Below are 47,541 nucleotides of genomic sequence, written 5' to 3' on the forward strand. Positions count from 1 at the left end.
CGGGCCGGCTGGACGCGCTGGGGTGGCGGATGGCGGGCCTGGAGGCCCGGGTCGACGGCGCGCGGGGCGCCCGCCGCCGCCGCGGCCGCGCGCCCGCCGGGGCGGCGCTGACCCCCGCGGGGGCGGCCCGGCGCGGCGGCCCCACCGCGAGCCTCGACGGTCACCGCACCCGTTCAGCCGCCCGTGGAGAAGGCGGCGTCGAAGGAGGCCGACGGCGCTTCGAACGCGTTGCGCCGCACGAACTCCAGGGCTTCGGGCGCGCCGACGAGCCGGTCCATGCCGGCGTCCTCCCACTCGACGCTGACCGGGCCGTCGTAGCCGATGGTGTTGAGCATCCGGAACGACCGCTCCCACGGCACGTCGCCGCGGCCGGTGGAGACGAAGTCCCAGCCGCGTCGGGGGTCGGCCCAGGGCAGGTGGGAGCCGAGGCGCCCGTTGCGCCCGTCGCCGACCTGGCGGCGGGCGTCCTTGCAGTCGACGTGGTAGATGCGGTCGCGGAAGTCCCACAGGAAGCTCACCGGGTCGAGGTCCTGCCAGACGAAGTGCGACGGGTCCCAGTTGAGGCCGAACGCGGGCCGGTGCCCGATCGCCTCCAGGGTGCGCACGGTGGTCCAGTAGTCGTAGGCGATCTCGGAGGGGTGCACCTCGTGCGCGAAGCGGACGCCGACCTCGTCGAACACGTCGAGGATCGGGTTCCAGCGGTCGGCGAAGTCCTGGTAGCCGGCGTCGATCATCGACGGCGGCACGGGCGGGAACATCGCGACGGTCTTCCAGATCGAGGAGCCGGTGAACCCGACGACGGTGCCCGCACCGAGCTTCGCGGCGGCCCGCGCGGTCGCCTTCATCTCCTCGGCCGCGCGCTGCCGCACGCCCTCGGGGTCGCCGTCGCCCCAGATGCGGGGTGACAGGATGCCCCGGTGGCGCTCGTCGATCGGGTCGTCGCACACGGCCTGGCCGGTGAGGTGGTTGGAGATCGTCCACACCTTCAGGTCGTGCTTGGCCAGCACGTCGAGCCGATCGCGCACGTAGTCGTCGTCCTCGGCCGCGCGCCAGGGGTCGAGGTGGTCGCCCCAGCAGGCGATCTCCAGGCCGTCGTAGCCCCACTCGGCGGCCAGCCGGGCGACCTCCTCGAACGGCAGGTCGGCCCACTGGCCGGTGAACAACGTGATCGGACGCGCCATCTCTCGTTCTCCTCTCAGACGTCTCGCCAGGTGCGGGACGCCGCGCTCGCCTCGACGGCGGCCAGGACGCGCTGCAACCGCAGCCCGTCGGCGAACGACGGGGCGGGGTCGGTCCCGGCGGCCACGGCGCGGACGAAGTCGACGGCCTGGTGGGTGAACGCGTGCTCGTAGCCCAGGCCGTGGCCCGCCGGCCACCAGGCGTCGACGTAGGGGTGTTGGGGTTCGGTGACGACGATGCGCCGGAAGCCCGCGGTGGCGGCGTCGTCGGTCCCGTCGTAGTAGTGCAGGACGTTCATGTCCTCGAAGTCGAACGCCAGGCTGCCGGCGGAGCCGTTGACCTCGATGCGGATGGCGTTCTTGCGGCCGTTGGCGAACCGGGTGGCCTCGAACGAGCCGAGCGCGCCACCGGTGAACCGGGCCAGGAACAGCGCCGCGTCGTCCACGGTGACCGGCCCCGTCCCGGCCGACGAAGCGGTGCCCGACAGCCCGGAGTGCTCGGCGGCCAGGGGCCGCTCGGACACGAACGTCTCCAACGTCCCGGACACCTCGCGGATCGTGTCGCCGAGGATGAACTGGGTGGCGTCGACGATGTGCGCGCCGATGTCGCCCAACGCGCCCGATCCCGCCTTCTCCTTCTGCAACCGCCACGACAGCGGCGCGGCCGGGTCCACGATCCAGTCCTGGAGGTACTGGGCCCGCACGTGGTGCACGCGTCCCAGCCGCCCCTGTGCCACGAGGTCGCGGGCGAGGGACAGCGCGGGCACGCGCCGGTAGGTGAACCCGACCATGGCGCGCACGCCCGCCTCGGCGGCGACGGCCGCCGCGGCCGCCATCGCCTCGGCTTCGGCGACGGTGTTGGCGAGCGGTTTCTCGCACAGCACGTGCTTGCCCGCCTCCAGCGCCGCGATGGCGATCTCCGCGTGCGTGTCACCGGGCGTGCAGATGTCCACCACCCGCACGTCGTCCCGGTCCAGCACGGCCCGCCAGTCGGTCACGGCCTCCGCCCAGCCCAGTCGCCGGGCGGCGGCCTCGGTGCGGTCCCGGTCCCGGCCGCAGACCACGGCCATGGCCGGGTGCAGCGGCAGGTCGAAGAAGCGCGGCGCGACGCGCCACGCCTGCGAGTGCGCGGCACCCATGAAGGCGTGGCCGATCATCGCGATACCCAACGTCGCTGTCGTCACAGCGGTGATCTCCTAGGACTCGAAGGCGGTGGGCAGGTAGCGGTCGACGTTGTCCTTGGTGACGACCGGGGCGAACAGCTCGACCTGGCGCGGCACCTCGACCTCGACCAAGTCTCCGAGGCTCTTGCCCTGCACCGCCAGCCGGGCCAGCCGGATGCCGTCCGCGCCCTGCGTGGAGGGGTAGACCACGGTGGCCTTGTGCAGGCCGTTGCCCGCCTTGATCTCCCGCATGACGTTGGCCGAGCCCGCGCCGCCGACCAGGAAGAACTCGTCGCGGCCGGAGTTCTTGATCGCCGCGGTGACGCCGACGCCCTGGTCGTCGTCGTGGTTCCAGATCGCGTCGATGCGCGGCGCGGCCTGGAGCAGGTTCGCCGCGGCCCGTTCCCCGCTCTCCACGGTGAACTCGGCCGCGACCCGGTTGGCCACCTTCAACCCGCAGTCGCCCAGGGCGTCGGCGAAGCCCTTGCTGCGGTCCTGGGTCAGCGGGAGGGAGTCGATGCCGGCGATCTCGGCGACGACCGCGCCGGACTTGCCCTTGAGCTCCTCGCAGATGTAGGTGCCCGCCGACACGCCCATGCCGTAGTTGTCGCCCAGCACGGTCGAGCGCGCCGCGAACGGGCTGCCGAACTCGCGGTCGACGTTGATCACCGTGATGCCGGCCTTCATCGCCTTGAGCGCCACCGGCGTCAGCGCCGCGCCGTCGAACGGCAGCAGCACGATCGCGTCCACCTTGTCGTTGATGAACGTCTCGACCTGGCTGATCTGGAGGTTGACGTCGTTGGTGCCCTCCACCACCTTCAGCTCCACGTCGGAGTACTTCTCCGCCTCCGCCTTGGCGGCGTTGGTGATCGCGGCCATCCAGCCGTGGTCGGCGGCGGGCGCGGAGAAGCCGATGACGACCTTCTCGCCGGGCTCGTCGTTGGCGACCTTGGCGCCGCCCTGGTTGCCGCTGCCGGCCTGGGGTTCGGGGGTGTTGCCCGTGCAGGCGGTGAGCGCGAGACCGACCGAGAGCGCGGCGATGAGACGGGTTGTTGCCTTGCGTGACATGGGAATGCTCCTCGAAATGGCGGCGGGGTCGGGGTCAAGCACCGCTGCGACGGGCCAACCGCTGCTGGAGCAGGACGGCGACCACGATGATCGCGCCCTTCGCGACGGCCTGCGCGGAGATGGAGAGGTTGTTGAGGGTGAACACGTTCGACAGCGTGGTGAAGATCAGCACGCCGAACACGGTGCCCGCGATCGTGCCGCGACCACCGGACAACAGCGTGCCGCCGATGACGACCGCGGCGATGGCGTCCAGCTCGTAGAGGCCGCCGTGGGTGGAGCTGCCGGTCGTGGTGCGGGCGACGAGCATGACCGCGGCGATCCCGCAGCACACGCCCAGCAACGTGTAGAGCAGCACGGTGTGCCGCCGCACGTCGATCCCGGCCAACCGGGCGGCCTCCGGGTTGCCGCCGACGGCGAACGTCCGCCGCCCGAACGTGGTGCGGTTGAGCACCACCCACCCCACGACGGCCACCAGCGCGAAGATCACCACCAGCACGGGCACGCCGAGCACCGAGGCGTCGAAGAACGCGGAGAAGCCCGGCACGTCCACGATCTGGGTCTTGCGGTTGGAGATGATCTCGGCCAAGCCGCGGGCGGCGGCGAGCATGGCCAGCGTCGCGATGAACGCCACGATCCGGCCGTAGGCGATCAGCAGGCCGTTGACCACGCCGCAGCCGGCGCCCACGGCGAGCGCGGCGAACACGACGACCAGCCAGTGGGTGTCGTTGGCCATGGCCTGGGTGGCGAGCGTCGTGGCCCAGACCGAGGACAGCGCCACGATCGCGCCGACGGACAGGTCGATCCCGCCACCGGTGATCACGAACGTCATGCCGACGCTGACCACGCCGATGACCGAGGCCAGGCGCAGGATGGTGAGCACGTTGTCGACGTCGGCGAACCGGTCGCCCGCAGTGGCCACACCGACCAGGCACAGCAGGACCAGGGCGACGACGAGACCGGTGTTGCGGCCGGCGGCGGACCCGAGCAGCGCGGTGACGCCGCGCTTCGCGTGCTCCGTCGTCGGCGGGTCGGCCGCGGTGGTGGCGGCGGCGTTCTTGCTCATGCGGCGGTTCCTTCCATGACCAGGTCGAGGACCCGGGATTCGTCGATCTCGGCGGCCGGCCCTTCGTGGACCACCCGGCCTTCGCGCACGACCAGCACCCGGTCGGCGAGGCCGAGGACCTCCTCCACCTCGCTGGACACGACGACCACGGCGACGCCGCGGCCGGCCAGGTCGCGGATCAGCTCGTAGATCTCGCTGCGCGCCCCGACGTCCACGCCCCGGGTCGGCTCGTCGAGCAGCAGCACGCGGCACTCGCGGAGCAGCCACCGCGCCAGCACGACCTTCTGCTGGTTGCCTCCCGACAGCGTGCGCACCGCCCGTTCCACGCCCGGCGGGCGGACGTCCAGCGCCGTGGTCAACTCCTGCGTGCGCGCGCGCTCGGCGCCGTTGTCGAGGAAGCCGAACCGGGCGAACGCCGACAAGGTGGACACCGTGACGTTGCGGTACACGGCCTGGTCCAGCAGCAGCCCCTGGCTCTTGCGCTCCTCCGGGCACAGCCCGACCCCGGCGCGCACGGCCGCGCCTACGCTCCCCCGCCGCAGCCGCCGGCCGTCCACCTCGACGGTGCCCGCCGTCGGTTTGCGCGCGCCGTAGACGGCTTCCAGGATCTCCGACCGACCCGACCCGACGAGACCGGCGAGCCCGACCACCTCGCCCGCGCGGACGGTGAGGTCCACCCCGGCGAACCGCTGCCCGGCGGCCAGTCCGCGCACCACCAGCACCTCGGGCGCGGCCGGGTCGACCGGTTCGCGCGGCGGGAAGGCGTACTCCACGTCACGCCCGGTCATGAGCCGGATCAGGTCGGCGGTGCGGGTCTGCGCGGCGGGCAGGCCGGTGGCGACCGTGCGGCCGTCCTTCAGCACGGTGACCCGGTCGCCGATCTCGCGGATCTCCTCCATCCGGTGCGAGATGTAGACGATCGCCACGCCTTGGGCGGTCAACTCCCGGATGACCCGGAACAGGGTGCGCACCTCGTCCTGGTCCAGCACCGCCGACGGCTCGTCCATGATCAGCAGCTGCCCGTCGCGGGACAGGGCGCGCGCCATGCTCACGATCTGCTGGTTCGCCGCCGACAGCCGGCCGACGTCGCGGTCCGGCGGGATGTCCGGGTGGCCGAGCCGCTCGAGCAGGGCCCGGGTGCGGCGGTGTGCCTCGGCGCGGCGGGTGAAGCCGGCCGTGGACAGCTCGTGGCCGAGGAAGACGTTGTCGGCGACGGACAGCCCGGCCACCAGGTCCAGCTCCTGGTAGATGGCCGCCACGCCGCTGCGCATCGCGGCGGTCGGGTTGTCGAACGACACGACCTCGTCCCGCCACCGGATCTCGCCCTCGTCCGGGCGGTGCGCGCCGGCCAGCACCTTGATCAGCGTCGACTTGCCGGCGCCGTTCTGGCCGAGCAGGCAGTGCACCTCGCCGGCGCGCACGTCGAAGTCGACGCCGCCCAGGGCCGTCACACCGGGGAAGCGCTTCACCACGCCCCGGACGGACAGCAGCGGGGCCGTCGTGGTCGTCATACGGTTTCCTCCTGTGCCAGGGGCTTGTCGACCGGCTCGACGAGCACGGGGTCGCGGAAGACGCGGTCGAGGATCTGCGACGCACCGCCGCGCACGGAGCCGGTGAAGCCCAGCGGCGAGAACGCCACCCGCGTGCCGCCGACGTCCCGGGCGAAGACGTGGCCGCGCAGCTCCTCGCGCAGCGAACCGGCGATCCACGGCCGCAGCGCGGCGAAGTAGCCGCCGAGGACGAGCAGGTGCGGGTTGAAGACGTTGACCAGGATGCTCGCGCCGATGGTGAGCCACCGGTCGATGTCGGCGATGGCGGCCAGCACCCGCGCGTCGCCCGCCGCGGCCCGGTCGCCGATCTCGGCGAGCCTGCGTTCCAGGTCCGGCAGCGGGTCGTGCTCGGGTTCGTGGACCGGTTCGCGCTCGGCGACGGCGGCGAGCAGGGCGTTGAGGCCGACGGCGGCTTCCCAGCAGCCCCGGTGGCCGCACGCGCACGGCGGTCCGTCCGCGCGGACCCTCATGTGCCCGACCTCGCCCGCGAAGCCGTGCGCGCCGCGCAGCAGTCGCCCGCCCACCACGACGCCGCCGCCGACGCCGGTCGCGCCGGTGACCAGGATGAGGTCGCCGTCGCGGTCCAGGCCCTGCGCCTCCACCTCGGCCAGCGCCGCGAGGTTCGCCTCGTTGTCCAGCAGCACGGGGTACGGCGGCTCGCCGAGCAACCTGCTGATCTCGGCGACCACCGGCACGTCGGTCCACCCCAGGTTGGGCGCGGCGCGCACCACGCCGGTGTCGGCCTCGACCAGGCCGGGCACGGCGATGGCGACGCCCACCGGGCGGGCCGCGACGCCGACCAGCGCGGCGTCCAGCAGCCGCCCCAGCCGGGCCAGCACGAACGCCGGTTCCAGCGCGGCGGTGTCCAGCGCGATCCGCCGGCGTGCCACGACCTGACCGCGCAGGTTGAGCACGAGCACCGACAGGTAGCCGACGTTGACCTCGGCCCCCACCGCGACGACGTGCTCGCCGTCGAGCCGGATGATCTGGCCGGGCCGCCCGACGGTGGCCCGCTCGGTCTCCCCCTCCCCCACCAGTCCGCGTTCCACGAGCTCGGCCACCAGGCTGGACACGGTGGCCTTGTTCAGCCCCGTCTCCCCCGCGAGCCGGGCCCGCGACCGGGGCCCGTGGTCGCGCAGGTGCGACAGGACGACGGAGAGGTTGTGCCGGCGGACCGTGACCTGGTCCGCGGCCGAGCTGCCCGCACGCAGGCGAGTCGGCCTGTCCTTCATGGCGCTCCTCGAGGTCGGCCGGGTGGACGTGGGCGTCGGCCGGGGTGGACGTGGGTGGTGGCCCGGCGGTGCCGGTGAGGTGGTGATCACCGCCGGGGTCGGCCGGGTTGTGCCTCGGTGGGTGGCGGCCCGCTGGGGGTAGGCGGGGTGGTGGCACGCCGGTGGGTTGACCAGCGGGTCGGCCGGGTGGCGGGTTGGTGGGTCGGTGGGTTGGTGACCGCCGGCGGCGTCGGTGGAGTGGTGGTCCGCCGGCGGGGTCGGTGGAGCTGACCCCGCCGGCGGGATCGGTCGGGCGGGCCCATGCCGGTGGGCCCCGCCCGGCCCGCTAGAGGTGCGGCAGGGAGTCGTCGTCGCGACCCGGCCGGGGTGTGTACCGGCCGGTGGCCTCGACGTTGCCCGCCACGTCGATCGACCGGTACTCCAGGTACTCCCGGCCGTTCGGCCTGATCTTGATCTCACCGCCCCGGTGGACCTGCCACGCGCCGCCGGAGATCCGGTACTCGGTGCGGGCCACGCCGGAGGTGGCGTCGGAGGCGGTGAGCCGGACCCGGGAGGCGGACGAGCCGCGCTTGGCCGACGTGACCGGCGGCGCGGTGTCCACCTTCACGTCGATCGCCTGCTCGGCGGAGGTGTTGCCCGCCGCGTCGGTCGCCCGCACCGCGACCCGGTGCCTGCCGTCGCCCACGGACACGGCGCCGGTGTAGGGCCGCCACGGGCCGCCGTCGAGCCGGTGCTCCAGCATCGCGACGCCGGACGTCTCGTCGGTGGCGGTCGCCGACACCAGGGCCCGCTGCGTCCACCAACCCTCGGGGCCGGGCGCGTTGTCCGCCTTCACGGTGAGCCGCGGTGCGGTGCGGTCGATCCTGACGGTCGCGGACTTCTCCGCCGAGACGTTGCCCGCGGCGTCGGAGGCGCGGAACGCCACCACCCGCTCACCGTCGTCGGCGAACGACAGGGGCGCCGCGTACTGCGCCCAGTCGCCCTCGCCCACCCGGTACTCGACGCGCACCGGCCCGTTGCCGTCGTCGGTCGCGGAGGCGGTGACGGCCACCGGACCCGTCCACCACCCGCCCGTGCCCGGCGACGCCGGGTCGGTGACGACCGACAGCACCGGGGCCGTGCGGTCGGTGCTCACCCGGAAGTGGTCGAACTTGGCGGGCTTGGACGCGGTCTGACCGCCGCCGAGGGCGAACAGGCCGATCCGCGCCCCGGCCAGGTTCTCGTTGACCACCGGTTCGAGCGACGTCCACTCCTGCCCGTCCGCGCTGTAGGACCCGGTGTAGGTGGCGCCGGACTTGGCCAGCCGCAGGTGCCACACGCCCCCGGTGAGGCCGCCGACGCCGGGCTGCGGCTGCCCCACCACGTCGCCGCTCTCCGTCCGCAGCTCCACGCCGCGCTGGACGGGCGTGCCCGCCTCGTTGGTGGCGATGTGGTCGAGCTTCACGTAGTTCGCGTCGTCCGCGTAGGCGATCAGCCCGGCCTGCTGGTAGCGCTCGTCGAACGCCGACGCGTCGACCTCCGTCTCGATCACCCAGTCGCCCTCGGGCGCGTGCTGGAGGATGAAGTTGGCCGGGTCGTCGGCCGAGCCGCCGTAGATGTCGCCGTCGCTGGTGTCGATGCGCAGGCTGCCGTCGGACACGCCGTAGCGGTTCGGGTCGGGTCGGACCACGGCGTTCCAGCGGCACCCGTCCAGCGCGGAGCCCGCGAAGTCGTCGTCCGGCGCCACCGACGCGGTCTCGTCGGGGGTGAGGGTGAACCAGTCGAACTCGGCGTCCACCACCGGGCGGTCACCGCCGCCGCCCACGAGCGAGAGCAGGCCGACCTTGGGGTTCACCATGCCCGCCAGCGCCTTGGTCTGCGGCATGTCGGTGAACGCCTGACCGTCCGCGCTGTAGGACGCGGTCAGGTTCTGCCCGTCGCTGGTGAACCGGACCCAGACCTCGTCGGGGAACGCCGCGCCCAGCGCCGCGGTGTTCGACTCGCCGACCTCGTTGGGCTGCCCGGCCTCCTCGCGGATGAACTGGAAGATCCGGCTCGCCGCGTCGTCGGTGTCCGACCGGGCCTGCAGCACCATCTTGGCGTAGTTGTCGTCGTCGCCGTAGATCACCAGGCCGGCTTGCTGGTAGGCCCGCCGCACGGGCACGCGCACCTTGGTCGTGGCCTGGAACGGCCCGGACGGCAGGTCCTGGAGCACGACGTTGGGCGTGGTGTTGGTGGTGCCGTAGATGTCGGAGTTGGCGGTCGGGATCACCAGCCGGCCGTCGCGCACCGCGAGGTCCTGGTTCTCCCGCACCACGGTGGTCCACCGGTCCCGGTCGAGCGTCGTGCCGAGGAAGTCGTCGGAACGGCCGGAGAAGCAGGTGACGTCGGGCGCGCGGACGGTGATCGGGATGGTCCTCGTCCCGCTCGCGCCCCGCGCGTCGGTCGCGGTGACCTTGGCGGTGAACCTGCCCGCGGCGGTGTAGGTGTGGCTGACCGACGAGCCCGTGGCGGTGCCGCCGTCGCCGAACACCCACGTGTAGCTGATCGGGGTGTCGCCGTCCGGGTCGGTGGCCGACGCCGTGAAGTCGACCTTCAGGGGCGCGGTGCCCGACGTCGTGGTGGCCGTGGCCTCGACCGCGGGCCGCTGGTTGTGCGTCACGCCGCGACCGGCGAACTCCAGCCAGTTCACATTGACCAGGTAGCTGGTCGTGGTGCTGCCCTGCGGCCTGCGGGTGACGAAGTACAGCTCGGACCCGGCCGGCACGTCGTCGGCGAGGTCGGCGGTGACGGTGGTCCAGTTCTGCCAGCCGCCCGTGGCGGCGAAGGTCGCCGTGCCCGCGAGCGGGCCGTCCGGCGCGCCGACGCGGACCTCCATCCGGCCGCCCTCGGAACCCGACGCCACGCGGAACCGCACCTGGTCGATGCCTTCCAGGGTGGCCGGGCGCAGCGAGAACCAGTCGCCGTCGGTGATGAACCCGATGTTCTGGCCGCCGCCGGTGTCGGTGGTGCTCTCCTTCTCCACGCCCGCCGCGTCGTCGCCGACGCCGTCCGCGGTGCGGCCGGTCGCGGTGTGGAACTCGGCCTCCTTGTGCTTGGGCTGCAGCACCAGGATCGACTCGCCGGTCAGCGGGGACGCGCCGTCGCCGCCCTGGTCGGTGTACTTCGCCGTGAGGACGCCGAAGATGTCCGCGCCCACGTGGCCCTCGTCGCCGGACATCAGCGCCAGGCCCTCGCAGCCGCGGTACTGCTCGTAGCCGTGGGAGTGCTCGTCGTGGCCCAGGGCGGGCTGCACGACGACGTCCTGGCAGTCGACGGAGCCGTCCTCGGCGTCGGTGACCGTGACGCGGTAGGACACCTGGTCGCCGAAGTCGATGAAGCCGCCGTCGACCGGCGCGGTCAACGTGACCACGGGAGGCGTGTTGCCCACGACGATGCGCACGTTGGCGACCGCGGACCTGCCCCCCTGGTCGGTGACGGTGAGCCGGGCGGTGTAGTCGCCGTTCGCGGTGTAGGTGTGGCCGGGCGCGGCCTCGGTGCTGTCGGTGTCGCCGTCGCCGTCGAAGTCCCACGCGAACGTGAGCGCGTCACCGTCGGGGTCGCGCGACCCGGCCGAGTCGAACCGCACGGTCAGCGGTGCGTGCCCGGAGGTCTTGTCCGCCTTCGCGACCGCGACCGGAGCCCGGTCGCCGCGCACGTAGTCGATGCGGTAGACGCCGCTGTCGGCGTTGTTGCCGCCGAAACCGGAGCCCCACTCGATCACGTACAGCGCGCCGTCCGGGCCGAACTGCATGGCGTGCACGCGGTTGAACGCCATGCCGGGCAGCATCCTGCTGATGTCGAACACACCGGTGCCGTCCTCGGTCAGCTGGAGCGAGAACAGCCTGCCGTCGTTCCAGTCGCCCCACATCGCCTTGCCGTCCCAGTAGGCGGGCCACTTGCGCTCGGAGGCGAGGTCGGCGTCGTACCGGTAGGTGCCGCCCGCCATGGGCGCGCCGCTGCCACCGATCTCCGGGTTGCCCGTGCTGGTCTTGCCCTGCCAGATCTTCGTGCCGATCGCGGCGGGCAACTGCGTGATCCCGGTGTTGTTCGGCGAGTCGTTCACCGGGGCGGCGCAGTCGAACTGCTCGCCGGACGCGCCGGTGGCGAAGTCGTAGTCGACGTACGGGGTGTTGTCACCGACGCAGTACGGCCAGCCGTAGAAGCCCGGCCGGTCCACGACGTTCCACTCGACGCGGCCGTCCGGACCACGCCGGGGGTCGCTCTGACCGCCGTCGGGGCCGTAGTCGGCGACCTGGAGCTTGTTGGTCAGCGGGTCCAGGCCGATGCGGAACGGGTTGCGGAAGCCCATGGCGTAGATCTCGGGCCGGGTCTTGGCGGTGCCGGCGGGGAACATGTTGCCCGCCGGCACGGTGTAGGTGCCGTCGGCCTGCGGGGTGATGCGCAGGATCTTGCCGTTGAGGTTGTCGCTGTTGGCCGAGGAGCGCTGGGAGTCCCAGGCCGAGCGGCCGGCGCGCTCGTCGAGCGGCGCGTACCCGTCGGAGGCGAACGGGTTGGTGTTGTCGCCCGTGGTGATGTAGAGGTTGCCGTCGTTGTCGAACTCCAGCGCCCCGCCCGCGTGGCAGCACTGCTCGCGCTGGGTCGTGACGGTCAGCAGGACCTTCTCGCTGCCAGGCACGATCGCGTCGCCTTGCAGCGTGAACCGGGAGACCCGGTCGACGGCCTCAGTGCCCGCGGGCGAGTAGTACAGGTAGAGGTGGCCGTTGGTGGCGAAGTCGGGGTCCAGGGCGATGCCGAGGAGGCCGAACTCCTGTCCGGTGTAGACGTTCAGGGTGCCCGCGGTGACGACCGCGCCGTCACGCCGGACGACCCGCACCGCGCCGTTGCGGTCGATGTAGAACACGCGGCCGTCGTCGGCGATCGCGAGTTCCATCGGGTTGGCGGTGGTGTCGTCGAGGGTGACCTTCTCGAAGGCGTCGGTCCGGGTGGCCGAGCAGTCGGCCTCCACGACGCCCGCCGCGGTCTGGATGCCCTTGAGCAGGTGGTCCAGGAACGCCGGTTCGGCGTAGGACTCGTCGCCGTGGCCCAGGCCCGTGTACCAGGAGCGCCCGCCGTCGTAGTCCTGGCACCAGGCGATCGGGTGGCTCGACCCCATCGTGCCGCCGCTGTAGCTGGTCTCGTCCAGCTCGGCCAGCACGTGCACCTTCGCCGAGGGGTCGGCGCGGAAGTTGTACCACTCGTCGAAGCGGCGCCACGACTGCGGCAGGCCGGCCGTCGACGGGTGCGCCGGGTCGGTGACCTTGACGGTCGCGTCCTGCGGCGCGGGGTGGCCGGAGAAGTAGGCGCCCACCAGGTCGCCGTACCAGGCCCAGTCGTACTCGGTGTCGGAAGCGGCGTGCACGCCCGCGTACCCGCCGCCCGCCTTGATGTAGCGCTCGAAGGCGGCCTGCTGGGTGGCGTCGAGGACGTCGCCGGTGGTGGAGAGGAAGACCACGACCTCGTACTCGGCGAGGTTGGCGTCGGTGAACGCGGCGGCGTCGACGGTGGCGTCCACGGTGAAGCCGTGCTCGACGCCGAGCCGGCGGACCGCGGCGACGCCCGCGTCGATCGACGGGTGGTGGAAGCCGGCGGTCTTGGCGAAGACGAGGGCCTTGAACGTCTCGTCGCCGTGGCCGGGGTGCGCCTGGGCCGGTGCGGCCAAGGAGAGCAGCGACCCGAGCAACGCCGCCACGACCCCGATGGTCGACCACCGTCTCCTGCCGCGTCTGGACGAGCTCACCATTGAGGCCTCCAACCCGATGCACACGCCGAACGGCTGATCACAGATTCGTCTGTCGGCTAAACAAACTAATGACGCGTTTTCCGGAGGGTCAAGGTCGACGACGTGTCCACAACTCGCCAATCCCCCTACCTGCCCGGAATCCGCGACTAGCGCATTCGGCGGCTTTACTCCGCCGCCTCGCCGCTGGACACTGCGCGCGCCCGCACGTCCGTCGCCCCGCGCGAAATCCCTTGCAGGGACGGGATTGAGCCGAACGCAGGAGCGCTGCCGCATGACAGGGGGCAAGACTAGAAGAATCCTGAGTGGACGGTCGAGCACGCGCGCCCGCGACGATCACGGGGCGATCGGCGGGCACCACCCGGCCGACCCGGACCAGAACGACCGGCGCCTCCGGCTCCGGCATCAACCCCGAAGCCCTGACCTGCACTGGCCGATGAGTATGACTCATCGGGCGGGCCGGGGCAACCTCGATTGGTGGTCCATGGCCCCGGCACCGCCGTCGACCAAACCGGCCGAGTCCGGACGAATTTCACGTCGCGCGGCTCTTCGCCTTGACTCGGCGGCAGGTGACCGCTGTCATGTGTGCTGGAGGCCGTCGCGGGGGCGGCCGACCCCAGGCGCAGGACGGACGCGGGCCGTCCGCTCGCCGAAGCCAAGAGTAGGACGCATCCCGACCACCGTGTGAGGTGTATCCGCCATGTGCCGATCGACGACCTCGTCCGCGCGGGAACCCGACGCCCGCGGGTCGGCTCGCCATGACCGCGGTTGAGCCGGTGGAACTGACCCCGTCGGCCGTCGTGGAGGACGTGGACGAGGTGGACCTCGAACCCACGCCCGGCACGCGACGGCTGCTGCTGCTCATGCGCACGGGTGCGATCGACGAGGCCATCGCGCGGGAGCTGGGGGTCAGCCCCCGCACCGTGCACCGCCGGATCACGCGCCTGCAGAACCTGCTGGGCGTGCGCTCGCGCTTCCAGCTGGGCGTGATCGCGTGCGAGCGGGGCTGGGTGTGACGTCGGCACGACCGTCCACTCCGGACTGCTCCGGGGCACGACCTCGCGGAACCGGCCGGACACCTGTCCGGGCGATTGTGCCGGTCACCGCCGGCGCGTACGGTCCGGTTCGATGATCGAACCGGTTCGAAATCTAGTCCGCCCGAGCGTCCCGATGCCGTCCGCAAGCCTCGGAGGACACGGCGGCGCTCCGGGCGGGGACGAGGAGCGAGCATGGCTCGGGTGCTGGTCCTGACGGCGGACGCCGCCGAGGAACTCGACTCGATGTACCCGGTCTTCCGGCTGCGCGAGGGTGGGCACGAGGCGGTCGTGGCCGCCCCCACCACGCGCGCGGTCAAACTGGTGGTCCACGACTTCGAGCCCGGTTGGGACGCCTACACCGAGAAGCCCGGCCACCTGCTGCCGGTGGACCTGGCGTTCGGCGACGTCGATCCCGAGGAGTTCGACGGCCTGGTGATCCCGGGCGGGCGCGCGCCGGAGTACATCCGGACGAGCCCCGACGTGGCCCGCGTCGTCCGCCACTTCTTCGACCGCGGCCTGCCCGTCGGCACGATCTGCCACGGCCCGCAGGTGCCTGCCGCCCTGGGCCTCCTGCGCGGCCGCACGACCGCGGCCTTCCCGCCGCTGAGGGCGGACATGGAGCAGGCCGGCGCGACGTTCGTGGACGAGCCCGACGTCGTCGACGGAGCGATGGTGTCCTGCCGCGGCTGGCCGGACCTCCCCCTCTGGTCACGTGCGTTCATGGCCGTGCTGGAGAAGTCGCAGGTTCCCGCCTGACCGCACGGCCCTTGGCCGGTCATCGATCTGGACAGCAGATCGGTGACCGGCCAAGGCGTTTCGTGGTCGGCCGACGTGTCCGGTCGGGCGACCGGACACGGGTCAGGCGCGCAGGCTCCACTGCTGGTTGGCGCCGGTCCCGCAGGACCAGAGGATGAGCTTGGTGCCGTTCGCGGTGCCCGCTCCACTGGCGTCCAGGCACAACCCGGACTGCACGCCGGTGATGGTGCCGTTGGCGTTGACGTTCCACTGCTGGTTGGTCTGCCCGTTGCAGTCCCAGATCACCACGGTGGTGCCGTTGGCGGTGCCCTGGTTGTTGGCGTCCAGGCACTTCGTCCCGGCCACCTGCAACTGCTTGCCCGAGGTGTGGGTGAAGCGCTGGTTGGCGCCGCCGTGGCAGTCCCACAGCTGGGCCTGGGCGCCGTTGGTCGTGGCCGACCCGGGGATGTCGACGCACCGGCCGGACTGGCCGCCGACGATCGTGACGCCCTGCTGACCGCCGCCCTGCCGCCGGGCGAGCGACTTCGACTCGGACGACCGGTTGCCCTGCGCGTCCACGACGTAGAGCCGGTAGTCACCGGACGTGGCCGGCACGTCGATGGTCGTCGCGGTGCCGCCCGCCCTGGTCATCGTCGGGCCGACGGCGAAGCTGGTCGTGCCCTGCGGCGCGAGCCAGACGGTCTTCGCCTGGTCGCCTGCGCTGCGGATCGGGATCGAGGCCGTGCCGGCGCCCACGTACGTGCTGTCCGGCAGGACGTAGTCCGGCAGGGAGAGGAGGCTCGGCGGGATGATGTCCCGGTACGCGTCCTCCAGGCCGGAGCTCACCGCGATGCTGTGCGCCGGCGCGGGCCACACGTAGTCCGACGACACGATGATGTCGTGGATGGTGCTGTTCGGCAGGTTCTTGTTGGAGACCTTGTTGATCGGCCCGTAGGTCTGGGTGATGCTCAGGTCGTGCTTGCGGCCGAAGTCGTCGGAGTTGACCATCCACGTGACGTTCTTGTCCACGCTCAGGACGTTGTCGCGGAAGGTGATGTACGCCGAACCCTCGTCCGGGTGGAGTCCGTACTTGTGCCCGGACGGGACGCCTTGGAGGTAGTTGTTGGTGATCGTGGTGTTCGGCTGGCTGCCCAGCGTGTAGATGGGTGCCGTGTCGTTGAGGCGCTGGACCGTGTCGATGATGTGGTTGTGGCTGATGGTGTTGTTCCGCGCGGTGGTCGTGGGGCGGTTGGGTGCGATGGAGCCCGATGAGCCGTCGAAGTTCCACCAGCCCCAGCCCATCGTGATGCCGTTCCACGGCGCCTTTTCGATCCGGTTGCGCTGCACGGTCAGGGTGTCGACGAAGAACGCCGAGATCGGGCTGTGCCCGTTGAACAGCACCGCGCTGTCGTACAGGTAGTTGTTCTTGATCTCGATGTTCTTCGGGAGTCCTTCGACCTGCGCGGAGTACTTCTCGCGGTTGGACGACGTGTGGTCGCCGATGTAGACGTGCTGCGGGTGGCCCACGTTGATGGCGGACCCACCGACGTCGTTGGTGAAGTTCCCGATCAACTGCGTGTTCTGCACGTCGTTGACCAGGGTGATGGCATCGACACCGGTGTGCTGCACCCGGTTGCGGAGCAACTGGATGCCGTCGGCGTTCTCCAGCTGGATGGCGCCCGGCGCGGTGTCGACGTTGCGGTAGTAGTAGGCGTGGAAGTTGCCCTTGACGTACGCGGTGTTGCCCAGGTTGCCCTGCTGGGCCTGCTTGAACGCCGAACCGGCCACGGTGAACAGGTTCCAGTCGGAGTGCTGCACCGTGATGCCGGAGAAGGTGATGTTGCGGGCGTGGTTTGTCGTCGACGTGCCGGCGACCCGGAGCAGGGTGGCCACGTTGTTCGGCGCGTACACCGTCGCCGTCGCCATGTTGTCGGCGGCGGCCTTGTAGTAGTAGACCGTCTGGGCGGCCCGGTCGAAGTAGAACTCGCCCGGCGAGTCCAGGAACTCGTAGGCGTTCATGAGCTTGTGGCTGCCGCCGACCTGGAAGTTGCCGTTGAACGCCCCCTGGGCGATGGCCCCGCCCGGTTGCTGGAACAGCGCGACCCGGCCGGAGCCGTCACTGCTCGTGGTGACCTGGCGGACGCCCACGATGGCGGTCTGCCAGGTGGTCGCCGTCTCGATCTCGAGGTCGTCGGGGTTGCGGGAGATGGCGGGCAGGTCGGCCATGCCGTACTTGGCGCCGTCGCACTGCGAGCCCGATTCCCACGCCCACGGGGCCTGGCCGGCGTTGACGTTGTAAGTGCCGTAGCAGCCCTGGGACGCGATCGTCTTGGTGGCCATGACGGCGCGCTTGTCGTTGACGTAGAGCGCCCGCAGCTTGTTGCCGCGGTTGAGCGGGGCCTTCCAGATGTTGCCGCCGTGCTGCGTCCACCCGGTCACCTGCACGCCGCCGCTCAGCACCGGCGTCTCGTTCTGGTACGCGGAGTACACGACCCGGAACCCGTTCGTGCCCGAGTCGGCGGGGGTGAAGTCGATGGTGCTGCTCACCTGGTAGTTGCCGCCGCGGAGGTACACGAGGATGTCGCCGGTCATGTTCGCGTTGACCGTGCGGACGACGTCCCGCGCGCGCTGCACGGTCTTGAACGGCGCCGTGATCGTCCCAGGATTGGCGTCATTGCCGTCAGGGGCGACGTAGTACGTCGCCTGGGTGGCGGCCGAGGCCTGGAACTGGTCCGCGAAGGTCGGCAGCAGCGCGGCGGACACGAACACCGCGATCGCTACCAACGTTCTCGCGGCGGTCTTGGCTGGTTTCACCTTCTTTGCCCTTTCGCTCGGTCCGATCGGAGTGTTCGCCGCGCACGCCGGCCTCCACCGCGCTGGGGGCAGCTGGGTGGGTTCCCGTCAGGCGATCCGGACGGGGCGGGTGCCGTGCACGATGGGTACTACTGATCCCGGCCTCATCGGCCCGTGCCCGGGACGAGCGACATGACCTGAGCGCAGCGTCGATTGCGGTGGCACAGGCAGGATCCGGACGCGTGGCCTGGTAGTCCATGAGAGCAGCAGCGCCACCCCACGTCAAGCAATAAGTATGCTTATCTGCCGCCCGATCGATGGCTGCCCACGGCAACGACAGGCCGGCAAGACATCCCATCGATTCGCAGGGACCTCGCCACCCCGAGCTTCGCGACCGGTGCCGACTCAAGGCCTTGACCAGCCCGACAACCCCGCCACTTGGCCCATTCGGCCGCACGGGTCTGGACAGGCGCCCACCACGCGATCTATAAATCCATCCCATGTCGGTCCGCCGCTCGCACGAGGGCGGGCATGCCGCCGACACGCCACGAGGGGTGGTTGCCCGACCGTCCGCCCGACGGCCGGGCACCACCCGTGCCCCTCACCGGACGAAGGAGCGTGCGTGATGGACGGCCCAGTGGACCGGAGGGGCTTCCTCGCCCTCGCCGCGTTGGCGACCGGAGCCGCGGCCGTCCCCGGCGGACTGTCTGGCGGACGGGCGAACGCCGCCGTGCCGCCGCACGTCACCCTGCCGGAGCGCGGCATCCACGACACCGGTCACGCGACGTCCTGGACCGACGGCTTCGTGACCGGGAACGGCGAGTACGGCGCACTGCTGCACGGCGCGCCGGCCCTGGAGAAGGTGATCTTCAACTACCACCGGCTGGTCCTGCCGAACGGCACCCGCTCCCTCACCCCGCCGGTGACCGCCGGACGGCTGGAAGCCGCGCGGGACAAGGCCCTCGCGGGCGACTACGCCGGCGCGAACCGGGACTTCGCGGCCGGGTGGTCGTTGCGGTGGACGCAGACCTACCACCCCGCCTACGAGCTCCGGATCTCCACTCCCGGCACGACGACGGTCAACGACTACGCCCGCGTGACCGACTTCCGCACCGGTGAGGTCACCTCCACGTGGACCGACGGCTACGGCGCCTGGACCCGCCGCGCGTTCGCCTCCCGGGCCGACCGGGTGATCGTCCACGAGCTGCGGCCGGCGACCGGGCGGACCGTGGACGCCACGCTCACCGTCCACACCGCACTCGAAGGGCTGCCCGCCGGCCTGCGCTACACCACCCTGGCCACCGTCAGCGGCGGCTCGGGCTACCTGAACCTGCGCGGCGCCTACGCGACCGGGCAGGGCGCGTTCGGCTACGAGGGCGTCACCCGGGTCGTCCCGACCGGCGGCACGGTCAGCGCGAACGGGTCGGCCATCGTGGTGACCGGCGCGACCCGACTGCTGCTGCTCACCGCACTGGACCGGTACGAGACCTCGACCGCCTGGGACTCCCGGCCGCTGCACGCCCGGCTGGCGGCGCTCGGGGCCGACTACTCCGCGCTGAGCTCCCGGCACACCGCGATCCACACCGCGGTGTACGACCGCTCGCGGCTGGACCTGAACGTGTCCGACGCCGACCGGCGGCTGTCCGCCAGCGAGCTGATCGCCCGCCAGAACGGCGACCGGGACGTCATCGACCTCGCGTTGCTCGAACGCCTCTACGACTCGGGCCGGTACTTCTTCCTCAGCTCCAGCGGCATCCTGCCACCGCGGCTGACCGGCATCTGGACCGGCACGTGGTCCGGCGCGTGGGCCGACGACTTCACCACCGACGCGAACGTCAACCTCCAGGTCGCCGGCGGCAACATCCTCGACACGACCGAGGCCATGCGGGGGTACTTCTCCCTCGTCCTCGGCCAGCTCGCGCACTGGCGCACCAACGCGCGCAACCTCTACGGCGCCCGCGGCTTCCTCGCACCGTCCCGCACCGACGGCGAGTACGGGCACATGCTGCACTTCGACCCGGGCTTCCCCGGCCAGACCTGGACCGGCGGCGCCGACTGGCTGCTGTACCCGTTGATCGAGTACTACGAGGTCACCGGCGACCACGCGTTCCTGCGCGACGAGCTCGGCCCCGCGCTGATGGAGCTCGCGCTGTTCTACGAGGACTTCCTGACCCGCACGGACGCCAACGGCAAGGTCGTGTTCGTGCCGTCGTTCTCGATGGAGAACAGCCCCGGCAACACCGGCGTCCTGCTGGCGGTCAACGCGACCGGTGACGTCATGGCCGGCAGGCACGCCCTCCAGGCCGCCATCTCGGCCGCCGACGCGCTCGGTGTCGAACAAGGCGCGGGCCAGGGCGTCGCACGCTGGAAGGCGCTGTTGGCCAGGATCCCCGCCTACCGGATCAACGGCGACGGCGCGCTCGCCGAGTGGTCGTGGCCGACCCTGACCGACCGCTACGACCACCGGCACGTCCACCACCTCTACGGCGCGTGGCCGCTGCACGAGATCAACCCCGAGGAGAAGCCCGAGCTGGTCCGCCCGGCGGTGCGCGCGTTGGAACTGCGCGGCGACCAGAACATCTCCGCGCACGGCAGCCTGCACCGGGCCCTGGCCGGCGCGCGGCTCAAGGACGGCGGCAAGGTCTACGACAACCTGCGCAAGATCATCGGCAACAACATGGTCTTCAAGTCCCTGATGACCTCGCACAACCCCGACCTGGACATCTACAACGCCGACGCCGCCAACGCGATCCCCGCCGTGCTGGCCGAAGCGCTGATCTACTCCCGTCCCGGCGTGCTCGAAATCCTCCCGGCGCTGCCCGCGCAACTGGCCAAGGGCTCGATCACCGGCGTGCGGGCCCGCGGCCGGATCCACGTCCACACCTTCGGCTGGGACCTCGCCGCCCGTACGGCCACGCTCTCGCTCACCTCCGCCGTCGACCAGCAGGTGACCCTGATCAGCCGGCCCGGGATGGCGTCGGTGACGACGTCGGCGCCCGTGACCGCCTCGCCACTGGGCAACCACGCCCGCCAGGTCACGCTGACCGCCGGGCAACGCACGGACGTCACCGTGTCCCTGCCCGCCACCTCCCTGCCGACCGGCTGGCACCGGCTGGTCAACCGGGCGAGCGGCAAGGCCCTGGACGTCACCGGCGCGAGCACCGCCGACGGCGCCAAGGTCATCCAGTGGACCCAGACCGGCAGCACCAACCAGCAGTGGCAGTTCCTCCCGAACCCGGACGGCTCGTTCCGGCTCGTCGCCCGGCACAGCGGCCGCCTGCTCACCGGGTCGGGACAAGGGGCTCAGCTCGACCAGTGGCCGGACACGGGCGGCGACAACCAGTGGTGGCGGCTCGTCGACGCGGGAGGCGGCCACCACCGCATCGTCAACGTCCGCACCGGGCTGTGCGTGGACGTCGAGGGCGGCTCGACGGCGGACGGAGCCCGAGTCGTCCAGTGGCCCGCCAACGGCGGCGCCAACCAGGAGTGGAGGATCGTCACCTGACGACCGGGGCTCACCCGTCGGTGACCGGCGTGCTCGTGCCGTGCCCGTCCGCTCCGGCGCGCACGGCTCGCGGCGAGGCCCCGAGCTCGCGGCGGCACGCCTTGTTGAACGCCTGGAGGTCGTCGAACCCCACCGCCGCCGCGACTGCCGGGATGGGCAACGTCGACTCGCGCAGGAGGTGGCGGGCCCGCGCCAGCCTGCGCCGTCGGATGTAGGCCACCACGGTGTGCCCCATCTCGGCGTGGAACAGCCTGGTCAGGTGGTTGTGCGAGACGCCCGCGGCGGCGGCGACGGCGGGCACGGTGAGCGGTCCCGCCAGGTTCGCCTCGACGTGCGAGACCGCCGCGGCCACCGCGCCGTGCGGTTTCCCGGACACCGCCAGGTCGGCCACCCGCCACAACACCGTCCAGACTTCCGCCTGCGCCATGGCCGCGGACCTCGGCGCGACCGCGATGGCGTGCCGCAGCAGCCCGGCGAGCAGCGGTGTGTCCACCCCGGCGTGCTGCATGACCGGCACGGTCAGCGCCGGGCCCTTCCCGGGCAGGCGCAGGTGCGCGTAGAGGTGCTCGGACCGACCTCGGTAGCGGTACGACACCCGCACGCCGGGCGGGACCAGGCTCACGTGCCCCGGTCGGATGGGGTGCGTCGTGCCGCCGACGGTCAGCTCGGCGGTGTAGCCGTAGAGGTGCAGCTGCCACAGCTCGGGCAGCAGGAACTCGTCGCGACGGCTCGCCACACCGTGCACGGCCACGCCCAGGTTGGCCACGACCGGCGGCGCGTCCAGCCGGACCGTCACGTGATCCATGGTGAAAAATTACCACTAATGGTGAGCACGACCCATTACCCGGCACTGTCGGGCACCTACTGTCTGATGCATGGAAACCACCAGCCACCTGCTGTCCTCGGTGCTGATGGCGCGCTTCGCGGCACAGGGGTTCCTCCGACTCGACGCGGTCGTGCCCGACGACCTCAACGCCGCGGCGGTCGAGGCCCTGGAGCGCGGCATCCCGGGCGTGCCCTACGGGATCCCGCTAAACGTGGCGTTCCCGGACGGCTCGTTCACCCGTCGGCTCGTCGACCTGCCGCCCGTCGCCGGGGCGTTGCGCAGCCTGGTCGGCCCCGATCCCGCGGTCGACCACCTCGCCGTGCACGTGCGCGAGCCGAACGAGGGCAGCGCCCAGCCCCTGCACGGCGACGCGATCATCGACACCCGGCGCGACGCGTTCGACGTGCAGCTCATGTACTACCCGCACGACGTCACACCGGAGATGGGCGGCACGCTCCTGGTGCCGGGCAGCCACCTGCGCCTCACCAACGAGTCCGACACCGGGCGCTACCAGAACCTGCTCGGCCAGGTCCGCCTGACCTGCCCGGCGGGCACGGTGCTGCTGCTGCACCACGGCATCTGGCACGGCGGCCGGCGCAACGACTCCGCGCGGCGCCGGTACATGTTCAAGATCAGGTTCAACCCGACCGCGCCCCAGGTCCGGCTCTGGGACACCCGCGACCTCGACGACCCCGCCGTCGTGGCCGAGCTGTCGACCACCTTCCCCTGGTACGAGCACGCGACCGGGCGGCTGGAGATCTACAACCGGATCGCGCTGTGGCGGACCCTGACCGGCGACGACACCTTCGACATCGAGCACTGGGCCACCAGGGTGCACAACCGTCCGGGGAGGACCGCGTGAAGCAACGGGTGCTGGTGCTGTACCTGGCCACGTCGTCGCTCGACGACCGGGTCGTCGGCTGGGCGTCCTACGACGGCACCGGCCGCACCAACCCCACCACCGGGGACGGCGAGCAACCGCCGTACGCGACCGGGACCGACGCCCTGCGCGACGGCTGGCGGCTCTTCCAGGCCTCCCAACTCATCCCGCCGTACCCCGGCCACGAGTACGACACGTCGTTCCTCAAGCACGAGTTCTTCTTCGAGAAGGTGGAGTGACCCCTGGTCAGCGCGCGGCGAACTGCACGTTCGTGGCCTGGACGACGTCCGGCTCGATCGGCAGGGGATCCACCACCAGGCGCTCGCCGTGGAGGTCGGTGACCGCGACGGCCCCGCCGCAGCCCGCGCCGTTCTCGGAGAGGAAGTAGTTGTAGTCGGTGCGGTGCAGCTGCCGCCACTGCCCGCCCGCCTGGACCTCCAACCGCGCCACCGGGTTCCGGTGGTCGATGACCTGGATGCCGCACCAGTACCGGCTCGACCCGGTCTTGTAGCGCAGGGAGATCGTCTTCGGCAGCTCGGGGCTCACCAGGGTCCAGGTGATCGGGATCTCGCCCAGGTCGGGCGCCGCCAGCCGGGCGAACGCCTCCGCGCTCAGGTCCAGTTGCCCCACCCGGCACGGCTGCGGGCACAGGTTGGTGATCCGCACCGTCAGGCTCGCGCCGTTGGCCGCGCGGACCAGGACGTGGGCGCCGCAGGCCTTGGCGTCCTCGTAGTCGGCCCAGTTCATCGCGGCGGTCAGCGGGTCAGGGCCGGGGTCGTAGGAGCAGGCGCCACCGCCGTCGGAGTCGTAGAACGTCGCCACGCCCTGGTTGACGACCCCCGGCTTGATCCTCCCGGCGAGCGGCGCGTCACCCGCGACGGGCGCCGGTGTCGTGGCGGCCGCCGAGGGCGACGGCGCGGTGTCGGCCTCGCCGATCGCCGCGCTCGGCGACGTGGTCACCGGCGTGCTCGCACTCGGCGCGGTCGAGGAGGTGCCTGCAGTCACCGGGTCGCCTGCGACGGCCCGGTCCTGGAGCACGACGACGACCACACCGACAGCCGCCAGCACCACGGCCACCACCGAGGCCACCAACCACCGTCTTGGCACCGCACCTCCACACACGACGAACAAGGGCCGACGTCGAGCACGGCGGCCGTGATGGTGCCAAACGCAGACCCGCCGGGCAAGTGATCGTCGCCCACCCAGCCCGGACCTGGTCGCACCAAAGCGGTTCCCCGTCCGGTGGAGGCGATGTCCGGACGGGGAACCGCTTTTCAGGGCTGGTCACGGTGTCAGGAACAAGCGGTGCCGTTCAGGGCGGGTGAGCTGAACGGCGGTGTCGTTCCGCTGTAGCTCGCGTTGTAACCGATGGTCGTCGTTCCACCGGTCGGGAGCGACCCGTTCCAGGACGCGTTGGCGACCCGGACGACGTCGCCCGTGTCGGTCCACGTCCCGTTCCAGCCCTGCGTGACGGACACACCGGGCGCCGAGAACGTGAGGGTCCAGCCGTTGAGCAACTGGCCCCGGTTCCCGATCACGATCTCACCGGTGTAGCCGCCCGACCACTGGCTGACCACGCGGTGGGTCACCGTGCAGCCGCCGCCGGGGTTGTTGCCCGTGGTGGTGGTGGTGGTCGTGGTGGTGGTGGTCGACGTCGGGCCGGCCGCGATCGCCAGGTCGTACGCCCGCTGGGGCACGAACTGACCGGCCGGCGCGATGCAGCCGTCCGCCTCACCCGGCAGCTTGACCCACAGGAACGCGGCGATCCTGGAATCGCCCGTGTTCGTCGTGCTGGGCGTGCCGATCGCACGTCCGGCGGGGTCGCACCACTCGGTGCCCAGCGGGCCCTTGCCGTTGCGACTGGTGTCGATCACGGCGGTGAGCCTGCCGTCGCCGAGGGCGTTGAGGATGTTCTTGGTGTAGCTGACCTCGTCGGGCGTGCTGCGGTAGTTCGACACGTTCGACGCGATGCCGTCCGCGCTGTTGGAGATGTCCGCGGCGCGCAGCCTGTTCGCCGCCTCCGACGGGCTCAGCCAGGCCGAGTTGCCGATGTCGTAGTACACCTTGGCCTGCCCGGAACCCGACTTGAGCTTCTTGCCCGCGTAGGCCATCGACGCCCTGGTCTGGGCCTGCTGGTCGGCGTTCTGGCAGTTGCTCATGATCGGGAGCACGTCGGGTTCGAGCACGATCGCCGCCGGCCGACCGGCCAGTCCCGCCGCGACCTCGTCCACCCACGCCCGGTAGGCCTGGTGCGAGGGCGCGCCGCCACCGCTCGCCCCGCCGCAGTCGCGGTTGGGGATGTTGTAGACCACCAGGATCGGGATCTTCCCGGCCGAGGCGGCCGCGCCGACGAAGGAGCTGACCTCCGAGCGCACCGTCGAGGTGTTGGTGGTGGTGTACCACCGCGCCTGCGGCACGGAGGCGATCCGGTCGCGGATCACCGCGGCCCGGGAGTCGCCGGGGTTGGCGGCGACCCACTTCGCGCTGGAGCTCGACGGGTCGACGTAGAACGCCGACTCGGCCGCCTGCGCGGTCGCGCCGCCGCCGACCACCAAGGCCACCGCACCGGCCACGAGTGCGCTCGAGAGGAAGCACGCGGCCGCGGTTCGTTTGCTGGACGTCATGGTGTCCCCTGGCTCAGAACGCGGGGTAGGCGTTTTGGACCAGCGAGGTGAACCCCGCCGGGAACCACGCGCCCGCGTGCGGCGCGCCGGCCATGGCGCCGGTCAGGTTGCCGCCGTTGGCCTGGTCGTCACCGCGGAAGGCGGGGTCGCACATCGGGTCGTGCTGCTTGCCCTCTTCGTTCGGGCCGTCGGTCTTGGTCGCGATGCCGTCGGACTCGCCCGGGGGCTTGATCCACACGTAGGCGTCGAAGCCCGCGCGCGGCGCGGCCGTGGGCCGTGCGCCGATGCCCGCGCCGGCCTGGTTGCACCAGTTGCCCCGGTGGAGCTTGCGGTCGATGCGGCCGGAGTTCACGTACGCGTCCACCGTCGACCCGCTCGCGCCGCTGGGCCGGTTCGGGCCGCCCCAGCCGTTGCGGGAGGTGTCGACCAGCATGCCGATGCCGCTGGGGAAGCCGGCGGCGATGAACCGGTTGCGCATCTCGGTGCCGAAGTCGGCCTCGTCGAAGTACGGGTTCCACTGGTAGAACGTCGCGGACCGCAGCTGCTGGCTGCCGACGGTGAGGTTCGGGTCGGGCAGGTTGACCTCGTCGGTCGGCGAGGTGTTGGCCATGTTCGACACGAAGCCGTCGACGCTGTTGACGCCCTTGGTGGTGCCCTTGATGGCGTTGGCGATCAACGTCACGGCGGGGCCCATGTTCGAGTCCCAGCCCAGCCAGCCGGCGTGCGCGATGTCCACGTAGTTGTAGACGTTCGAGATCGCGCTGAGCTTGTTCAGGGCGTACTGGATGCCCTGGACGTAGGCGCCGCTGGAGCTGGCCTCGGCGCACTTGGGCTTGCTCAGGTTCGTCACCAGGTTGGGCAGCGAGTCGGGCTCGACGATCGCGACGATCCGCAGGTCCCGGTACTTCGAGTCGGCCAGGATCGCGGCGATGGGGTCGATGTACTCGGCCTTGTAGCGCGCCAGGCCGTTCTCGCCGACCTTCAGCTCGCCGTTGGACGCCAGTGCGGCGCAGTCGCGGTTGGGCAGGTCGTAGACGACGACCTGGATCACCACCGGCGTGCCGCCGGCGGACTGCCGCAGCGCCTCGTCGAGGTGGCCCCGCAGGCCGCGCCCGGCGGTGATGGCGCCGATGCGGTCCATCCAGACGGCGGTGGAGTTCTCGGCGACCTTGCGCATGGACGTGCCCAGGGCGCCGCCGGTCGCGTCGGCCAGGGTGTTCACGTTCGCCACGTAGTCGGGGTTCAGGTAGCCCTTGGCGCCCGCGTACGGGTTGGCCACGTGCGTGCCGGGGGTGTCCGGCGTCGTCGTCGTGGTGGTCGTGGTCGTCGTCGTGGTCGTCGAGGTCGTGGTCGAGGTCGACGTGGAGGTCGAGGTCGAGGTCGACGTCGAGGTGATCGGGCCCCCGCCGCACGTGGTGCCGTTGAGCGTGAACGACGTGGGCAGGACGTTCGTGCCCGAGTACGAGGCGTTGAACCCGATGGTCGCGCTGCCACCCGTGGGCAGCGACGCCGCCCACGAGGGGTTCTTCGCGCTCACGTGCTGACCGGACTGGGCGTAGGTCGCGCTCCAGCCGTTGGTGATCTGCTGGTTGCCCGGGAAGTCCCATTCCAGGGTCCACCCGCTGGAGATCGGGTCGCCGAGGTTCTTGAGCGTGACGTTGGCCGTGAAGCCGGTGTCCCACTGGTTGACGCGGTAGTCGACCGAACATCCGGGTGCGGCGCTGGCCGACGTGCTCGCCAGCGTCAGCAACCCCGCGCACAGGGTCAGGGCGGCGGCAGCGGCACCGCCGCGTGCCAGTTTCGTTGCACTCATTCAGGATCCTCGCAGCGTCGATGCTGTGGTGTGAGTTGGAGGTGGAGCTTTTCCGGGAGCGCTCCCAGTCATGGGGTGGCGAATCGGTCGTCGAGGGGTGGACACGGCAAGGCGGCGCGGCGGGCCGCACCTCCCGCGCGAAGAAGGATTCACTTCGGGTCGAATGTAACCACGCCGAACACGGCAGTCAATTGCCCGGAATGCTAAAAGTGTTAGCGCTAACTTTAGCTTTTTGGCTTACGAAGGCCTTTCGCGCCACAAGTCGATCAGGCCCGTCAAGTGCCGCTTTGTGGATTTCTTGCGCGAGATTCACCCCACCTGAACCACCGCTACGATTGGCTTAGACCTAACCTTGTTAGCGCGCACAAGATGGCCGCACGGCCCTGCGCGCCGAACCGCCACCGGTTCACGGTGAAAAGCCCCGGTAGTCGAACCAGTCGAACGCCGCGACCCCGCGCGTGACGTACATGCCGACGACCCGCCCGGCGAGGCCGGTGCTGACTTCGGGCGACAGGTACCGGCCGTCCAACTCCGCCAGCGGGCCCGGATCGGCGCCGACGTGGAACGCGATGGTGTCCGGTCCGGCGGGCTCGACGCCGGCGGGTTCGTCGGTCGGCCGGACGAACGACGGCGGCACCAGGTCTGTCGTGCGGGTGACGACGGTGAGCGTGATCGGCCCCGGAGGTCTGGTGCGACTGGCCACGACCTGGCGCACCGGCCCGATCCTCGCGATCACGTCCACCCGGCCGGGCACCACCTCGAAGTCGTAGCGGTGCGCCTCGTCGCGCCGGATGCTCAGGCCCGCGCGGGCCGTGCCGGGATCGAGGTGGACCGACACCCGCGAGTCGAGGTGCCGCAGCCGGGTGCCGACGAACGTGCAGCCCGGTCGGTCGAGGGTCTCGCCGGTCGCGTGCAGCGTCAGCCAGCCGGGGCGTTCGGTCAACGACCAGGAGCCGTCCGGGAGCCCGCGCGGCGAGATCCAGGACGGCGCCAGCGCGAACCCGTCGAAGTCGTCGCGCGCGGGCTGCGCCGGCGCCGGGTCCGACGCCCGCGGCGCGGGCCTGGTCCCGTCCGCCCCGACCACGACCGGCCACTCGTTGCGCCAGCGCACGGGCGTCAGGAACACCTCCTGCCCGAGCACGTGGAAGCCGGACGGGTGCTCGCGGGTCCCGGGCCGCACCAGCCACCAGGTCCCCTCCGGGGTCGTGACGAGGTCCGCGCGGCCACTGCCCCCGGCCGGGCCGAGCGTGTCCACGAAGGTGCTCGGCGCGCGTTCGAACGGCCCTCGGGGCGTGCGCGCGCGGGCGACCACCAGCGACCGGTCGCACTCGAACAGCAGGTACCACCAGTCGCCGACGTGGTACAGGTGGGGCGCCTTCGGGGTGTCGTCGCAGCTCCAGGCCCGCCACGGTCCTTCCAGCACGGTTCCCCGGTGGGGGTCGATGCGGGCCGTGCGCCCGTCGGTCGTGGCGCACCAGCAGTCGCCGTTCTCGTCCCAGGCCAGGTCGGGGACGACACCGGGGAGGTCGATCCACACCGGGTCCGACCACCGCCCGGCGAGGCGGTCGGTCGTGACGACGAACGTGCCGCCCGCCGACAGGTCCGTCGCGGTCACCCAGAACCTCCCGCCGCGGTGGCGGATGGTGGGCTGGTGGATCCCGCGCGACGCGGGCGTGTCGGCGGGCAGCCGCAGCTGGTCCGGGCGGTCGAGGACGTTGCCGACCTGCCGCCAGTGCACCAGGTCGCGGCTGTGGAAGATCGGCACGCCCGGGAAGTACTCGAAGCTGGAGCACACCAGGTAGTAGTCCTCGCCGACCCGGCACACGCTCGGGTCGGGGTGGGATCCACCGATCACGGGGTTGCGGGCGGTGCGCACGGTGCTCCTTCCCTGGGTCGCGGGTGGACGTCGGACCGATCGGCGCGGGTGGGCCCGGTCCTCTCGCCGTGCTGTGCGCGAGAGGACCGGGTCCCGGAAGCAGCGCCCGCGGGCATTCGTGAGGCGACGGCGCCGGAGGGCGGGCGCGCCGCTCAGGCCGCCGTCAGACGCGGCTCCACCTCTGGTTGGCCTGGCCGTTGCAGGTCCACAGGATCAGCCTGGTCCCGTTGGCGGTGGCGGCCTGGTCGGCGTCCAGGCAGAGGCCGGCGTGGGTGTTGCGGATGGACCCGTCCGCGCCGAGGGTCCACTTCTGGTTCGCCTGGCCGTTGCACGACCACGTGATCACGCGGGTGCCGTTGGCGGTGCCCTGGTTGTAGGCGTCGAGGCACTTGTCCCCGAACACCCGGACCTCGCCACCGGTCCAGGTGGTCCACAGCTGGTTCGCGGCGGTGTGGCAGTCCCAGAGCAGCACGGTCGTGCCGGCGGCGGTGGAGGCGTTCTCGGTGTCGACGCACCGGTTGGAGCCGGCGCCGCGCAACCGGGAGGTGGTGGCGGCGATCGGGCTGCCGCCCGAGACGCGGAACGCGGCCACGCCGTGCGCGGGCACGCTCGCCGAGATCGCGCCGGAGGTGGTGGAGGCGCCGCCGGTCCACAGGTCGGTGAGGGAGAACGACCCGCCGGACAGGCCGAGCTGGGCGGCGGTGGTGGACACCGTGGCGGTGCTGCCGCCCCGGTTGAACAGGCCCACGGCGACCGAGCCGTCCGACAACGCCTTGGCGAAGACCTCGGTGTTGCCGTCGTCGCGCACGCGTCGACCGCCCGCACCGAGCCGGTCCTGGTTCACCGCGAGCAGCCGCGGGTTGCGCAGGATCGCGCTGACGTCGGCCGACATGGTGCGGATGTCGTTGCCCGCCATCAGCGGCGCGGCCATCAGCGCCCACAGGGCGAAGTGCGACCGCGACTCGGTCAGGCTCAGGCCGGGCCGCCCGACGACGAGCATGTCCGGGTCGTTCCAGTTGCCCGGACCGGTCTGCGCGGCCAGCGGCGCGGTGACGTCCAGGACGTTGCCCACGCCCATCGGGTAGCTGTTGGTGTTGCCGTTCTGCCAGATGTTGAGCAGGTCCTCGGTGGTGCGCCACAGGTCGGCGACCTCGCCCCAGTCGTACTTGTCGCCGGTCGGCGCGTGGAAGCTGTTGGAGTTGATGCTGTAGACGATCGGGCGGCCGGTGGCCCGCAGGGCGTCGCGCATGATCGTGAACCGCGCGACCTGCTCGTCACGCGTGCCGCTGCCCGAGCACCAGTCGTACTTCAGGTAGTCCACGCCCCAGGACGCGAACGACCGGGCGTCCTGGACCTCGTGCCCCTTGCTGCCGGTGGAACCCGGGTGCGTGCCCACGCCCTGGGCGCAGGTCTTCTCGTTGGGCGCCTGGTAGATGCCGAACTTCAGGCCCTTCGAGTGGATGTAGTCGCCGAGCGCCTTCATGCCGGAAGGGAACTTCGTCGGGTGGGCGCGCAGGTTGCCCTGGGCGTCGCGCTGCGGGTCGAACCAGCAGTCGTCCACCACCACGTACTGGTACCCCGCGTCACGCATCCCCGACGACACCATCGCGTCGGCGGCCTGCCGGACCTGCGCCTCCGTGATGCCGCAACCGAAGCTGTTCCAGCTGTTCCAGCCCATCGGCGGGGTGAGCGCGGGACTGCCCGGCGCGGCCTGGGCGACGGGCGCGCCGGGAGCCGCGGTGACCACGCCCAGCGCGGCGATGGCCGCCAGGGCGAGGTGGAGGAGTCGTCCGCGTGTACGGGTGGGCATCGTCGCCTCTTCGGTGTCGACCGGACGCCGTCGGCGTCGGTCACGGATGTCGGCAGGGGTGGTCGGTCGGGCGCGCGACAGGTCCGCGGGTGCTCACCGGACGGGATCGCGCCCGTCACCTCGCGGCCTGGTGTCGCGCCAATGAAACTATGACCAACCAAGACGGGTCAAAGCTAAATTGTGAGCGCTAACTTTGAGCACCGCGACGAGGAAAGAGGCAGACCAGGCCTTATCGTCCGGTCACACCTCGACGAGGCCCGGGAAGTTGCCCCGTTCGGACCACCGGCCGGCGTTCGCCACCCGACGTGCCCCACGGGAGGCCGCCGCGCGATCGGCGATCGGCGTGGCGGCGAGCTAAAACACCAGCGTCGACTTTAGCCGGGCGAACGAGGTTCACCCGACGCGGACACGGAAGACGAGTGTTCCTCCACTGTGGACGAGCGAGGACGTCGGCGGATCGGACCGCACTTCCCGGCACGCACCACCCGGGCGAAACAGTTGCGTCACGTCTTGACCGAGCGTGAGCCGTCGTTCACAGTCTGAAGAGCACACCGACGCTCGTGGCCGTGGTTGCCGCCCCCGAACGCGCTTGTTCCCACGGGGCGGCCGACCAGGCTGGATGTTAACGCTAACGCCAGTGCGTCCTGGTCGCGGCCCGGCCCCGTGCGGCCCCCGATGGCGTCCCTGCCACCGCCGGCACCCGAGCCCGCGGTGTCCGACCCGAAGGACATGTGATGGAACATTCGACACGAGCGGTCATTCGGCCGGCGCTCGCGCGTCGACCGAGAACAACGGCGTTGCTGCTCGTCGTGGGACTGATCGCCACCGTGCTGGCGGTGGCGTTCCACGGTTCGGCCAAGGCCGCGGGCACGACCCTGGCCACCGCGGCGGCGGAGAAGGGCCGGTACTTCGGCACCGCGGTCGCCGCGGGCAGGCTCGGCGACTCGACCTACGCCGGGCTCCTCCAGCGGGAGTTCGACATGGTCACCGCCGAGAACGAGATGAAGATCGACGCGACCGAGCCGAACCAGAACCAGTTCACCTACGGCAACGCCGACCGGATCGTCAACCTCGCCCGCTCCCAGGGCAAGCGGGTCCGCGGCCACACCCTGGCGTGGCACTCGCAGCAGCCGGGCTGGATGCAGAACATGTCCGGCAGCGCCCTGCGGTCCGCGATGCTCAACCACGTGACCAAGGTCGCCACCTACTACCGCGGCAAGATCTACGCCTGGGACGTGGTGAACGAGGCGTTCCAGGACGGCAGCTCCGGCGCGCGCCGCGACTCCAACCTCCAGCGCACCGGCAACGACTGGATCGAGGCGGCGTTCCGCGCCGCCCGCGCGGCCGACCCCGGCGCCAAGCTCTGCTACAACGACTACAACACCGACGACTGGACCCACGCCAAGACCCAGGCCGTCTACCGGCTCGTCCAGGACTTCAAGCAACGCGGCGTCCCGATCGACTGCGTCGGCCTCCAGTCCCACTTCAACGCCCAGTCCCCCGTGCCGGGCAACTACCAGACCACGCTGCAGAGCTTCGCCAACCTCGGCGTCGACGTCCAGATCACCGAACTCGACATCGAGGGCTCCGGCTCGGCGCAGGCGGCGAACTACGAGCGCGTCGTGAAGGCCTGCCTCGCCGTCGCCCGCTGCACCGGCATCACGGTCTGGGGCATCCGCGACACCGACTCCTGGCGCGCCTACGGCACCCCGCTGCTGTTCGACGGCTCCGGCAACAAGAAGCCCGCCTACACCGCCGTCCTCAACGCCCTCAACGCGGGCTCCAACCCCCAGCCCGGGGTCATCGACCCGAGCGCGTGGTACGTGCTGGTGAACCGCAACAGCGGCAAGGCGTTGGACGTGTACGGCCTGGCGACCAACGACGGTGGTCGCATCGCGCAGTGGTCGCGCAACGACGGCGCGAACCAGCAGTGGCAGTTCCTGGACTCCGGCGGCGGCTACTACCGCATCAAGTCGCGCCACTCCGGCAAGGTCCTCGACGTGCCCAACTCCTCCACCGCCGACGGCGCCGCGATCCAGCAGTGGACCGACCACGGCGGCACCAACCAGCAGTTCCGGCTGGCCGACTCCGACGGCGGCCACGTCCGGTTGATCGCCCGGCACAGCAACAAGGCGGTGGAGGTGCAGGGCTCCTCGACCGCGGACGGCGCGAACGCCGTGCAGTACGCCGACACGGGCGGGAACAACCAGCAGTGGGTGTTGACCAAGGTGTCGGGCGGCGGCGACCCCGGCGGCAGCGGGTGCGGCAAGGCGCCGACGATGCGCAGCGGCGCGCACACGATCACGAGCAGCGGCAAGAGCCGCAGCTTCGTCCTGCGGGTGCCCGACGGCTACGACAACACCCGGCCGTACCGGCTGATCTTCGGGTTCCACTGGAACGGCGGCACGATGAACGACGTGTCGGGCGGTGGGACGAGCGGTGCGGCGTGGTCGTACTACGGGATGCAGGAGCAGTCGAACAACAGCGCGATCCTGGTGGCGCCGCAGGGCCTGGGCAACGGCTGGGCCAACTCCGGCGGCGAGGACGTGGTGTTCGTCGACGACATGATCAGGCGGATCGAGGCCGACCTGTGCGTCGACCCGAAGCTGCGCTTCGCGATGGGGTTCAGCTACGGCGGCGGCATGAGCTACTCGCTGGCGTGCTCGCGGCCGACGGTGTTCCGCGGGGTCGTGGTGTACGCGGGCGGGCAGCTGAGCGGGTGCTCGGGCGGCACGCAGCCGGTCGCGTACTTCGGGATCCACGGCATCTCGGACAACGTGCTGAACATCTCGGCGGGGCGGTCGTTGCGCGACCGGTTCGTCCGGAACAACGGTTGTGCCGCGCTGAGCCCGCGTGAGCCGGCCCCGGGCAGCCGCACGCACATCACGACCGCGTACTCGTGCCAGCCGGGTTACCCGGTGCAGTGGGCCGCGTTCGACGGTGGCCACGGGCCGGGTCCGGTCGACGGCTGCGCGTGCGAGGACGGCGTGCGGACCTGGACCAAGGGCGAGGCGTGGAGGTTCATCGCCCAGTTCTGATCACGCGCGGACCAACCGGCAGGACGGGGCGCCCGTGCTTCCCGCTTCGCGATCGACCAGGCCAGAGCGGTCAGCTCGGCCGCGGGTCGCGGAACGGCGGAGCCCGGGTGCCCCTTGGCCGGTGCGGCCGGGGTGACCCAGGACTTTCATCGAGCAGGACATGCCACCGCCGGGTGCGGCCGCGAGTCGATGCCGCGCAACCCGGTAGCCGTCACCGCGCGGCACCCAGGATCGGAGGAGGACCCATGGCGGACGAGCCCACCGGGCTCTGGCTGATCGGCGCACGCGGCTCCGTCGCGCCGACCGCCGCTCGCGGGCTGCCGGCCCCGCGCGCGGGCCGGACACCCGTGACCGAGCGTCCCGACCCGGCCGGCGTCACGCCGCCGGGCCGGGCGCGGAGCCGGCGGGTGAGCCGCACATGACGTTCGACATCGGCTACGGCACCAACGGGTTCGCCAACCACCGCCTGGACGACGCGCTCGGGATCATCGCCGACCTCGGCTACACGGCGGTCGCGCTCACGCTCGACCACCACCACCTCGACCCGTTCGCCGACGACGTCGGCGCGCGGACCGAACGGCTCGCGGCACGCCTGTCGGCGCTGGGACTGCGCGTCGTCGTGGAGACGGGTGCGCGTTACCTGCTCGACCCGCGGCACAAGCACCACCCGACGCTGGTGAGCGACGGCCAGGAGATCCGGGTCGACTTCCTGGTGCGCGCCAAGCGGATCGCGGCCGACCTCGGCGCGGACTGCGTGTCCTTCTGGTCCGGCGTCGGCTCCTCGGACAGCTGGGAACACCTGAAGTCCGGCGTCGCCGCGGTGCTGGAACGCGGGCCCGCCGTGCCGCTCGCGCTGGAGCCGGAGCCCTGCATGGTGGTGGAGCGACTGGACCAGGCGCTGCGGCTGCGCGACGAGCTCGGCCGACCCGAACTCCTGGGGATCACCGTGGACGTCGGGCACTGCGTGGCGGTGGAGTGGCAGGGCGCGGCGGCGTGCCTGCGGCAGGCCGGTGGGCTGCTGATGAACGTGCAGCTGGACGACATGGTGCAGGGCGTGCACGAACACCTGGAGTTCGGGGACGGGCAGCTGGACCTGCCCGACACCCTCGGGGCGCTGATCGACATCGGCTACACCGGCGTCGCGGCCGTGGAGCTGCCCCGGCACAGCCACGCGGCGCCCGTGGTGGCGGGTCGGGCGTTCGAGGCGCTGCGCACCGCGAACTGGCTGGCCTGGGCCGAGCAGTCGCTGCGGGCCGACCCCTCCTCGATCCGGACCCTCTTCCCCGTCGTGGGACGAGCGGTGCGCTCCGGCCAGCGCGAGGCGCGGACGCGGCTGCTCGTCGCGTACGTCGAGAACTCCGGCGACGCGGCCGAAGGGCTCACCACGCTCTACCGGCAGGGCACGTCGGCCGAACGCCTCGGGGTGCTGCGAGGGCTCGCCGACATCGGGGACCGGGTGCCGGGGACGGGCGTCGACCTGGTCAAGGACGCCCTGAGCAGCAACGAGAGCGGCCTCGTCGCGGCGGCGATGGGCGCTTTCGCCGCGCGTCACCTCGACCAGCGCACCTGGCGGCAGGGCGTGCTGAAGTGCTTGGTGATGAGCATCCCGCTGACCGTGGTGAGCGACCTCGACCGACGTGCCGACGACGAGTTGCTGCGCATGGTGTCCGCGTTCGCCGACGAACGCCGCGCGGCCGGCCGCCCGGTGCCGCCCGACGCCTTGGAGCTGCTCGGGAAGCCCGCCTGATCCACACCTCCGACCCCCGTCACACCGAGGGATCAGCGCTCCACCTGATCTGCGGCGGTCCGGACCGCAGGCGTCCGGCTCATCGTGGTGGCGCCACGGAGTCCCGGTGGCGGACGGGCATCGGTACGCGATACGTGCCGCCCCCGCGCACGCGGCCCGACTCGGATCGGTGGGCTTCGGCGAAGAGGAGGTCGACGGCCTTCGCGCCGAGGTCGTGGTGCGGGAGGGCCACGGTGGTCAGGCCCGGGCGCAGCCAGGACGCGATGGGGTGGTCGTCGAACGAGACGACGGAGACGTCGTCGGGCACGGTGAGGCCGGCGTCCTGCAACGCCTGGTAGGCGCCGAGCGCGAGCCGGTCGTCCAGGCAGATCAACGCACGGGGACGCGTGGCGCCCAACAGGGCCCGGGTCGCCTCGAAGCCGTACTTCGGCAACCACCAGCGGCACGCGTGCCCGCTCTCCACCTCGACGCCCACCTCGCCCAGCTCCCGGCGGATGCCGGTGAGCCGGTCGAACGCCGCGGTCCGGCCCGGTGGCACGTCGTCGCCGGACGGGCCGACGCCGATGAGGTGGATGCCCTCCCGGTGGCCGGCGTCGAGCAGCACGCGTGCCGCGGCACGGCCCGCCTGGACCTCGTCGGGCAGGACCGAGACCAGTGGCGAGGGCTCCCTGGGTAAGACGTTGAGCAGCACCGCCGGGCCGCCGGCGAGCTCGGCCGGGATGCTGATCGTCCTGGCGTGCACCGAGGCGAGGATGATGCCGTCGACCCGGTAGTCGCGCATCGTCTCGATCAACGTGCGCTGGAAGCCGGCGTCGCCCTCGGTCTCACCGAACAGCAGCGTGACGCCGTGCCTGCGGGCCGCGCCGAGCGCACCTTTGATCATGTGGCCCGCGAGCCGCGAACTGGCGACCGAATCGGACACGAAGGCGATCGTCTGCGTCCTCGTCCCGCGCGGCCCCATAGGGACCCGGTCGCGGCGGTACTCCAGCTCCGTCGCCGCTTCGCGGACCCGGCGCTGCATCTCCTCGGAGATCCGCAGGTCGCGACCGCGCCCCGAGAGGACCAGGGACACGGTGGTCTGGGAGACGCCGACCACCTTGGCCACATCGGCCAGGGTGACCCGTCGTGCGCCCAACGTGGACCTCCCGTTCTCCGAGCCCGGCCGCCGGCGCGGCGACCGGTGCGTGCACAACAAGGGACGGGGCCGTTCGAAAGGGGAGCGGACCCACCGGGAGCGCTCCCAACATCGGGGAAAGCGCGGCAGCCGCCCGTCAGCCGGGGCCGCCGGTCCGGTGCGCGCAGGGTGCGCGGCCGTTCGGCCGTTGTGGCATGAGCTGCTCCACTACGTCGTGGTGCTCGCGGGTCGGAGTTCGTACGAGCCGGATCTCCTCCTCCGATGAGTCAGACTCATCGGAGCTGTGGTCCTCGTTACTCATGACAGCCTGTGGGCGGCGGTTCCGTCAAGAGAAACCTGAGACTATTTCGCCGTACGCATCATAGCCTCGATCGTCGGGTCGCTGCTCGTCGGGAAAGTTTCCGTCCCTGCCGAAGTAAGTACTACTCATCGTTCCCTTGAGGGCGGTGGATCGGTATGCTGGCGAAGTCGTCGGCCATGAGCGCGACGACGCTCAGCGGAGTGGCTGCGCGGAGGGGGTGATGTCGTCGGGTGACCACCTAGCGCTCCAGGCGGCTCGGGTCTCCGTTGTCGGCGCGCCGCACCAGCCACGCTTCGGTGATGTGGGTGAACATGGCCTCGGCGGCGCCGGCCGGGTCGCGCGCCGCGATCCGCTCGCAGATCCGGCGGTGCCCCTCGTTCGACGCCACGCACAACGCCCGCTCGCTGCGGCCCAGGTAGCGGGCGGTGTTGATGACCTGACCCTCCAGGGATCGCACCACGCCCCGGGCGATCCGGTTGCCCGACGCGCGCATGATCGTGTCGTGGAAGGCGCGGTCCTGCTCCTGGTAGGCGGCGGGGTCGTCGACGAGTTGGTCCATCCGGTCCACGAGGGCGCGTAGCCGGTCGATCGCGTCCTCGTCGGCCGTGCGTGCGGCCACCTGGGCCATGTCCGATTCGAGGAGCCGTCGGGTGACCACGAGATCGTCGAGCACGGCCAGCGTCTCGTCCTCGGCGATGGTTGCCGCGAGGACGAGTTCGTCCAGCATGTTCCACGTCGCGGGCTCCGTGACCGTGGTGCCCGCGCCTTGGCGCACCTGGACCAGGCCCTTCTCCTGGAGGATCTTCACCGCCTCGCGGATGACGGTCCGGCTCACCGCGAAGGTCTCGCCCAGCGCGGGCTCGGGCGGCAGGGGGGTCCCGGGCGGGTGGACGCCGCGGACGATGCGGCCCACGAGCTCCGCGGTGACCGCCTTGGCCAGGTTGGCCGGTCGACGCGTCCACTCGGGAGGTGCGGGTGGGTCGTCGCCCGGTCGCCGGCCCGCTGCGGTCATCGTTCCTCCGGTCGCGTCACGCGCCCCGAGCTTCAGGGCTGATCAGAGTATACGTAGGACCGTTGACGTCAGACGTCATACGAGTTAGGTTTCGACACCAATCGCGCCGAGGGCGTACCCGGCCGTCGTCTGGGAAGTGAGCAGCGATGAAGCAGCGCGCACTGTGGTCGGCTGCCGTGGTCCTGGGTCTGGCCCTGGCCACGGGATGCGGGAGCGCCACGGCGCCGGGGTCCTCCGGCGGCTCGGGCGACAAGCTGGTGGTCTGGGACTGGAAGTCCGGGGACGCGAACGTGGCCGCGTACCTCGACCAGGCGAAGGCCGATTTCGCGAAGAGTCACCCGGACGTGGACGTCGAGTTCGTGGCGCAGCCGTTCGACCAGTACTACACGCTGCTCGGGGCGGCCATCCAGGCCGGCAAGGGTCCCGACGTCATGCTGTTCAACGGCGGCGGCCAGCTCCGGGACCGGGTCGACGCGCTGGTGCCGCTCGACGAGTACGTGGCCCAGGACAAGCAGCGGCTCGCCGGCTGGGAGGCGTTCACCCGCGACGGGAAGACCTACGCCTCGCCGGTGACGCTGCAAGGGCACCCCCTCTACTACAACAAGGCGCTGTACGAGCAGGCCGGACTGGACCCCGAGGCGCCCGCCGCGAAGTGGGACGAGTTCGTCGCCGACTGCGGCGTCATCACCGGCAAGACCGGCGCCAAGTGCTTCGGCGTCGGCAACAAGGAGGGCATCGGCATCCAGTTCTTCCTCTCCAGCATCGGGTCGGCCGTGCTCACGCCGCAGGAGTACGACGACTGGATCGCCGGGAAGCGGAACTGGGCCTCGCCGGACGTGAAGCGAATCTTCGAGCTCTGGAAGCAGGTCAACGACGACGGCCTGAACAACGACGGGGTCAACTCCACCGCGATGTTCAACGACGCGTTCGCGGTCTTCCAGTCGGCCAAGGCCGCGCACATCATCGGCCTGATGTCCGACATCGGGCACTGGAAGGACTTCGCCGAGTTCCTCGACGCGGACAAGGTCGGCGTGATGGACGCGCCCCTGGTCAACCCGGCCGCGACGCCGAGCCTGCCCTACGACGGCGGCATCGGCTACGCGGTCGCCAAGTGGACCAAGGACCCGAAGCGGGCCGCCGACCTGGTGCGGTCGTTGACCTCGTCCGCGGCGTTGAAGGCGTTCTACGCGGACGCGGGCGCCATCGCGTCCGACACCACGATCGACGTCTCCGCCGGCGGCCCGGCCGTCACCTCGATCACCGCGGGCATCAAGACCGGCAAGCCCGCGCTGCACGTCGCCCTGTCCAGCAAGACGATCGACCTGATGGGCCGCCTCTCGCAGCAGCTGCTCAGCGGCTCCACCACGGTGGACGAGGCCGTCGCGCAGCTGGCCGACTCCGACAAGGCGAGTTGATCCGTGCCGTCCGGGGGTTCTCCGTCCTCGGTGCGCCCGGTGGTGGCCGAGCGGAACGAGGGGAAGGCGGTCGCCGGCGCAGCGGTCCGGCGACCGGACAAGCCGCTCACCCGGCGCGCTCGTCGCGGGTCGCGGGCCGAGCGCCTGGCGCCGCTCGTGCTCCTGGCGCCGGCGGTGCTGATCATCGTGGTGCTGCGCCTGTGGCCGCTGGTGCTCGGGGTGAACTTCTCCTTCACCGGCGACGGCGACCGCAACGGCCTGCCGGTCGGCTTCGACAACTACGTGACCCTGTTCGGCGACCCGCTGTTCCGCACGGCGTTGCGCAACGTCGGCCTGCTGGTGCTGTTGCTGCCCGTGGCCGTGGCGATCCCGGGGCTGCTCGCCACGTTCATCTACCTGAAGGTGCCGGGGCACCGGGTCTTCCGCGGCGTGTACTTCTTCCCGGCCGTGCTCTCCCCGGTGATCGTCGGGGCGATCTTCAACCTGCTCCTCGCCTACGACGGCCCGCTCAACGCGGTCCTCGGCGGGGTGGGGCTCGGGTCGGTGGACTGGCTCGGCGACCCGGACGTGGCGATCTTCGCGGTGGTCGGGGTGCACGTCTGGGCGACGTTCGGCATGGCGCTGGTCGTCTTCCTGGCCGGGTTCTCCGCGCTGGACCCCTCGCTGCTCGACGCCGCCCGGGTGGACGGGGCGACGCTGCCCCAGACGGTCCGGCACGTGATCGTCCCGGGCCTGACCCGCACCATCCAGTTCGTCTTCGTCACCACCATGATCGGCATGCTGACCTCGATGTTCGGCCTGCTGTTCGTGATGACCGGCGGCGGGCCGGAGGGCTCCACCTACCTGCCCGAGTACTACATCTGGGTCCAGCAGGGGCAGTTCAACCAGCCCGCGCTGGCGTCCGCCGCGTCGACCGCGCTGTTCCTGATCATGCTCGTCGTGGGGCTGGCCCAGGTCGCCGTCCTGCGCCGCGCGGGGAGGGAGGGCTGATGGCCGGCCGGCGGTTGACGAGGTGGGTCGTCGCGGTCCCGATGGCCGCGCTCGCGCTGGCCACGATCTACCCGTTGGTGTTCACCACCAACGTGGCCGTGAAGACGCGGCGCGAGTACGTGCTCGACCGGTTCTCGCTGTCGGACGCGCTGCGGTGGGACAACGTCGCCGCGGCGTGGACGAGCGTCGGGATGTCCCGGTACTTCCTCAACTCGGCGGTGGTGGTGACCTGCTCGGTCGCGCTGCTGCTGCTGTTCGGGTCGATGGCGGGTTTCGCGCTCGCCCGGTTGCGGTTCCGCGGCTCCTCGGTGCTCTTCCTGGGCATCCTCGCCGCGTTGTTCGTCCCGTTCCAGGTGATCATGGTCCCGCTGGCCCGGATCATGTCCGACGCCGGCCTCGTCGACACCTACCCGGGGCTCGTCCTCGCGTACGTGGCGCAGTTCCTGCCGTTCACGGTCTTCCTGATGACCAGCTACTACTCGACCGTGCCCGCCGAGATCCTGGACGCCGCGCGGATCGACGGGAACACCGTGTACGGCGCGTACTGGCGGATCATGCTCCCGCTGGGCAGGCCGGCGCTGCTGTCGGTCGGCGTGCTCGACGCTTTGTTCTGCTGGAACGACGTGCTCATCTCGTTGCTCATGATGCCGTCGGCAGACCATCGCACGCTCATGGTCGGTGTCACCTCGTTGCGAGGGCAGTACTCGGATGACATCCCCGTGTTCGCCTCCGGCGTGCTGATCGCCGCGGTGCCCGTCCTCGTCGTCTACCTGTTCCTGCAGCGCCAGATCGCCGACGGCGTGACCGCAGGGGCCACGAAGGGCTGACATGCGCATCACTGGTTACCGGACCCTCACCACCGTCCAGGACTGGGGTCGGCCGGTCGGCGACGCCAACGGCGTCTTCGCCGACGGCGTCGTCCGGGTGCCGATCGTCCTCGTCGAGACGGACGTGGGCATCACCGGCGTCGGGCTCGGCCCGCACGTCGAGATCGACTCGATCTTCGCCGCCTTGGAGGGCGAAGACCCGCGCGGTGTCACCGCCCTCTACGACCGGATGCTGCGCCAGACGTTCAAGGCCGGTCACGCGGGCGCGGTGTTCGGCACCATCGGCGCCCTCGACACCGCGCTGTGGGACATCAAGGCGCAGGCCGCGGGCGAACCGCTGTGGCGGCTGCTCGGCGGACGTGATCGCCGCGTGCCCGCCTACGCCTCCGGTGTGGACATCGGGCTGGGCGACGACGAGCTCGTCGCGCTGTACGAGACCTACGCCGACCGCGGCCTGCGGGTGGCGAAGCTCAAGGGAGGTCTCGACGTCGATCGGGACCGGGACCGCCTCATCCTGGTGCGCGACGTGCTCACCAACGCCGGCCGGGGCACCCGGCCGGGCCTGATGCTCGACGTCAACGAGGCGTTGACCCGCAAGCAGGCGGTGCGCCACGTCAGCGAGCTCGAGCGGACGCTCGACCTGATCTGGATCGAGGAGCCGGTGCGGCGGTGGGACGCGGAGGGGCACGCGGCCGTCGGCCGAGGTGTCCGGGCGTCGGTCGCCAGCGGCGAGAACCTCACCGGCCTGGAGCAGTACCGCCCGCTGATCTCGGCGGGTGCGGTCGACGTCGTCCAGGCGGCGGCGGGCTGGGGCGTCACCCACTTCCTGCGGGTCGCGGCCCTGGCCCACGCGCACGACCTGCCCGTCAGCCCCATCGGCAACACGCCGGTCGGGTTGCTGCACGCCGCGACGTCCGTGCCGAACCACCTGGTCAGCGAACTGCAGGACCTCCAGCCGCCGACCGGGATCTCGATCGACCTCCACGTCGAGGACGGGGCGTTCGTCCTGGGCGACAGCCCGGGGCTGGGCCTGCGCGTCGACGAGGAGGCGATCGTCGCGTCCCGGCTCGGACTCGCCCTCCCGGTGACCGAAGGTCCGCACGTGCGGCCGGAACGCGCCGGGCAGCGCCTGCTGGCCGTGGTGCGGGACGTCGTCGCGCCGCCGGAGCAGCTGCACCCCTTGAGCTCCTGATCGACCGGCCCGACAACGATGTCGGGCCGGCCGCACTTCCCGCTAGGAGTCCGAAGTGGACCACTCGCGACGTTATGGGATGGTCACCCGGTTGCGCCCGGAGCGGCGCGACGACTACCTCCGGCTGCACGCCGAGGTCTGGCCGTCCGTCGAACGCATGCTGCTCGAGGCCAACATCCGCAACTTCACCATCTTCCTGCACGGCGACCTGCTCTTCGGATACTACGAGTACGTCGGCGAGGACCACGACGCCGACCAGGCGCGGATCGCGGCCGACCCCGAGTCGCGGCGCTGGTGGGCGTTGACCGACCCGTGCCAGGAGTCGCCGAGCGACCCCGGCTCCCCGGTGCGCTGGGAGCCGATGCACGAGGTGTGGCACCTGACCCCCGGCGTCGTGCCGCAGCCAGGGGACGGGCCGCCGCCGCACCGCTAGGCGTTCGCCGACGGCCGGATGCGCCCCTGCGCCCGCGCATCCGACCGGCTCGCCCGCGCCACCACGAAGTGCCGTCCGACGGCTCCGCCGGACGTCGCACGCACACACCCCAAGTCAGGAGGTCTCCTTGTCCACGTCCTCTTCCTCCGCGGTGCGAAGGCCGGTGTCCGCGGGCGTTGCCGCGGTGGTGCTGACCGCCACCGCCGCGGCGGTCGGTCTCGCCCCTCCCGCGTCCGCCGCCACCACCACCCTCTACGCCTCGCCGTCCGGCACCGGCACCAGCTGCTCCGCCACCCAGCCGTGCTCGCTGCCCGCCGCCCAAGCCGCGGTGCGGTCGCAGACCGGCGGCATGTCCGGCGACATCGTCGTGCAGCTGGCCGACGGGGTGTACCGGCTCTCCGAGCCGCTGCGGCTGACCGCGGCGGACTCCGGCAACAACGGCTACCGCGTGCGGTGGCAGGCGGCGCCGTCCGCCCGTCCCGTCATCAGCGGCGCCAGGGCCGTCACCGGCTGGTCGGTCGTCGACGCCGGCAAGAACATCTGGCGGGCCACCGTCCCCACCGGGATCGACTCGCGCCAGCTCTACGTCGACGGCGCGGTCGCGACCAGGGCGCGCAGGCAGGTGAACCGGGCCGACTTCACGTTCACGAGCACCGGCATGAGGTTCTCCAGCTCCGCGCTGAGCTACCTGAACAACCTGGCCAACCAGAACCGGGTCGAGGTGGAGAGCGTCAACTCCTTCACCGACCGGTACTCGCCGGTGCAGAGCATCAGCGGGAACTTCCTCACCATGCAGCAGCCCGCGTGGAACAACAACACCTTCGGGTACGACACCCTGACCCAGCCGCACCGGGCCGGGCCCTTCTACCTGGCCAACGCCTACGAGTTCCTGGACGCGCCAGGGGAGTGGCACCTCAACCCCGGCACGGGCGCGTTGTCCTACATCCCGTTGGCCGGGCAGAACATGAGCACCGTCGGCGTGGAGCTGCCGGTGCTGCAGTCGCTGGTGGACGTCGGCGGCACTTATGACGCGCCGGCGCACCACATCTCGTTCAGCGGGATCACGTTCAGCGGCACCACCTGGCTCGGACCCAGCAGCAACCAGGGTTACGCGGACCAGCAGACCGGCGCCTACATCGCCGGCAACTGGAACTGGCCGGGCGACCGGCTGACGTCGTGCCAGAACGGCTGCACCCAGTTCGAGGCGGCGCGACCGCACTGGAACCAGATGCCCGCCGCCGTGCAGGTCTCCGCCGCCAACAACATCACCTTCAGCGAGTCCCAGTTCGTCAACCTCGGCCAGACGGCGATCGGCATCGGCAACGACGCCAACGCGCACGCCAGTGGCGTCGGCCTCGGGGCGAGCAACATCACCGTCACGCGGTCGGAGATCGCCCGCAGCTCGGCCGGCGGCATCGTGGTCGGCGGCGTGCGCGCCGACGCCCACCACCCGAGCGACCAGCGAATGGTCAACCGGGACATCACCGTGAGCTACAACCGCATCCACGACCTCGGCATCGAGTACCGGGGCAACGTCTCCGTGCTCAACACCTACGTCACCAACGCCACGGTGTCCCACAACGAGGTCTACAACATGCCGTACTCCGGCATGTCGATCGGGTACGGCTGGGGCGCCAACGACGCCGGCGGCAACAACAACTACGCCAACCGCGGCCTGTACAACTACCAGCCGCGCTACACGACGCCGACCACGGCCTCCAACAACCGGTTGATCAACAACTACGTCCACGACGTCATGCAGCAGATGAACGACGGCGGCTGCATCTACACGCTGTCGTGGAACCCCGGCGCCTCGATCAGCGGGAACCACTGCCTGCGGACCAACGGCTACTTCGGGGTCTACTTCGACGAGGGCTCGAAGTACTACTCCGTCACGGGCAACGTCTTCGCCAACACCGGCACGTGGGCCACCGCGAACTACTGGGGTGGCGAGAACATGGGCAACTGGACCGTCACCAACAACTGGTCGACCAACGGCAGCACCAACGTGACCAACGGCGATCGCGGCAACGTGGTGTCCGGCAACACGGTCGTCACCAACGGCAACTGGCCGGCCGGCGCGCAGGCCGTGATGGCCAACGCCGGTCCCGGCGGCGGCACCACCACCGGCCCGCAGAACGCGATGCTCGTGGGCGCCCAATCGGGACGCTGCGCCGAAGTCGCCGCCGGCAGCGCCAACGGCGCCCAGGCCCGGCTCTGGGACTGCGCGGGCGGCGCCAACCAGCGGTGGACCTACACCGCGGGCAAGCAGCTGACGGTGAACGGCAAGTGCCTGGACGCCAGCGGCGCCGGAACCGCGAACGGCACGGCCGCGATCATCTGGGACTGCCACGGCGGCACCAACCAGCAGTGGAACGTGAACGCCAACGGCACCATCACCGGGGTGCAGTCCGGGCTGTGCCTGGACGCGAGCGGCAACGGGACCGCCAACGGCACCCTGCTCCACCTCTGGTCGTGCCACGGCGGCACCAACCAGCAGTGGGGCGTGCGCAACTGACGTGCCGCGCGGAGGTCGGCCCGCCGACCTCCGCGCACCGCTCGCGCTGCGCCATGTGAGCGTCAACTACGGTGTCCACCTTGACTCTTCGTGGAGCCGGTCGCATCATCGCGCCATGCAGATCGCCGATCCACGACATCCGTTGTGAGCGTGAACAACCCTCGCCGACGGGACGGTGGCCGAGGCGCGGGTCAAGGCCGACATGAGGGACAACCCCAGGCAGCACCGGCAGGCCGCGTGGCAGAGGTGCGTCGACGTCGATCGGAACGTCGGCCGCCGTTCCCGCGAGAGACCGTCGCGGTAGCGGCACGGCACGGCGGAACCGTTGCTTTAGCGCGGTTTTAGCCTTTACCGTCGCCCGAGTCGAAGCGATTCGAAACCCGCACCGCCGATCGCTCGTCATCTCCGCGCACGCCGCCGCCCTGCCCTCCCACATCGTCGTAGGAGTGAGAATGCAGCCTTCACCCGTTGGTCGAGCGGGTCCTGTGAAGCGATGGTGGCGCTCGCCGGTGGCGGTGCGCGCGCGTGTCCTGCTGGCACTGGCCGTCCTGCCCGCGGCGCTGTCGACGTGGTCCGCACCGGTGACCGCGCTGGCGGCCGCCACGGGGCCGTGCGACATCTACGCGTCGGGCGGCACGCCCTGCGTGGCTGCGCACAGCACGACGCGGGCCCTCTACGGCTCGTACGCGGGCAAGCTCTACCAGGTCAGGCGTTCGTCGGACAACACGACGAGGGACATCGGTCTCCTGGCCGCCGGCGGCACCGCCGACGCGGCGACCCAGGACTCGTTCTGCGCCGGCTCCACCTGCGTGATCACGGTCGTCTACGACCAGTCCGGGCGGGGCAACGACCTGTGGTACCAGGGTTCTTCGGTGGTGCCGGGTTCGCCCCAGAGCAGGCCCGCGATCGCGACCTCCGAATCGGTGGCGGTGGGCGGCAGCAAGGCCTACTCGCTCTACATCAACCCGGGCAACAGCTACTGGCGTGACGGCCACCTGACGGGCGTGCCGACGGGGGCCGCGCCGGAGGGCATGTACATGGTCACCAGCGGCACGCACGTGAACAACGGCTGCTGCTTCGACTACGGCAACAGCGAGACGACCCGGAAGGCCGACGCGGCCGGCGCGATGGACGCGATCAACTTCAGCACGCAGTGCTGGTTCGGCGGGTGCTCGGGCACCGGTCCCTGGGTCCAGGCGGACCTCGAGTGGGGCCTGTTCCCCGGCGGCAGCCAGCAGTGGAACCCGAACCAGCGCGCGTTCCCCAACAGGTTCGTCACGGCGATGCTGAAGAACAACGGGACCACGCGGTTCGCGCTCAAGGGCAGTGACGCCCAGGCGGGCAGCCTGACCACGCTGTGGGACGGCCCGCTGCCCAACGGGTACAGCCCGATGAAGAAGCAGGGCGCCATCATCCTGGGCAGCGGTGGCGACTGCTGCAAGCCCGACGGCGGCGCGAACCTCAGCGCGGGGACCTTCTACGAGGGCGCGATGGTGGCGGGCTACCCGTCCGACGCCACCGAGAACGCGGTGCAGGCCAACGTGGTCGCGGCCGGGTACAGCGCCGGCGGCGGCCCGACCCCGGGCGGTGCGGTGCGCGCGGTCGGCGCGGGCAAGTGCCTCGACGTGCCGAACGGGACGGCCGGCACGCAAGCCCGGATCTGGGACTGCCAGGGTGGCTCCGGGCAGACGTGGACCCGGACGTCGGCGGGCGAGCTGAGCGTCTACGCCGGCGCCGAACGGCGGTGCCTCGACGCCTACGGCCAAGGGACGAGCGCGGGCACCAGGACGGTCCTCTGGTCGTGCAACGGCCAGGCCAACCAGCGCTGGAACGTCAACGCCAACGGCACGATCACCGGCGCGCAGTCCGGCCTGTGCCTGGACGTGTCCGGGGCGTCGACGGCCAACGGCGCGCTGGTGCAGCTGTGGACCTGCAACGGCGGCTCCAACCAGCAGTGGGGCGTCGGCTGAGCCCCACCCCGGAGTTCGTGACTCGACCGCGGTCCGGCACGCCGTGCCGGAC

General features: G+C 71.3%; 31 protein-coding genes. 15 read left to right on the plus strand and 16 right to left on the minus strand.

Going from position 1 to position 47,541, the window contains the following annotated elements; all coding sequences use genetic code 11:
- Positions 1-173: 173 nt before the first annotated feature.
- From ABTZ99_RS33590 to ABTZ99_RS33620, 7 genes are all read right to left on the minus strand, one after another.
- Complete coding sequence (locus tag ABTZ99_RS33590) at positions 174-1,181, minus strand: sugar phosphate isomerase/epimerase family protein (RefSeq protein WP_499617050.1); 1,008 nt, start codon at positions 1,179-1,181, stop codon at positions 174-176.
- Between the two features lie 14 nt (positions 1,182-1,195).
- Positions 1,196-2,335: a Gfo/Idh/MocA family protein gene (locus ABTZ99_RS33595; protein WP_498781992.1), complete on the minus strand. Its 1,140-nt coding sequence runs from the start codon at positions 2,333-2,335 to the stop codon at positions 1,196-1,198.
- A 39-nt stretch (positions 2,336-2,374) separates the two neighbouring features.
- Positions 2,375-3,409 (minus strand): substrate-binding domain-containing protein, encoded by a 1,035-nt coding sequence (locus ABTZ99_RS33600; RefSeq protein WP_498781915.1) that lies wholly within the window; start codon positions 3,407-3,409, stop codon positions 2,375-2,377.
- Between the two features lie 34 nt (positions 3,410-3,443).
- Positions 3,444-4,472, minus strand: coding sequence for an ABC transporter permease (locus ABTZ99_RS33605; RefSeq protein WP_498781916.1), 1,029 nt, complete (start codon positions 4,470-4,472; stop codon positions 3,444-3,446).
- Positions 4,469-5,983: a sugar ABC transporter ATP-binding protein gene (locus tag ABTZ99_RS33610; RefSeq protein WP_498781918.1), complete on the minus strand. Its 1,515-nt coding sequence runs from the start codon at positions 5,981-5,983 to the stop codon at positions 4,469-4,471. Before ABTZ99_RS33610 ends, ABTZ99_RS33605 begins: the two co-directional genes overlap by 4 nt.
- Positions 5,980-7,254, minus strand: a complete 1,275-nt coding sequence (locus ABTZ99_RS33615; protein ID WP_499617055.1) for an ROK family transcriptional regulator — start codon at positions 7,252-7,254, stop codon at positions 5,980-5,982. The genes ABTZ99_RS33610 and ABTZ99_RS33615 overlap by 4 nt, the downstream gene beginning before the upstream one ends.
- A gap of 325 nt (positions 7,255-7,579) precedes the next feature.
- The gene (locus ABTZ99_RS33620) at positions 7,580-12,964 is read right to left on the minus strand and encodes a ThuA domain-containing protein (RefSeq protein WP_499617057.1); all 5,385 of its coding nucleotides are present in this window, start codon (positions 12,962-12,964) and stop codon (positions 7,580-7,582) included.
- Positions 12,965-13,770: 806 nt separating this feature from the next.
- Between ABTZ99_RS33620 and ABTZ99_RS33625 the strand changes: the two genes are divergently transcribed.
- A complete protein-coding gene (locus tag ABTZ99_RS33625) occupies positions 13,771-14,028 on the plus strand; it encodes a LuxR C-terminal-related transcriptional regulator (RefSeq protein ID WP_499617060.1) in 258 nt (85 codons plus the stop codon).
- A gap of 213 nt (positions 14,029-14,241) precedes the next feature.
- The gene (locus ABTZ99_RS33630) at positions 14,242-14,805 is read left to right on the plus strand and encodes a DJ-1/PfpI family protein (RefSeq protein WP_499617062.1); all 564 of its coding nucleotides are present in this window, start codon (positions 14,242-14,244) and stop codon (positions 14,803-14,805) included.
- Between the two features lie 102 nt (positions 14,806-14,907).
- On the opposite strand, the gene ABTZ99_RS33635 is transcribed toward ABTZ99_RS33630, so the two are convergent.
- Complete coding sequence (locus ABTZ99_RS33635) at positions 14,908-17,598, minus strand: RICIN domain-containing protein (RefSeq protein ID WP_499617065.1); 2,691 nt, start codon at positions 17,596-17,598, stop codon at positions 14,908-14,910.
- A gap of 604 nt (positions 17,599-18,202) precedes the next feature.
- Here ABTZ99_RS33635 and ABTZ99_RS33640 point away from each other — a divergent pair.
- Positions 18,203-21,082: a glycosyl hydrolase family 95 catalytic domain-containing protein gene (locus ABTZ99_RS33640; protein ID WP_499617067.1), complete on the plus strand. Its 2,880-nt coding sequence runs from the start codon at positions 18,203-18,205 to the stop codon at positions 21,080-21,082.
- 10 nt (positions 21,083-21,092) lie between these two features.
- On the opposite strand, the gene ABTZ99_RS33645 is transcribed toward ABTZ99_RS33640, so the two are convergent.
- Positions 21,093-21,887: a helix-turn-helix domain-containing protein gene (locus ABTZ99_RS33645; protein ID WP_499617069.1), complete on the minus strand. Its 795-nt coding sequence runs from the start codon at positions 21,885-21,887 to the stop codon at positions 21,093-21,095.
- A gap of 70 nt (positions 21,888-21,957) precedes the next feature.
- Between ABTZ99_RS33645 and ABTZ99_RS33650 the strand changes: the two genes are divergently transcribed.
- Both ABTZ99_RS33650 and ABTZ99_RS33655 read left to right on the plus strand, forming a co-directional pair.
- Positions 21,958-22,770: a phytanoyl-CoA dioxygenase family protein gene (locus ABTZ99_RS33650; protein ID WP_498781934.1), complete on the plus strand. Its 813-nt coding sequence runs from the start codon at positions 21,958-21,960 to the stop codon at positions 22,768-22,770.
- Entirely contained in the window at positions 22,767-23,027 is a 261-nt protein-coding gene (locus ABTZ99_RS33655) for a hypothetical protein (protein ID WP_498781936.1), read from the plus strand. Before ABTZ99_RS33650 ends, ABTZ99_RS33655 begins: the two co-directional genes overlap by 4 nt.
- A gap of 7 nt (positions 23,028-23,034) precedes the next feature.
- Here the strand turns inward: ABTZ99_RS33655 and ABTZ99_RS33660 are convergent, their stop codons facing one another.
- From ABTZ99_RS33660 to ABTZ99_RS33680, 5 genes are all read right to left on the minus strand, one after another.
- Positions 23,035-23,895, minus strand: coding sequence for an expansin EXLX1 family cellulose-binding protein (locus tag ABTZ99_RS33660; protein WP_499617072.1), 861 nt, complete (start codon positions 23,893-23,895; stop codon positions 23,035-23,037).
- Positions 23,896-24,080: 185 nt separating this feature from the next.
- Positions 24,081-25,412 carry a glycoside hydrolase family 6 protein gene (locus ABTZ99_RS33665; RefSeq protein WP_499617074.1) on the minus strand — a complete coding sequence of 444 codons (1,332 nt, stop codon included), beginning with the start codon at positions 25,410-25,412 and terminating at the stop codon, positions 24,081-24,083.
- Positions 25,413-25,425: 13 nt separating this feature from the next.
- Positions 25,426-27,225 carry a glycoside hydrolase family 6 protein gene (locus tag ABTZ99_RS33670; protein ID WP_498781942.1) on the minus strand — a complete coding sequence of 600 codons (1,800 nt, stop codon included), beginning with the start codon at positions 27,223-27,225 and terminating at the stop codon, positions 25,426-25,428.
- Positions 27,226-27,631: 406 nt separating this feature from the next.
- Complete coding sequence (locus ABTZ99_RS33675; RefSeq protein ID WP_499617077.1) at positions 27,632-29,101, minus strand: family 43 glycosylhydrolase; 1,470 nt, start codon at positions 29,099-29,101, stop codon at positions 27,632-27,634.
- Positions 29,102-29,264: 163 nt separating this feature from the next.
- Complete coding sequence (locus ABTZ99_RS33680; protein WP_499617080.1) at positions 29,265-30,911, minus strand: glycoside hydrolase family 27 protein; 1,647 nt, start codon at positions 30,909-30,911, stop codon at positions 29,265-29,267.
- 797 nt (positions 30,912-31,708) lie between these two features.
- On the opposite strand from ABTZ99_RS33680, the gene ABTZ99_RS33685 reads away from it, so the two are divergent.
- The 3 genes from ABTZ99_RS33685 to ABTZ99_RS33695 all read left to right on the plus strand — a co-directional run bounded on the left by ABTZ99_RS33685 (position 31,709) and on the right by ABTZ99_RS33695 (position 35,696).
- The gene (locus tag ABTZ99_RS33685; RefSeq protein WP_499617082.1) at positions 31,709-33,949 is read left to right on the plus strand and encodes an endo-1,4-beta-xylanase; all 2,241 of its coding nucleotides are present in this window, start codon (positions 31,709-31,711) and stop codon (positions 33,947-33,949) included.
- Between the two features lie 245 nt (positions 33,950-34,194).
- Positions 34,195-34,371, plus strand: a complete 177-nt coding sequence (locus ABTZ99_RS33690; RefSeq protein WP_499617096.1) for a hypothetical protein — start codon at positions 34,195-34,197, stop codon at positions 34,369-34,371.
- On the plus strand, positions 34,368-35,696 hold the full coding sequence (locus tag ABTZ99_RS33695; RefSeq protein WP_499617085.1) for an EboA domain-containing protein: 1,329 nt from the start codon (positions 34,368-34,370) through the stop codon (positions 35,694-35,696). Before ABTZ99_RS33690 ends, ABTZ99_RS33695 begins: the two co-directional genes overlap by 4 nt.
- A 79-nt stretch (positions 35,697-35,775) precedes the next feature.
- Here the strand turns inward: ABTZ99_RS33695 and ABTZ99_RS33700 are convergent, their stop codons facing one another.
- Both ABTZ99_RS33700 and ABTZ99_RS33705 read right to left on the minus strand, forming a co-directional pair.
- Positions 35,776-36,831 (minus strand): LacI family DNA-binding transcriptional regulator, encoded by a 1,056-nt coding sequence (locus ABTZ99_RS33700; protein WP_498781970.1) that lies wholly within the window; start codon positions 36,829-36,831, stop codon positions 35,776-35,778.
- Between the two features lie 539 nt (positions 36,832-37,370).
- Positions 37,371-38,144, minus strand: a complete 774-nt coding sequence (locus tag ABTZ99_RS33705; RefSeq protein ID WP_498781968.1) for a FadR/GntR family transcriptional regulator — start codon at positions 38,142-38,144, stop codon at positions 37,371-37,373.
- A 146-nt stretch (positions 38,145-38,290) separates the two neighbouring features.
- Between ABTZ99_RS33705 and ABTZ99_RS33710 the strand changes: the two genes are divergently transcribed.
- The 7 genes from ABTZ99_RS33710 (at position 38,291) to ABTZ99_RS33740 (ending at position 47,489) form a co-directional block, all read left to right on the plus strand.
- Positions 38,291-39,559: an ABC transporter substrate-binding protein gene (locus tag ABTZ99_RS33710; protein WP_498781966.1), complete on the plus strand. Its 1,269-nt coding sequence runs from the start codon at positions 38,291-38,293 to the stop codon at positions 39,557-39,559.
- A gap of 39 nt (positions 39,560-39,598) precedes the next feature.
- On the plus strand, positions 39,599-40,549 hold the full coding sequence (locus tag ABTZ99_RS33715) for a carbohydrate ABC transporter permease (RefSeq protein WP_498781964.1): 951 nt from the start codon (positions 39,599-39,601) through the stop codon (positions 40,547-40,549).
- Positions 40,549-41,376 carry a carbohydrate ABC transporter permease gene (locus tag ABTZ99_RS33720; RefSeq protein WP_498781962.1) on the plus strand — a complete coding sequence of 276 codons (828 nt, stop codon included), beginning with the start codon at positions 40,549-40,551 and terminating at the stop codon, positions 41,374-41,376. Before ABTZ99_RS33715 ends, ABTZ99_RS33720 begins: the two co-directional genes overlap by 1 nt.
- 1 nt (position 41,377) lies before the next feature.
- Positions 41,378-42,568 carry a mandelate racemase/muconate lactonizing enzyme family protein gene (locus tag ABTZ99_RS33725; protein WP_498781960.1) on the plus strand — a complete coding sequence of 397 codons (1,191 nt, stop codon included), beginning with the start codon at positions 41,378-41,380 and terminating at the stop codon, positions 42,566-42,568.
- 55 nt (positions 42,569-42,623) lie between these two features.
- Positions 42,624-43,001 carry an L-rhamnose mutarotase gene (locus tag ABTZ99_RS33730; protein WP_499617088.1) on the plus strand — a complete coding sequence of 126 codons (378 nt, stop codon included), beginning with the start codon at positions 42,624-42,626 and terminating at the stop codon, positions 42,999-43,001.
- Between the two features lie 163 nt (positions 43,002-43,164).
- Positions 43,165-45,519 carry a ricin-type beta-trefoil lectin domain protein gene (locus ABTZ99_RS33735; RefSeq protein ID WP_499617090.1) on the plus strand — a complete coding sequence of 785 codons (2,355 nt, stop codon included), beginning with the start codon at positions 43,165-43,167 and terminating at the stop codon, positions 45,517-45,519.
- Between the two features lie 452 nt (positions 45,520-45,971).
- The gene (locus tag ABTZ99_RS33740; protein WP_499617093.1) at positions 45,972-47,489 is read left to right on the plus strand and encodes an arabinofuranosidase catalytic domain-containing protein; all 1,518 of its coding nucleotides are present in this window, start codon (positions 45,972-45,974) and stop codon (positions 47,487-47,489) included.
- Positions 47,490-47,541: the final 52 nt, after the last annotated feature.

This window comes from Actinosynnema sp. NPDC002837 (genome assembly GCF_040295345.1).
Taxonomy (GTDB): domain Bacteria; phylum Actinomycetota; class Actinomycetes; order Mycobacteriales; family Pseudonocardiaceae; genus Actinosynnema.

Bases quoted from the DNA above. Each gene is read 5' to 3' on its own strand.
- ABTZ99_RS33590 (WP_499617050.1), bottom strand. From the start codon at position 1,181: ATGGCGCGTCCGATCACGTTGTTCACCGGCCAGTGGGCCGACCTGCCG.
- ABTZ99_RS33595 (WP_498781992.1), bottom strand. From the start codon at position 2,335: ATGATCGGCCACGCCTTCATGGGTGCCGCGCACTCGCAGGCGTGGCGC.
- ABTZ99_RS33600 (WP_498781915.1), bottom strand. From the start codon at position 3,409: ATGTCACGCAAGGCAACAACCCGTCTCATCGCCGCGCTCTCGGTCGGT.
- ABTZ99_RS33605 (WP_498781916.1), bottom strand. From the start codon at position 4,472: ATGAGCAAGAACGCCGCCGCCACCACCGCGGCCGACCCGCCGACGACG.
- ABTZ99_RS33610 (WP_498781918.1), bottom strand. From the start codon at position 5,983: ATGACGACCACGACGGCCCCGCTGCTGTCCGTCCGGGGCGTGGTGAAG.
- ABTZ99_RS33615 (WP_499617055.1), bottom strand. From the start codon at position 7,254: ATGAAGGACAGGCCGACTCGCCTGCGTGCGGGCAGCTCGGCCGCGGAC.
- ABTZ99_RS33625 (WP_499617060.1), top strand. From the start codon at position 13,771: ATGACCGCGGTTGAGCCGGTGGAACTGACCCCGTCGGCCGTCGTGGAG.
- ABTZ99_RS33630 (WP_499617062.1), top strand. From the start codon at position 14,242: ATGGCTCGGGTGCTGGTCCTGACGGCGGACGCCGCCGAGGAACTCGAC.
- ABTZ99_RS33640 (WP_499617067.1), top strand. From the start codon at position 18,203: ATGGACGGCCCAGTGGACCGGAGGGGCTTCCTCGCCCTCGCCGCGTTG.
- ABTZ99_RS33645 (WP_499617069.1), bottom strand. From the start codon at position 21,887: ATGGATCACGTGACGGTCCGGCTGGACGCGCCGCCGGTCGTGGCCAAC.
- ABTZ99_RS33650 (WP_498781934.1), top strand. From the start codon at position 21,958: ATGGAAACCACCAGCCACCTGCTGTCCTCGGTGCTGATGGCGCGCTTC.
- ABTZ99_RS33665 (WP_499617074.1), bottom strand. From the start codon at position 25,412: ATGACGTCCAGCAAACGAACCGCGGCCGCGTGCTTCCTCTCGAGCGCA.
- ABTZ99_RS33670 (WP_498781942.1), bottom strand. From the start codon at position 27,225: ATGAGTGCAACGAAACTGGCACGCGGCGGTGCCGCTGCCGCCGCCCTG.
- ABTZ99_RS33680 (WP_499617080.1), bottom strand. From the start codon at position 30,911: ATGCCCACCCGTACACGCGGACGACTCCTCCACCTCGCCCTGGCGGCC.
- ABTZ99_RS33690 (WP_499617096.1), top strand. From the start codon at position 34,195: ATGGCGGACGAGCCCACCGGGCTCTGGCTGATCGGCGCACGCGGCTCC.
- ABTZ99_RS33695 (WP_499617085.1), top strand. From the start codon at position 34,368: ATGACGTTCGACATCGGCTACGGCACCAACGGGTTCGCCAACCACCGC.
- ABTZ99_RS33705 (WP_498781968.1), bottom strand. From the start codon at position 38,144: ATGACCGCAGCGGGCCGGCGACCGGGCGACGACCCACCCGCACCTCCC.
- ABTZ99_RS33710 (WP_498781966.1), top strand. From the start codon at position 38,291: ATGAAGCAGCGCGCACTGTGGTCGGCTGCCGTGGTCCTGGGTCTGGCC.
- ABTZ99_RS33720 (WP_498781962.1), top strand. From the start codon at position 40,549: ATGGCCGGCCGGCGGTTGACGAGGTGGGTCGTCGCGGTCCCGATGGCC.
- ABTZ99_RS33725 (WP_498781960.1), top strand. From the start codon at position 41,378: ATGCGCATCACTGGTTACCGGACCCTCACCACCGTCCAGGACTGGGGT.
- ABTZ99_RS33740 (WP_499617093.1), top strand. From the start codon at position 45,972: ATGCAGCCTTCACCCGTTGGTCGAGCGGGTCCTGTGAAGCGATGGTGG.